The 55,862-nt window shown below is 62.7% G+C and carries 51 protein-coding genes and 2 pseudogenes (2 of these 53 cut by a window edge); 30 read left to right on the top strand and 23 right to left on the bottom strand.

What is annotated here, in order from left to right:
* The 7 genes from flgK to QNO18_RS03630 all read right to left on the bottom strand — a co-directional run.
* Positions 1–691: the 5' portion of a flagellar hook-associated protein FlgK gene (flgK, locus tag QNO18_RS03600; protein WP_283176565.1), read on the bottom strand. The gene continues 764 nt to the left of window position 1, outside the view; only the first 691 of its 1,455 coding nucleotides appear in the window; it begins with the start codon at positions 689–691; the stop codon falls past the left edge of the window.
* 6 nt (positions 692–697) lie between these two features.
* A complete protein-coding gene (locus tag QNO18_RS03605) occupies positions 698–2,023 on the bottom strand; it encodes a flagellar hook-basal body complex protein (RefSeq protein ID WP_198835248.1) in 1,326 nt (441 codons plus the stop codon).
* An 84-nt stretch (positions 2,024–2,107) separates the two neighbouring features.
* Positions 2,108–2,917: a flagellar motor protein MotB gene (locus QNO18_RS03610; protein ID WP_283176566.1), complete on the bottom strand. Its 810-nt coding sequence runs from the start codon at positions 2,915–2,917 to the stop codon at positions 2,108–2,110.
* Between the two features lie 112 nt (positions 2,918–3,029).
* Positions 3,030–3,728, bottom strand: a complete 699-nt coding sequence (gene dnaQ, locus QNO18_RS03615) for a DNA polymerase III subunit epsilon (RefSeq protein WP_283176567.1) — start codon at positions 3,726–3,728, stop codon at positions 3,030–3,032.
* On the bottom strand, positions 3,721–4,323 hold the full coding sequence (coaE, locus tag QNO18_RS03620) for a dephospho-CoA kinase (RefSeq protein ID WP_283176568.1): 603 nt from the start codon (positions 4,321–4,323) through the stop codon (positions 3,721–3,723). Before coaE ends, dnaQ begins: the two co-directional genes overlap by 8 nt.
* The gene (locus QNO18_RS03625) at positions 4,320–5,159 is read right to left on the bottom strand and encodes a shikimate dehydrogenase (RefSeq protein ID WP_283176569.1); all 840 of its coding nucleotides are present in this window, start codon (positions 5,157–5,159) and stop codon (positions 4,320–4,322) included. Before QNO18_RS03625 ends, coaE begins: the two co-directional genes overlap by 4 nt.
* The gene (locus QNO18_RS03630) at positions 5,156–5,752 is read right to left on the bottom strand and encodes a Maf family protein (protein ID WP_283178737.1); all 597 of its coding nucleotides are present in this window, start codon (positions 5,750–5,752) and stop codon (positions 5,156–5,158) included. The genes QNO18_RS03625 and QNO18_RS03630 overlap by 4 nt, the downstream gene beginning before the upstream one ends.
* Before the next feature lie 610 nt (positions 5,753–6,362).
* Between QNO18_RS03630 and rho the strand changes: the two genes are divergently transcribed.
* The 7 genes from rho to QNO18_RS03665 are packed head-to-tail and all read left to right on the top strand — an operon-like array spanning position 6,363 to position 13,148.
* A complete protein-coding gene (rho, locus tag QNO18_RS03635; protein ID WP_092902145.1) occupies positions 6,363–7,631 on the top strand; it encodes a transcription termination factor Rho in 1,269 nt (422 codons plus the stop codon).
* A gap of 21 nt (positions 7,632–7,652) precedes the next feature.
* Positions 7,653–8,933 carry a tRNA uridine-5-carboxymethylaminomethyl(34) synthesis GTPase MnmE gene (mnmE, locus tag QNO18_RS03640; protein WP_283176570.1) on the top strand — a complete coding sequence of 427 codons (1,281 nt, stop codon included), beginning with the start codon at positions 7,653–7,655 and terminating at the stop codon, positions 8,931–8,933.
* Positions 8,934–8,944: 11 nt separating this feature from the next.
* Positions 8,945–10,810 (top strand): tRNA uridine-5-carboxymethylaminomethyl(34) synthesis enzyme MnmG, encoded by a 1,866-nt coding sequence (gene mnmG / locus QNO18_RS03645; RefSeq protein WP_283176571.1) that lies wholly within the window; start codon positions 8,945–8,947, stop codon positions 10,808–10,810.
* Positions 10,811–10,813: 3 nt separating this feature from the next.
* Positions 10,814–11,287 carry a 16S rRNA (guanine(527)-N(7))-methyltransferase RsmG gene (locus QNO18_RS03650; RefSeq protein ID WP_283176572.1) on the top strand — a complete coding sequence of 158 codons (474 nt, stop codon included), beginning with the start codon at positions 10,814–10,816 and terminating at the stop codon, positions 11,285–11,287.
* A complete protein-coding gene (locus tag QNO18_RS03655) occupies positions 11,284–11,448 on the top strand; it encodes a hypothetical protein (protein WP_283176573.1) in 165 nt (54 codons plus the stop codon). The genes QNO18_RS03650 and QNO18_RS03655 overlap by 4 nt, the downstream gene beginning before the upstream one ends.
* A 4-nt stretch (positions 11,449–11,452) precedes the next feature.
* Positions 11,453–12,238: a ParA family protein gene (locus QNO18_RS03660; protein WP_198835404.1), complete on the top strand. Its 786-nt coding sequence runs from the start codon at positions 11,453–11,455 to the stop codon at positions 12,236–12,238.
* Between the two features lie 22 nt (positions 12,239–12,260).
* Positions 12,261–13,148, top strand: coding sequence for a ParB/RepB/Spo0J family partition protein (locus QNO18_RS03665; protein WP_283176574.1), 888 nt, complete (start codon positions 12,261–12,263; stop codon positions 13,146–13,148).
* Here QNO18_RS03665 and hemW read toward each other — a convergent pair whose 3' ends face one another.
* The 3 genes from hemW to rph are packed head-to-tail and all read right to left on the bottom strand — an operon-like array spanning position 13,149 to position 15,642.
* Positions 13,149–14,321 carry a radical SAM family heme chaperone HemW gene (hemW, locus tag QNO18_RS03670; RefSeq protein ID WP_283176575.1) on the bottom strand — a complete coding sequence of 391 codons (1,173 nt, stop codon included), beginning with the start codon at positions 14,319–14,321 and terminating at the stop codon, positions 13,149–13,151.
* Complete coding sequence (locus QNO18_RS03675; RefSeq protein ID WP_283176576.1) at positions 14,318–14,929, bottom strand: non-canonical purine NTP pyrophosphatase; 612 nt, start codon at positions 14,927–14,929, stop codon at positions 14,318–14,320. The genes hemW and QNO18_RS03675 overlap by 4 nt, the downstream gene beginning before the upstream one ends.
* Positions 14,926–15,642, bottom strand: coding sequence for a ribonuclease PH (rph, locus tag QNO18_RS03680; protein WP_283176577.1), 717 nt, complete (start codon positions 15,640–15,642; stop codon positions 14,926–14,928). Before rph ends, QNO18_RS03675 begins: the two co-directional genes overlap by 4 nt.
* A gap of 144 nt (positions 15,643–15,786) precedes the next feature.
* Between rph and hrcA the strand changes: the two genes are divergently transcribed.
* Positions 15,787–16,857, top strand: coding sequence for a heat-inducible transcriptional repressor HrcA (hrcA, locus tag QNO18_RS03685; protein WP_198835237.1), 1,071 nt, complete (start codon positions 15,787–15,789; stop codon positions 16,855–16,857).
* Between the two features lie 41 nt (positions 16,858–16,898).
* The gene (locus tag QNO18_RS03690; protein ID WP_283176578.1) at positions 16,899–17,438 is read left to right on the top strand and encodes a nucleotide exchange factor GrpE; all 540 of its coding nucleotides are present in this window, start codon (positions 16,899–16,901) and stop codon (positions 17,436–17,438) included.
* On the opposite strand, the pseudogene mutS reads toward QNO18_RS03690, so the two are convergent.
* Positions 17,439–20,069: pseudogene (mutS, locus tag QNO18_RS03695) on the bottom strand (DNA mismatch repair protein MutS).
* Positions 20,070–20,197: 128 nt separating this feature from the next.
* On the opposite strand from mutS, the gene QNO18_RS03700 reads away from it, so the two are divergent.
* The gene (locus QNO18_RS03700; RefSeq protein WP_283176579.1) at positions 20,198–22,453 is read left to right on the top strand and encodes an NADP-dependent malic enzyme; all 2,256 of its coding nucleotides are present in this window, start codon (positions 20,198–20,200) and stop codon (positions 22,451–22,453) included.
* Positions 22,454–22,540: 87 nt separating this feature from the next.
* On the opposite strand, the gene QNO18_RS03705 is transcribed toward QNO18_RS03700, so the two are convergent.
* On the bottom strand, positions 22,541–23,773 hold the full coding sequence (locus tag QNO18_RS03705) for an argininosuccinate synthase (RefSeq protein ID WP_283176580.1): 1,233 nt from the start codon (positions 23,771–23,773) through the stop codon (positions 22,541–22,543).
* Positions 23,774–23,931: 158 nt separating this feature from the next.
* On the opposite strand from QNO18_RS03705, the gene ilvA reads away from it, so the two are divergent.
* The gene (gene ilvA / locus QNO18_RS03710; RefSeq protein ID WP_283176581.1) at positions 23,932–25,179 is read left to right on the top strand and encodes a threonine ammonia-lyase IlvA; all 1,248 of its coding nucleotides are present in this window, start codon (positions 23,932–23,934) and stop codon (positions 25,177–25,179) included.
* A 23-nt stretch (positions 25,180–25,202) separates the two neighbouring features.
* Here ilvA and QNO18_RS03715 read toward each other — a convergent pair whose 3' ends face one another.
* Positions 25,203–25,805 (bottom strand): HD family hydrolase, encoded by a 603-nt coding sequence (locus QNO18_RS03715; protein WP_283176582.1) that lies wholly within the window; start codon positions 25,803–25,805, stop codon positions 25,203–25,205.
* A 176-nt stretch (positions 25,806–25,981) separates the two neighbouring features.
* Here QNO18_RS03715 and ahcY point away from each other — a divergent pair, with 176 nt between their 5' ends.
* The 3 genes from ahcY (at position 25,982) to QNO18_RS03730 (ending at position 29,173) form a co-directional block, all read left to right on the top strand.
* Positions 25,982–27,370: an adenosylhomocysteinase gene (ahcY, locus tag QNO18_RS03720; RefSeq protein ID WP_283176583.1), complete on the top strand. Its 1,389-nt coding sequence runs from the start codon at positions 25,982–25,984 to the stop codon at positions 27,368–27,370.
* Between the two features lie 148 nt (positions 27,371–27,518).
* The gene (locus tag QNO18_RS03725) at positions 27,519–27,860 is read left to right on the top strand and encodes a DUF2853 family protein (protein ID WP_283176584.1); all 342 of its coding nucleotides are present in this window, start codon (positions 27,519–27,521) and stop codon (positions 27,858–27,860) included.
* Positions 27,861–27,970: 110 nt separating this feature from the next.
* On the top strand, positions 27,971–29,173 hold the full coding sequence (locus QNO18_RS03730; protein WP_283176585.1) for an MFS transporter: 1,203 nt from the start codon (positions 27,971–27,973) through the stop codon (positions 29,171–29,173).
* A 169-nt stretch (positions 29,174–29,342) separates the two neighbouring features.
* Here the strand turns inward: QNO18_RS03730 and QNO18_RS03735 are convergent, their stop codons facing one another.
* The 4 genes from QNO18_RS03735 to tsaD are packed head-to-tail and all read right to left on the bottom strand — an operon-like array spanning position 29,343 to position 32,064.
* The gene (locus QNO18_RS03735) at positions 29,343–29,762 is read right to left on the bottom strand and encodes an EVE domain-containing protein (RefSeq protein ID WP_283176586.1); all 420 of its coding nucleotides are present in this window, start codon (positions 29,760–29,762) and stop codon (positions 29,343–29,345) included.
* The gene (locus QNO18_RS03740; RefSeq protein WP_283176587.1) at positions 29,759–30,031 is read right to left on the bottom strand and encodes a YciI family protein; all 273 of its coding nucleotides are present in this window, start codon (positions 30,029–30,031) and stop codon (positions 29,759–29,761) included. The genes QNO18_RS03735 and QNO18_RS03740 overlap by 4 nt, the downstream gene beginning before the upstream one ends.
* Before the next feature lie 3 nt (positions 30,032–30,034).
* Positions 30,035–30,985 (bottom strand): NAD(P)H-dependent glycerol-3-phosphate dehydrogenase, encoded by a 951-nt coding sequence (locus QNO18_RS03745; protein WP_283176588.1) that lies wholly within the window; start codon positions 30,983–30,985, stop codon positions 30,035–30,037.
* Entirely contained in the window at positions 30,982–32,064 is a 1,083-nt protein-coding gene (tsaD, locus tag QNO18_RS03750) for a tRNA (adenosine(37)-N6)-threonylcarbamoyltransferase complex transferase subunit TsaD (RefSeq protein WP_283176589.1), read from the bottom strand. Before tsaD ends, QNO18_RS03745 begins: the two co-directional genes overlap by 4 nt.
* A 118-nt stretch (positions 32,065–32,182) precedes the next feature.
* On the opposite strand from tsaD, the gene QNO18_RS03755 reads away from it, so the two are divergent.
* The 3 genes from QNO18_RS03755 to QNO18_RS03765 all read left to right on the top strand — a co-directional run bounded on the left by QNO18_RS03755 (position 32,183) and on the right by QNO18_RS03765 (position 35,662).
* Positions 32,183–32,905, top strand: a complete 723-nt coding sequence (locus QNO18_RS03755; RefSeq protein ID WP_283176590.1) for a uroporphyrinogen-III synthase — start codon at positions 32,183–32,185, stop codon at positions 32,903–32,905.
* 75 nt (positions 32,906–32,980) lie between these two features.
* Complete coding sequence (locus tag QNO18_RS03760) at positions 32,981–34,114, top strand: hypothetical protein (protein ID WP_283176591.1); 1,134 nt, start codon at positions 32,981–32,983, stop codon at positions 34,112–34,114.
* A gap of 18 nt (positions 34,115–34,132) precedes the next feature.
* A complete protein-coding gene (locus QNO18_RS03765) occupies positions 34,133–35,662 on the top strand; it encodes a heme biosynthesis HemY N-terminal domain-containing protein (protein WP_283176592.1) in 1,530 nt (509 codons plus the stop codon).
* Between the two features lie 34 nt (positions 35,663–35,696).
* Here QNO18_RS03765 and QNO18_RS03770 read toward each other — a convergent pair whose 3' ends face one another.
* A complete protein-coding gene (locus QNO18_RS03770) occupies positions 35,697–36,899 on the bottom strand; it encodes a benzoate/H(+) symporter BenE family transporter (protein WP_283176593.1) in 1,203 nt (400 codons plus the stop codon).
* 191 nt (positions 36,900–37,090) lie between these two features.
* Here QNO18_RS03770 and QNO18_RS03775 point away from each other — a divergent pair, with 191 nt between their 5' ends.
* Positions 37,091–38,605, top strand: coding sequence for a PLP-dependent aminotransferase family protein (locus QNO18_RS03775; RefSeq protein WP_283176594.1), 1,515 nt, complete (start codon positions 37,091–37,093; stop codon positions 38,603–38,605).
* Between the two features lie 89 nt (positions 38,606–38,694).
* Entirely contained in the window at positions 38,695–39,498 is an 804-nt protein-coding gene (locus QNO18_RS03780) for a YggS family pyridoxal phosphate-dependent enzyme (protein ID WP_283176595.1), read from the top strand.
* An 8-nt stretch (positions 39,499–39,506) separates the two neighbouring features.
* On the opposite strand, the gene QNO18_RS03785 is transcribed toward QNO18_RS03780, so the two are convergent.
* Positions 39,507–40,235 carry a helix-turn-helix domain-containing protein gene (locus tag QNO18_RS03785; RefSeq protein ID WP_283176596.1) on the bottom strand — a complete coding sequence of 243 codons (729 nt, stop codon included), beginning with the start codon at positions 40,233–40,235 and terminating at the stop codon, positions 39,507–39,509.
* A gap of 219 nt (positions 40,236–40,454) precedes the next feature.
* On the opposite strand from QNO18_RS03785, the gene QNO18_RS03790 reads away from it, so the two are divergent.
* The 10 genes and pseudogenes from QNO18_RS03790 to QNO18_RS03835 all read left to right on the top strand — a co-directional run bounded on the left by QNO18_RS03790 (position 40,455) and on the right by QNO18_RS03835 (position 50,222).
* Positions 40,455–41,669: an ABC transporter substrate-binding protein gene (locus tag QNO18_RS03790; RefSeq protein ID WP_283176597.1), complete on the top strand. Its 1,215-nt coding sequence runs from the start codon at positions 40,455–40,457 to the stop codon at positions 41,667–41,669.
* A gap of 79 nt (positions 41,670–41,748) precedes the next feature.
* Positions 41,749–43,251 carry an aldehyde dehydrogenase gene (locus QNO18_RS03795; RefSeq protein WP_283176598.1) on the top strand — a complete coding sequence of 501 codons (1,503 nt, stop codon included), beginning with the start codon at positions 41,749–41,751 and terminating at the stop codon, positions 43,249–43,251.
* Positions 43,252–43,275: 24 nt separating this feature from the next.
* Positions 43,276–44,043, top strand: a complete 768-nt coding sequence (locus tag QNO18_RS03800) for an SDR family NAD(P)-dependent oxidoreductase (RefSeq protein WP_283176599.1) — start codon at positions 43,276–43,278, stop codon at positions 44,041–44,043.
* 11 nt (positions 44,044–44,054) lie between these two features.
* Positions 44,055–45,182, top strand: a complete 1,128-nt coding sequence (locus QNO18_RS03805) for a CoA transferase (protein WP_283176600.1) — start codon at positions 44,055–44,057, stop codon at positions 45,180–45,182.
* On the top strand, positions 45,179–45,955 hold the full coding sequence (locus QNO18_RS03810; RefSeq protein WP_283176601.1) for an ABC transporter ATP-binding protein: 777 nt from the start codon (positions 45,179–45,181) through the stop codon (positions 45,953–45,955). The genes QNO18_RS03805 and QNO18_RS03810 overlap by 4 nt, the downstream gene beginning before the upstream one ends.
* A complete protein-coding gene (locus QNO18_RS03815) occupies positions 45,952–46,653 on the top strand; it encodes an ABC transporter ATP-binding protein (RefSeq protein WP_283176602.1) in 702 nt (233 codons plus the stop codon). Before QNO18_RS03810 ends, QNO18_RS03815 begins: the two co-directional genes overlap by 4 nt.
* 12 nt (positions 46,654–46,665) lie before the next feature.
* Complete coding sequence (locus tag QNO18_RS03820; protein ID WP_283176603.1) at positions 46,666–47,553, top strand: branched-chain amino acid ABC transporter permease; 888 nt, start codon at positions 46,666–46,668, stop codon at positions 47,551–47,553.
* Between the two features lies 1 nt (position 47,554).
* Complete coding sequence (locus QNO18_RS03825; RefSeq protein ID WP_283176604.1) at positions 47,555–48,559, top strand: branched-chain amino acid ABC transporter permease; 1,005 nt, start codon at positions 47,555–47,557, stop codon at positions 48,557–48,559.
* 12 nt (positions 48,560–48,571) lie between these two features.
* Complete coding sequence (locus QNO18_RS03830; protein ID WP_283176605.1) at positions 48,572–49,450, top strand: hydroxymethylglutaryl-CoA lyase; 879 nt, start codon at positions 48,572–48,574, stop codon at positions 49,448–49,450.
* 83 nt (positions 49,451–49,533) lie between these two features.
* Positions 49,534–50,222 (top strand): annotated as a pseudogene (locus tag QNO18_RS03835) (enoyl-CoA hydratase-related protein).
* Positions 50,223–50,422: 200 nt separating this feature from the next.
* Here the strand turns inward: QNO18_RS03835 and QNO18_RS03840 are convergent.
* From QNO18_RS03840 to QNO18_RS03850, 3 genes are read right to left on the bottom strand one after another with little or no spacing between them, the layout of a single operon-like run.
* A complete protein-coding gene (locus tag QNO18_RS03840) occupies positions 50,423–51,694 on the bottom strand; it encodes an MFS transporter (protein WP_283176606.1) in 1,272 nt (423 codons plus the stop codon).
* Positions 51,630–52,022 carry a hypothetical protein gene (locus QNO18_RS03845; protein WP_092900414.1) on the bottom strand — a complete coding sequence of 131 codons (393 nt, stop codon included), beginning with the start codon at positions 52,020–52,022 and terminating at the stop codon, positions 51,630–51,632. Before QNO18_RS03845 ends, QNO18_RS03840 begins: the two co-directional genes overlap by 65 nt.
* A gap of 1 nt (position 52,023) precedes the next feature.
* Positions 52,024–54,297, bottom strand: coding sequence for a TonB-dependent receptor (locus QNO18_RS03850; protein ID WP_283176607.1), 2,274 nt, complete (start codon positions 54,295–54,297; stop codon positions 52,024–52,026).
* A 186-nt stretch (positions 54,298–54,483) separates the two neighbouring features.
* Here QNO18_RS03850 and QNO18_RS03855 point away from each other — a divergent pair, with 186 nt between their 5' ends.
* Positions 54,484–55,422: an AraC family transcriptional regulator gene (locus QNO18_RS03855; RefSeq protein WP_283176608.1), complete on the top strand. Its 939-nt coding sequence runs from the start codon at positions 54,484–54,486 to the stop codon at positions 55,420–55,422.
* A 5-nt stretch (positions 55,423–55,427) separates the two neighbouring features.
* Here QNO18_RS03855 and QNO18_RS03860 read toward each other — a convergent pair whose 3' ends face one another.
* On the bottom strand, positions 55,428–55,862 hold the end of the coding sequence (locus QNO18_RS03860; RefSeq protein ID WP_283176609.1) for an acetyl-CoA C-acyltransferase. The gene runs 741 nt beyond the window's last position; 435 of the gene's 1,176 nt are visible here — the last part of the coding sequence; the start codon falls outside the window, past its right edge; the stop codon is at positions 55,428–55,430.

Genomic DNA, 55,862 nt, shown 5'->3' on the forward strand with positions numbered 1-55,862 from the left:
GGGCGCCCCCGGCAGAGATCAGCGCAATCTGATTGCCGTCTCGTGGCATTTCCTTCAGCGGAATGATGCTGGCAATGCTGTCGATCACCTGCTGACGCTGATCCATCAACGCCGAGGCATCCCGACCGGAGCCGCTGTGAGAGGCGATCATCCGGTTCAGCTCCTGAACCTGGCGCAGGCCGCTGTTCAGACTTTCCACAGCCGAAGCGATGCCTTTCTCGGCCTTGAGACGTTCAGCCTGGATGGCGTCACTCGCCTGATTCAATCCGGTGGCAAGGGATCTTGCTGCCGAAACCGCCGCAGCAAGCCTTGCCTCGGATTCGGGATGGCTCGCGGCCTCAAGTAAAGTGGTGTCCAGCGTGCTGACGCGGGAAACCAGGGATCCCGGAGATTCAGTTGTGCCGAGAATGGTCTCAAGCCGGTTGAGAAAGCCTGCCTTGGTCGCGCTGTCACCCGCAGCGGCCTGAGCGCCCCTGCGGTCATTGATCAGATAGAGATCTGCATGTCTGGTGATGCCGACCACGCGCACGCCCTGACCCGATCCTCCGAGGTTAAGAGCCGAAAGCGAAACGGAACGGCGCGCGTAGCCCAAAGTCGTTGCATTTGCGACATTGTTGGACACCGCCTCAGCCTGCCGCGAGGTGGCGGTCAGTCCGGTCAGCGCGGAATTGAGGGCCGAGGTGATGCTCATTTTGCGTTACCGTTTGATATTGGTGGTTTCCTGCAACATTTCGTCGACGGTCTGGATGACCTTGGCGTTCGATGAATAGGCCCGCTGCGTCTGAATCAGCGAAGTCAGTTCTGCCGCAACATCTGTGGTCGATCCCTCACGGGCATAGCCTTCAATCGAGCCGGTCGGGCCGTCACCGGCATCCCAGAGGAAGAAAGAGCCCGATTGCGGCGAGACCTGATAGGTCTGGTTATGCAGCGAGATCAGGCCATTGGGATTCGGCACATCGACCAGCGGGATCTGGTAGAGCACGCGGTTGAACCCGGTATCATAGGTTGCGATGATATAGCCGTTCGGATTGATCTCGACCGTGGTGAGATTGCCGACGGGCGATCCGTCCTTGGTGATCTGCACCGGCGCAAAATCATCGGAAAGCTGGGTCAGACCGTTCGGATCACCGACGCGGCCGATGGCGACGCTCATCGGGCCGCCGGCCACGGTCAGCGGCAGAGTTCCGGTGGCACCGTCATAAGCCGGCCAGGCCGGAACCGCCGGAACCGCAACAACTGTCGCGAGCGTGCCGCCAGCCGCGCGGGAATCGTCAAAGGTCAGAACATATTCCCCGATGATCGCATTATTGCTGGCAGAATCGCGGATCACCATGGTCCAGGTGTTGGATGGCGGGCTGCCTGCCGCCGGAACGGTCGGCGTGAAGTTGAAATCCAGAGATTCCGACGTGCCGAGATTGCCGAAATATTCGATCGCGAAGGGCAGCGGATCGCCGGTGGCGCCGGCTTCGGTACCCGTGGCCGGCAGGTTGACCCCCGCCGTGATCTGGGTGGTCGGATCGCCGGCGGTCTGGTTCGCATTGATCACAACCGGTACCAGGCCGGTGATCGTATCCCGCGGGAAGACCGGAATGCTGCCATCCGACGTGGCAGGCCAGCCCATCAGCACCAGACCGGACTGGGTTTTCAGCACACCATTCGCATCGGTTCGGAAAGAGCCGGTCGTTGTCATCAAAAGCGCGCGGTCTACTGAATTGACCCCCAGAGATACTTCGGTGATCACTGGCAGCATCCCGCGCCCGGAAACCGCAATGTCCAGCGGATGCGAAGTGCCGACAAGGCCGCCGCGTTCTTCGATCAGTCGCATGGTCGAGGCGCGAACGCCGCCTGCCGAATAGGTGCCAGAGCCGCGATTGTTCGTGATCACCATGCTGGAGAATTCAGCATGGGCGCGTTTATAGCCGAAAGTGCCCGAATTCGCGATATTGTCTGAGATGGTCGCGAGCCGCGTCGCGTTGGCACTGAGCCCGGCTACGCCGGCATTGAGCGCGGAGGAAATCGTCATCAGTCGCACCTTTATCCTGAATGAGCTTGCGACAGGTTTGGCCCGGAGGACTGAATTTTCCGCTAACAGATAAAATTATCGGGATTACCGGTCACGCCGCAGCAGCACGATCTCGATCCGGTTGTTGCGCCGCGATGCCGGATCGGCCACGGCGGGCTTGCGGTCAGCAAAGCCCCCGATGCGGCTGAACCGGGTCGCCTGAATGCCGGCCCTCTGGAGCAGACTGCGCATGGCACGGGCACGATCGGCCGTCAGTTCCCAGCCCGGATTTTCAACCAGCGTGACCGGATAGCTTTGCACATAGGCGTTCACCGCAAGACCATTCACGGTCAGATTGAGCACCTCGGCCAGCATCCGCGCCAGATGCATGGTAACCTCTTGCGGCTCGGCGGTATGGCCCTTGAACAGGCTGGCGTCATCAAGATCGAAGAGCTCGATCACAAGGCCTTCATCGGTGACCCGGGTGACAACATGGCGCATCAGTTGTTCCATGGTGCGGCTTTCGCCGCCACGATCGAACAGGGCTTCTTGGACGGTTTTCACCATCTCGGCCTGGGCTTTTTCCTCGGCCTCGCCGGCGCCAGTCTGGCTGGCGAGGCCGCCGCGGCCCATGGCGGTCCGGTCCTCCTCGGAGAAAATGGATTCACCGCCCAGTGTGCCATCACCGCCACCTGAAACCTTGCTGAGCGGGATCGACGGATTGAAGTAATCCGACAGTCCCTTGCGTTGTTTTTCTGTCGTCGCATTCAGCAGCCACATCAGCAGGAAGAAGGCCATCATTGCGGTCACGAAATCCGCATAGGCCACTTTCCAGGCGCCGCCATGATGGCCGCCGCCCGAAACCACTTTCTTCCGTTTGATGATGACTGGCGGCGCATTACTTTGCCCGGCCATTCCCGTCACCCTTTTCACTCACCCGGGGCCAGGATCACAGGTCGGAATGAAGAACGGCTTAAAGTTATGATTTTTAGGGAATAGTCCAGAAAAAGCCCTGATCTTCGACGGCTCAGCTCCGCTTCAGCCAGATAGCGGCATCGCCCAGTTTCGCAACAAATGCCTCATGCGCGGCTGTTTCCGCAGCGGTGATCCGCGCGGGCAATGCGGTCGGGCGGGGACGGGGGCGCCAGTCTCCGTCCAACTGCCCAGCACTTGCGGGGCTGTTGCTTTGTATTGGCGCCAGCACGAGGTCGGGCTGACGACCCCCGACCAGTTCGAGATAGACCTCGGCGAGGATTTCGCTGTCGAGCAGCGCGCCGTGTTTTTCACGCCGGGAATTGTCGACGCCAAAACGCCGGCAAAGCGCATCCAGCGAGGCAGGCGAGCCGGGAAAGCGCTGCCGCGCGATGGCCAGCGTGTCGATGGCGCGCGCCCAGGGAATATCGGCCAGCCCCATACGCTTCAGTTCGAAATTCAGAAACTTCATATCAAAGGCTGCGTTATGGATCACCAGTTTCGCATCACCGACGAAATCCACAAATGCCTGGCCGATTTTCGCGAAAACCGGCTTGTCGCTGAGGAATTCGCTGCTGAGCCCGTGCACTTCGAAGGCGCCCTGCGGCATGTCGCGTTCGGGGTTGATATATTGGTGATAAACCTTGCCGGTGGGCAGGTGGTTGAACAGCTCGACCGCGCCGATCTCGACGATGCGGTCGCCCTGTTCCGGGTCAAAGCCGGTGGTCTCGGTATCAAGGACGATTTCACGCATTCTGGCCCGCCATTCCTGCGCGCAGATGCGCGATCAGCGCCTGTACATACACCCGGGTGCTGTCGATTGACAGGGTTTCGACGATATGGGTGGCGCGGGCGCGCTTGTCCTGGTCGGGCATCTGGCGCGAAAGGACCAGGTCAAGCTGCGCCGCCGTCATACCGGGCCGCGCAAGGACGCGGGCGCGTTGCAAAGCGGCAGGTGCCGTGACCAGCAGCGACGCGTCACATTCCCGGTCGATGCCTTTCTCAAACAGAAGCGGCACATCGAGCAGCAGGATATCGGACCCGGTATGGGCCAGAAATGCGGCCCGATCTTCCGCAACAAGCGGATGGATCAGCTGTTCCAGCTGTTTCAGGCGCGAGGGATCGGCGGCCAGCAGCGTCTTTAATGTTTCCCGTGAAACACCCTGATCGGAAACCGCTTCGGGAAAAGACCCCGCCAGAGCTGCGGCACCCTTTGCGCCGGGGGCATAAAGCCGGTGCACCGCCGCATCCGCATCCCAGACCGGGATACCTGCGTCCCAGAACATTGCGGCCGTGGTCGATTTCCCCATGCCGATGGAGCCGGTCAGGCCAAGGCAGAAAGCTCTCATGCGTTCAGAACCGCGAGGCGGGTCTCCTCATCCACCACCGGGCGTTTGCCGAACCAGCGCTCGAACCCGGGCACGGCCTGGTGCAGCAACATTCCGAGCCCGTCGACCACCGTGCAGCCACGCGCTTCAGCCTCGGTCAGCAGGCCGGTTTTCAACGGCGCATAGACAATGTCAGTCACAAGGCAGCGCTGGCTGATCCGGTCGAGATCAATGACAAGGTCTGGCTTGCCGGTCATGCCGAGCGAGGTCGTGTTCACCAATGTGGCACAACCTTCGATCATCGCGCCGACATGGGTCCAGTCCCAGACCACCACTTTCGCTCCGAAGTCCGAACGCATGGCCTCGGCCCTGGGGCGGGTGCGGTTGACGATGCGGATCTCGGGTGCACCGACCTCGATCAGCGCCGCGACAACGGCACGGGCCGCACCACCAGCGCCCAGCACCGCAGCCGGACCGGCGGTCGGATCCCAGAAAGGCGCGTTCTGCCTCAGGTTGGAAATAAAGCCGGACCCATCGGTATTATCCGCATGGATCTTACCATCTTTCCGGAAAATCAATGTGTTAGCAGCACCTATCAGCGCCGCACGATCGGTAATGATATCCGCGATCTTCAGGATCGCCTCTTTATGGGGAATGGTGACATTGGCCCCGACAAACCCCATCTGCGGCAGGGTGCGCAAGACATGCGCCAGATCCTGAGGCGCCACATCCATAGGGATATAATGCCCCGCGAGACCATAGCGCTTCAGCCAATAGCCATGCAGCGCCGGGCTGCGGCTATGCGCGATCGGATGCCCGATCACACCGGCCAGCGGAATACGCGGATGGTCAGTCATGCGGGAATATCCCCTCTCAGCGAAAGCCAGTTCAGAAGGGGAAGTAAGGGCAGCCCCAGAATCGTGAAGTGATCCCCCTGGCACGAGGAGAACAGCCGAATGCCCTCCTCTTCAAGCCGGTATCCACCGACGGAATGACGGATTTTATCCCAGTTGCGCGAGATATAGCCGTCAAGCCACAGATCCCCGAAATCCCGCATCGTAAGCCGCGCCTCGCTCACGTGACGCCAGAGCGGCTGGCCGCCCTGGCAAACCACCACCGCCGAGATCAGACGGTGGGTTTTGCCGCGCAGATCTACCAGCTGGGCGCGCGCCGCCTCCGGGCTTTCAGGCTTGGCAAAGATCCGGCCATTCAGCTCGAGCAGTTGGTCCGAGCCGATCACCAGCGCCTCTGGCCGCTTGCCCGAGATTTTCAGCGCCTTGGTTTCCGCCAGTGCGTCGGCGACATCGCGCGGCTTTGCACTCTCAGCCTCCAAAGCGCGGCGAATGCTGTCTTCATCCACCCGCGCCGCAAGGCTCTCAAACGCCAGGCCCGCCGCCCGCAACATGGCGATTCTCGTCTCCGAGGCAGAGGCCAGCACCAAAGCCGGCATTTTCTTGCCTGCGACGTCTTCGGAAAAATCAGAGGGCACTTGTGGATAATCCTGTTTTGTTCGGGGGAAGACTCGGCCGGTTATCCCATGCCTCAGGGCCAGGGTCGGGATATCCTCAAAAAGCGCCCGCACGCGACCCCGGTTATCCCACTGCGCATGCTGTTTTCCACCATCGATCCGCGCGGGGGTTTTGCGCGGGCTGTGACATTTCTCCTCCACAGGCCGATGCCTGGAAACGCTGTTCTAAGAACATGATATAAATAGATAAATCAAAACACCATGCATTTTTTCCCAATCTTTCCCACTTCTGTCCACAGGTGGAAAACTCAAGGGAAAATGCCCCGGAACTGCCGCTATCCTGTTATCCTCAGGGCCTACTACAACATCATCCTTCATATCTTTCTCTTAAATATATTATGAACTCTGCACGGGTTTGTGCCTCCCAGCTCGCATTTCGCCTTCTGAGCGGCCTTTCTGCTCAGAAAGATTGACTTACAGCCCCAGTCCCCCTATCTGCAGGCAATGCGGGGCCGTCCGGTCCTGACGCTTCCCTTTTTCAGCCTCTGATCCAGCATCGCGCCGCACGCGCGTCTGGCATAATGGTATTGCGATGACAGAACGCCTCAACCTCTCCGATCTCAAGGCCAAGACCCCGGCCGATCTTCTCGCCATGGCGGAGGAGTGGGAGATCGAGAATGCGCCCTCGATGCGCAAGGGCGAGATGATGTTCCAGATCCTCAAGGAACATGCCGAGGAAGGCTGGGAAATCGGTGGCGATGGCGTCCTTGAGGTTCTGCAGGATGGTTTCGGCTTTCTGCGCAGCCCTTCGGCCAACTATCTGCCTGGCCCCGATGACATCTATGTCGGCCCCGAGATGATCCGTCAGTTTTCGCTGCGCACCGGCGATTCCATCGAAGGCGTGATCAAGGCCCCGTCCGAGAATGAGCGCTATTTCAGCCTTGTGAAGGCGACGCTGATCAATTTCGACGATCCGGAGCGCGCGAAACACAAGGTCCATTTCGACAACCTGACGCCGCTTTACCCGGAAGAGCGGCTGAAGATGGAAATCGAGGATCCGACGATCAAGGACCGCTCGGCCCGGATCATCGATCTGGTGGCGCCGATCGGTAAAGGCCAGCGGGCGCTGATCGTGGCCCCGCCGCGCACGGGTAAGACGGTTCTTCTGCAAAACATCGCGCGCTCGGTCGCGGCGAACCACCCGGAATGCTATCTGATCGTGCTGCTGATCGATGAGCGGCCCGAGGAAGTTACCGATATGCAGCGTTCGGTGAAGGGTGAGGTTGTGTCCTCGACCTTTGACGAGCCGGCGACGCGCCACGTGGCTGTGGCCGAGATGGTGATCGAAAAGGCCAAGCGCCTGGTTGAACATAAACGAGATGTTGTGATCCTTCTTGATTCGATCACAAGACTTGGTCGTGCCTTTAACACAGTCGTGCCGAGCTCGGGCAAGGTTCTGACCGGTGGTGTGGACGCCAACGCGCTGCAACGCCCCAAGCGTTTCTTCGGTGCAGCACGGAATATCGAAGAGGGCGGCTCGCTGACGATCATTGCGACCGCGCTGATTGATACCGGCTCACGGATGGATGAAGTTATCTTCGAAGAATTCAAAGGCACCGGTAACTCTGAGATCGTTCTGGATCGGAAAGTGGCCGACAAGCGCGTCTTCCCGGCGATGGACATCCTCAAATCCGGCACACGGAAAGAGGATCTCCTGGTCGATAAATCCGATCTGCAGAAGACCTATGTGCTGCGCCGCATCCTGAACCCGATGGGCACCACCGACGCTATCGAATTCCTGATCGGCAAGCTGAAACAGACCAAGTCGAATTCCGAGTTCTTCGACTCGATGAATACCTGATCGGGGGCCAGCGGGGTTGCGATGGCTGACACGATCTATGCCAGCGCGACAGCTCGTGGGCGGGCGGGCGTCGCGGTAATCAGGGTCTCTGGCCCGAATTCTTTCGCCATATGCAAAGTACTGACAGGCGCGGCTCCAAAGCCGCGCCTTGCCAGTTTGCGCAATATCGCGTGGCAGGGTCAACATCTCGACCAGGCTCTGGTGTTGGGCTTTGTGGAAAATGCCAGCTTTACCGGCGAAGAAGTGATCGAGCTGCAAACCCATGGCGGGTTGGCGGTGGTCAATGCCGTGCTGCGGGCTATTGGCGAAACCGGCCTTGCGCGTATGGCAGAGGCGGGCGAATTTACCCGGCGGGCGCTCGACAATGGCATGCTCGACCTGACACAGGTCGAGGGGCTGGCCGACCTGATTGACGCTGAAACCGAGGCGCAGCGTAAGCAGGCGCTGCGGGTATTGTCTGGTAGTATCGGAAAAACAGTTGATCACTGGCGAAGCCGCCTGATCCGGGCCGCGGCTCTGATCGAGGCAACGATTGATTTTGCTGATGAAGACGTGCCAGTCGATGTGACCCCGGAAGTGCGCGAGATTCTGACAGCGCTATCGGGTGAGATTGCCCGCGAAGCGGCGGCCGTTTCAGCCGCAGAACGCATTCGCGAAGGTTTCGAGGTCGCGATTATTGGCCCACCGAATGCCGGAAAATCCACACTTCTCAATCGCCTGGCAGGTCGGGAGGCGGCGATTACGTCGGAAATAGCGGGCACCACGCGGGATGTGATCGAGGTCAGGATGGACCTATCCGGCCTCGCGGTTACCTTGCTCGACACCGCCGGGCTCAGGGAAAGCGACGATCTCGTGGAGCGCGAAGGTATCAGACGGGCGATCCAGCGCGCTGAGGCCGCCGATTTGCGGTTGTTCCTCGGGGAGGGTGATCTTGGGATTGCGCTTCGGGATGGTGATATCCAGCTGAGCGGGAAGGCCGACCTTGGTGGTCCTGGCCCTGGCCTCGCGGTCTCGGGTCTCACTGGCGAAGGAATTGACGCTTTGCTGCAGCAAGTTACAGCGCGGCTCTCGGAAAAAGTCGCTGGTGCTGGTATAATGGTGCGTGAACGGCATCGGCATGCGCTGGAGCAGGGAATCACCGCGATCGGGGCTGTGTTGCAGATGATGGATAACGGTGTTCAGTCCGAGATTGTGGCGGAAGAGTTGCGTCAGGTATTGCGATCACTGGACAGTCTGGTTGGGCGTGTTGATGTCGAAGAATTGCTGGGCGAGATCTTCGCCAGCTTCTGTATCGGAAAGTGAGGGTGTTTCACGTGAAACATTTTGATGTTCTGGTGGTCGGCGGCGGCCATGCCGGGGCCGAGGCCGCAGCGGCTGCTGCGCGTATCGGGGTGCGAACGGCATTGGTGACAATGCGCGCAGAGACAATAGGCGTCATGTCCTGCAACCCGGCGATTGGCGGTCTTGGAAAGGGCCATCTCGTTCGGGAAATTGATGCGATGGACGGCATTATGGGCCGGGCCGGAGATATGGCTGGTATTCAGTACCGGCTTTTGAATCGCAGAAAGGGCCCCGCAGTACAGGGGCCAAGGACCCAGGCTGATCGTAAACTCTATCGCCGTGCGGTGCAGAGTTTGCTGGCCGAGGAAGCCTGTCTTTCTGTCATTGAGGGCGAGGCGGCCGGGTTGATCACTCTGGCAGGGCGCGTTACCGGATTGCGGCTGGCTGATGGGTCAGAGATTTCTGCAGCGGCCATCGTGCTCACAACCGGCACATTCCTGAACGGCCTGATCCATGTAGGTGACCAAAGCCGCCCTGGTGGTCGCGTTGGCGATCAAGCTTCTGTCCGACTTGCACAGCAGATCCATGATCTTGGTCTGGAAACTGGGCGCCTTAAAACCGGGACGCCACCGCGACTGGACGGGAAGTCGATTGACTGGAGCCGGCTGGAAATGCAGCCCGCCGATGAAGATCCGGTTCTCCTGTCGTTTATGAATAATAAAGCGGTCGCAAGGCAGATTTCCTGCGGCATTACGCATACCTCTGCGGCCACGCATCAGATTATTCGTGATAATCTTAATCGTTCGGCAATGTATGGCGGCCATATTGATGGAGTCGGCCCCCGTTACTGCCCCTCGATCGAAGATAAAGTCGTGCGCTTTGCCGACAAGGACAGCCATCAGGTCTTTCTGGAACCCGAAGGCCTAGATGATGACACTGTCTATCCAAACGGAATATCGACCTCTTTGCCCGCTGAAATACAGGAGGCTTACGTCCGGACCATGGCTGGCCTTGAGAATGTGGCCATTCTTCAGCCAGGCTATGCCATTGAATATGACTATCTCGACCCGCGGGGGTTGAAGTCGTCGCTGGAAACTAAAGCTCTCGCCGGCCTATATCTTGCGGGGCAGATCAATGGAACCACAGGATATGAAGAGGCGGCAGCCCAAGGCATGGTTGCCGGGCTGAACGCCGCGCGAGCCTCAAGGACGCAGGAGCCGGTGAGCTTCTCGCGCAGTGACAGCTATATCGGGGTCATGATTGATGATCTGGTCACCCGTGGCGTCACCGAGCCCTATCGTATGTTCACCTCGCGGGCCGAGTACCGGCTTAGCCTGCGTGCAGATAACGCGGATCAGCGCCTGACGCCCAAGGGCCAGGAGGTGGGTTGTGTCCGGGAGGCGCGCAGCCGCGCATTCGGAGCGAAAATGGAGGCCCTCGGGGCGATCACCGAGGTTTTAACAGCGGCAAAGTTCACCCCAAAAGAGCTTGCCGAGGTCGGAATCACCGTCAGCAAAGACGGCGCCAGACGGACCGCCTGGGATCTGATGGCCATGCCGGAATATGATCCGGCCGTTTTGGATGGGCTGGTGCCGGCGCTTGCAGATCATCCGGCTGCCGCAAGGGCGCAGGCGGAAATCGAGTCGCTTTATTCCCAATATACGGATCGGCAGGCCGCTGCGGCCGAAGAGCTTCGTCGCCATGAGGCGATGAAGATTCCGGCAGATTTCGATTATGCCGCGCTTTCCGGTCTTTCGGCGGAGCTTACCGGGAAATTGCTGCGTAAGCTGCCGGAAACTATCCAGCAGGCGCGTCAGATTGAAGGGATGACCCCGGCCGCAGTGATGCTGCTGATTGCATCGCTGCGCAAGATCGCAGCGGCCAGACTGGCCGGGTGACCCTTGGATCAAGCACTTTGGAATGACCTGGGCATCAGCCCGGAAGGCCTTGAAAAGCTAAGGCTATACGAGGCACTGACCGCAAAATGGACGCAGAAGATCAATCTGATCTCACGCTCCACTGTGGGAGAGATCTGGGCGCGGCATATCGAGGATTCGGCGCGGATCTTTCTGCTTGCGCCGGAGCAACCCCAGCTCTGGGCAGATTTCGGGTCGGGCGGCGGATTTCCTGGGATCGTTGTTGCCGCTTTGCTTCAGGATCGTGGTCTTGCAACCAGGGTGGTTCTCGTTGAATCGGACCAACGCAAGGCCACCTTCCTGCGTGAGGCGGCGCGTCAGATGGGTATCCCGGTTGATGTGCGGGCCGAGCGAGCCGAGGCCATTGCGCCACTTGGGGCAGATGTTGTGTCCGCAAGAGCGCTTGCCCCCTGGATATGCTTTGCGCGATTGCCGAGCGACACGGATCGCCCGATATGACCTGTCTTTTTCCGAAGGGCGAGAGCTGGGCAGATGAGGTTGCGGCGGCGCAGAAAAACTGGCGCTTCGATCTGGAGGCGGCGGACGATCCGGGGCATAAAGGATCAGCCACCCTGAAATTAAGGACAGTGCGCCGTGCCAGCCGCGATTCCCAAGACTGACGCCATGCCCTTTCCGGCGCATGTCATCGCCGTCGCCAACCAGAAAGGCGGCGTTGGGAAGACCACGACCGCGATAAATCTGTCGGCAGCCCTGGCCGAGAGGGGGCTGCGGATCCTGCTCGTCGATCTTGATCCCCAGGGTAACGCTTCGACGGGCCTTGGGGTTGCGACGAATGATCGTAAACTCACCACTTATGACCTGATTTTGTCGGACGGGGCACCGAACGCCATCATTCAGCGCACTTCAGTGAATAATCTGTGGATCAGCCCGGCGAATTCCGACCTGGCCTCGGCGGATATCGATCTTGTCGCCAATGAGAAGCGCAGTTTTCTGCTGCATGACGCTTTGCGCCACCCGGATATCGAGGCGATGGGCTTTGATGTCGTGCTGATTGACTGCCCGCCTTCGCTGTCTTTGCTGACGGTTAACGCGCTTGTGGCGGCGAATTCGGTGCTTGTGCCGCTTCAGGCCGAGTTTTTCGCGCTTGAGGGGCTCTCGCAGCTTCTTTTGACGGTGCGGGATGTGCGGCGTTCGGCGAATCCGGATCTTCGGATTGAGGGCGTTGTTCTGACGATGTATGATGGTCGCAACAATCTGGCGCAGCAGGTCGAGACTGATGCGCGCGAGAACCTTGGTGATATGGTGTTTCGCACCATCATCCCGCGCAATGTGCGGCTTTCTGAAGCGCCCTCTTTCGCCAAGCCGGTGACGGAATATGATCCGACCTCGCGCGGTGCCGAAGCCTATCGGTCTTTGGCCGGGGAAATTGCCGCTAAACTGCGGTCCTGACAACAAGAAGAAGAGGCAGAGCATGGAACGCAAAGGGCTTGGTCGTGGTCTTTCGGCATTGATGTCGGATGTGAATTTGCGCCCCGAGAGTGAGGGGCCGCGGCGGGCGGACACCAGGCTGCCGGTCGAAAAGCTGCAACCGAACCCGGAGCAGCCGCGCAAGGATTTCGACCAGGCGGCGCTGGAGGCGCTGGCAGATTCGCTGCGGCAGAAGGGGGTTATCCAGCCTCTGGTCGTGCGGGTCAAAGGCGACCATTACGAGATCGTCGCCGGCGAGCGGCGCTGGCGCGCGGCGCAGATAGCACAATTGCATGAAGTTCCGGTGGTGATCCGCGAGCTTGATGATACCGAAGTGCTGGAAATCGCGATCATCGAGAACATCCAGCGCGAAGATCTCAATGCGATTGAAGAGGCTTTGGGGCTGCGCCAGTTGATTGATCGTTTTGGTCATACCCAGGAAAAAGTGGCCGAGGCGCTGTCGAAAAGCCGCAGCCATGTGACCAATCTGCTAAGGCTGCTGAATCTGCCCGGTGACGTGCAAAAGATGGTGCGCGAGGGCGCGCTGTCGGCAGGTCATGCACGGGCTCTGATCACAGCGCCAGACCCTTTGCGGCTGGCCCAGACAGTGATCGCGCGCGGTCTTTCGGTGCGGGAGACTGAAAAGCTGGCCCGTGAGGCCCTGGAGCCGACGAAATCGACGTCGTCGGAGCAGTCTAGCGCGCGGGAAAGCACCAAAGATGCCGATACGCGCGCGCTGGAGGGAGATTTGTCGGCGCAGCTTGGGATGACTGTACGGATCGATCACAAGGGGCAGGGCGGCAGCCTGGTTATTTCCTATCGCGATCTGGAAGAGCTGGACCTGCTGTGCCAGCTGCTGTCTTCCGGGCCCTCGGGTCTGGCCCGCGACTGATCAGGCTTCTGACAGCTCCAGGATCAGCCGGTTGAGCAAAAGCCGGCCGGTCGCGGTGGCTGTCAGACGATCATCCTGCAGGGTGATGAAGCCATCCTTCTGCAGGGTTTCCAGCTTTTCGCTGTTCGGCCGACGTCCAAGCATCCTGGTGTAGCGGGGCAGTGACATGCCCTCACTCAGCCGCAATGACATCATCAGATATTCCAGCGCCTGATCCTGCGGGCTGATAGTTTCACGTGGAACTTCGCCTTTACCTGTTTTTCTCAGGGCTTCCAGCCAGAGCTCAGGTGACTTATGAGCGAGTGTTGCCACGCGTTGCCCGTTCAGAGTGAGGCGGCCATGTGCGCCCGGGCCGATGCCGAGATAGTCACCCATGCGCCAATAGGTCAGATTGTGGCGCGATTCACAGCCCGGTCGGGCATAGTTCGAGACTTCATACCCAAGCAAACCGGCTGTGCCACAGACGTCAGTGGTCAGATCATACATATCTGCTGCGAGGTCTTCATCCGGAAGACCCCGGAGCTTTCCGGCGTCATATAGCCTGGCAAAAACCGTGCCTTCCTCGACGGTCAGCTGGTAGAGCGAGATATGGTCGGGGCCTCGGGCCAGGACCTGGCGCAGTTCATCTCCCCATGAGGCGAGATCCTGATCCTGACGGGCATAGATCAGATCACAGGAGGTTCGGTCAAAAAGGTCACGGGCCAGATCCAATGCTGCCAGCCCCTCAGCGGCGCTATGCTGACGCCCGAGACGCAGCAGATCCTGATCATTCAATGCCTGAAGGCCGAGTGAGACACGATTAACGCCGGCCAGGCGATAAGACCTGAAACGCGATGCTTCTACGGAAGTCGGATTGGCCTCGAGTGTAACCTCAAAATCGTTTGTCATGCGCCAGTGGCGGGAAATCCGATCCAGAATGGCGCCAACCGTTTCGGGGTCCATCAGCGAGGGCGTGCCACCACCGAAGAATACCGAATGGAGGATACGTCCTCCGGTTTCTGTGGCAGCGCGATCCAGCTCGCGCAGATAGGCCTCTTTCCACTCGGCCTGATCAATTCTCGCACGTACATGGCTGTTGAAATCGCAATAGGGGCATTTTGCCTTGCAGAAGGGCCAATGAAGGTAGAGGGAGAAGCCTCCCTCTTGCCAGTCTTCTGCATGTTCCTGTTTCACGTGAAACACTTTTCCATGATAGCGGCGACTGCCCGTGCCCGGTGGCTTATCGCATTCTTTTGATCGGCTGACATCTCGGCAAAAGTCTGCGCGTAGCCGTCAGGCTGGAACATGGGATCGTAGCCATGGCCTTCAAGACCCCGGCGCGGCCAGATCAATTCTCCGGCGCAGCTGCCTTCGACGATTTCGTCATGACCATCGGGCCAGGCAAGAACCAGAGTGCACCGAAACTGGCCCAGGCGCGGGGCAGGCGCCCCGCGCTCTTCCAGCAGCGCCCAGGTTTTTTCCATCGCCATGCCGAAATCACGGCCATTCGGGGTTTCGGCCCAGTCAGCGGTATAGACACCCGGAGCCCCGTCCAGCGCATCAATCGTCAGGCCGGAATCATCAGCCAGCGCGGGAAGGCCGGTGGCCATTGCCGCATAATGTGCTTTGATCCGGCCGTTGCCGACGAATGTGTCCTCGGTCTCTTCCGGCTCATCCAGGTCAAACTCACCGGCGGAAATGCAACGGATGCCAAGCGGTGCCAGCAATGTCGCGAATTCCTCCAGCTTGCCTTTGTTGTGGCTCGCGATCACAAGCTGGTCGCCGGTGAATTTGCGGGTCATGCGCCAATGGCCTTCTTCTGTGCTTCGACCAGCGCCGCAGTGCCCTTAAGGCCAAGCCCGAGCAGGATGGTGAGGTCTTCAACCGCGAAGGGCGCGCCTTCTGCCGAGGCCTGAACCTCAACCAGCTTGCCCTTGCCGGTGATCACGAAATTGCCATCAGTGCCTGCTGCCGAGTCTTCGTCATAGTCAAGATCCAGCACATTCTGGCCGGCATAGATGCCGCAGGACACTGCCGCGACGTGATCGAGCAGCGGATCGCCGGTGACGAGGCCCTTTTGCATCAGCTTGTTCATTGCCAGGCGCAAAGCGACCCAGCCGCCAGTGATGGCCGCGCAGCGGGTGCCACCATCGGCCTGGATCACATCGCAATCGACGGTGATCTGACGTTCCCCAAGCGCTTGCCGGTCAACCACTGCGCGCAGGCTGCGACCTATAAGCCTTTGAATCTCTTGTGTTCTGCCGGATTGTTTGCCTGCAGCTGCCTCGCGGCGCGATCTGGTATGGGTGGATCGCGGCAACATGCCATATTCCGCCGTCACCCAGCCCATGCCGGTGTTGCGCAGGAAGGGCGGCGGCTTGTCTTCGATCGAAGCGGTGCAAAGCACATGGGTATTTCCCATCCGGATCAGGCAGGAGCCTTCGGCGTGAAGGGAAACCCCGGTTTCAATGGAAACCGTGCGAAGTTGGTCGAGCTCTCTTCCAGAGGGGCGCATGACTGATCCTTTCAAAGATTTGCGGTCAGATATGCGCGGGCAGGCGCCGGATGCAACCCTGATCACCAGGCGTAACAGGGGGCTGGCGCATTGACGGCGGGTGCTATTGGTCCTTAAGTCAAATGAAAGGCGGGCCGGGATGTAATGGCGGACAGAAAAGAGCTGCTGCAGCAAATGAGTGACAGGTCGCGCGAAGTTTTCCGGCGCGTGGTCGAGGGCTATCTTGAAACCGGTGAGCCGGTTGGATCGCGCACGCTTACCCGTAGCCTGAGCGAACAGATCTCGGCCGCGACCATCCGCAATGTGATGCAGGATCTGGAATTCCTCGGTCTGCTGGACAGCCCGCATATTTCGGCAGGGCGGATTCCGACGCAGCAGGGGCTGCGGCTGTTTGTCGACGGCTTTCTTGAGGTCGGAACGGTTGATCAGGCCGACCGCGCGCGGATCGATGCGACGCTCAGCGGCGAGGATCACGATGTTGGCATGGCGCTCGACCATGTTTCGGCGGCGCTTTCCTTCCTGACCGGAGGCGCCAGTATCGTGATGACGCCAAAGCATGAATCGGCACCGATCCGGCATATCGAATTTGTCTCGCTTTCGGCAGATCGGGCGCTTGTGGTGCTGGTCTTTGCCGATGGCCAGGTTGAGAACCGTCTGTTCCATCCGCCGCCCGGGCAAACACCGTCCTCGATGCGCGAGGCTGCGAATTTCCTTAATGCCATGGCGGGCGGGCGGACGCTTTCTGATCTGCGCCAGCATATCCGCGCCGAAGTAGCCGCCCGTCGCCAGGAAGTTGATGTTCTGGCGCGCGAGCTGGTCGAAAGCGGGCTGGCGGTCTGGGAGAATGCGGGCCTTTCGTCCGAGCGGCTGATTGTGCGCGGCCGTGCCAATCTGCTGGAAAGCGCCGGATCCGAGGATGTCGACCGGATCCGCAATCTTTTCGACGATCTCGAACGCAAGCGCGATATCGCGGAATTTCTGGAACTTGCGGATGAGGGTGACGGGGTGCGCATCTTCATCGGCTCGGAAAACAAACTCTTTTCACTTTCGGGTTCAAGTCTGGTCGTTTCCCCCTATATGAACGCCGAGCGAAAGATTATCGGTGCCGTCGGCGTGATCGGACCGACCCGGCTGAACTATGGGCGGGTTGTGCCGATTGTCGATTATACGGCGCAGCTCGTCGGTCGGATGGTTTCCGATCGCGGACGCGGTTGAAGTGAAAAGGGGCTGAGGCCCGAAAGACTTGAGGAGTGGTCATGGCGCAGGAAGACAACGCCGCCCAGGAAAACGGCCAGGCGGGCGATCTGCCGGAATATGAAGAGATGTCGCTTGACGAGCTGGAGACGATCCGTCTGGAACGTGACGAGTTCCGCGACAAGTTCATGCGCGCCCTGGCAGATGCCGAGAATTCGCGCAAACGGGCCGACCGGGATCGCCGCGAGGCCGAGCAATATGGCGGCACGCGGCTGGCACGGGATCTTCTGCCGGTTTATGATAACCTGAACCGCGCGCTTGCGGCCATTCCGGAAGAAAGCCGCGCCGCGTCGAGCGCGCTTATCGAAGGCGTCGAGCTGACGCTGCGGGAATTGTCCAAGGTGATGGACAAGCACGGGGTAAAGGCAGTGTCGCCGGCGGTCGGCGATCAGTTCGATCCGCAGATGCATGAGGCGATGTTTGAGGCGCCGGTGCCCGGAACCAAAGCCGGGCAGATCATCCAGGTGATGACCGAGGGCTTTATGCTCCATGACCGGCTGCTGCGTCCGGCGCAGGTGGGCGTGTCCTCGACCCCGGGCTGATCAGCCCAGCAGGGCCTTCAGCTCATAGATAAGATTTAGGGCCCCGATCGGCGTAAGCTGGTCGGGGCTCGTTTCTTTCAGCCGGGCTTCGATCCTGCTTTCCTGTGCGGGTTTCACGGCAGAAGGCGGAGGCGCGGCGCGGAACAGCGGCAGGTCGTCGATCAGGGCGGCTTGCTTCGTGCCCTGGCGGTCGCCCTGTTCAAGTGCTTCGAGAACCGTTTTCGCGCGTTCGATAACCGAAGGCGGCAGGCCGGCGAGCCGGGCGACCTGGACGCCGTAGCTGCGGTCGGCGGCGCCGCGCCTGACCTCATGCAGGAAGATCACCTCGCCTTCCCATTCACGAACCGAGACGGTGGCGTTTTCGACCCCGTCAAGCTTTGCGGAAAGCTGGGTCATTTCGTGGTAATGAGTGGCGAAGAGCGCGCGGCAGCGGTTGATTTCGTGCAGATGTTCCAGCGTGGCCCAGGCGATGGAAAGGCCATCCCAGGTGGCGGTGCCACGGCCGATCTCATCCAGGATGACAAGCGCCCGGTCATCGGCCTGGTTCAGGATGGCGGCGGTTTCCACCATTTCTACCATGAAGGTCGAGCGGCCCGCGCGAGGTCGTCTGATGCTCCGACGCGGCTGAAAAGCTGGCTGACAAGGCCGATATGGGCCGAGCGGGCCGGGACGAAGCTGCCGGCCTGGGCCATCAGCGCGATCAGGGCGTTCTGGCGCAGGAAGGTTGATTTACCCGCCATATTCGGGCCGGTCAGCAGCCAGATCGCCGGGGAATTGCCGGTGGTCAGATCGCAGTCATTGGCGACAAAGCTCTGCCCGCCCTGGCGTCTGAGGGCCCGTTCGACCACCGGATGGCGTCCGCCCCCGATCAGGAAGGCGCGGCTGTCATCGACCTTTGGCTCTGTCCAGTCGCCCTCGGCGGCGAGATCGGCAAAGCCTGCGCAGAGGTCGATTTCGGCCAGGGCGCGCGCTGTGGCGCCTATTGGGCCGGCCTGGTCGAGAATCGCGCGTTTCAGGCTTTCATAGTGACGTTTTTCCAGCTCCAGCGCCCGGTTGGACGAGTTCAGGATCCGGGTTTCCAGATCGGACAGCGCGACCGTGGTGAACCGCACCTGACCGGCGGTGGTCTGGCGGTGGATGAAGAGGTCGGGATGGGCGCGGAGTTTTTCCTCATGCGTTGTGGTGACTTCGATGAAATAGCCCAGCACGTTGTTATGTTTGATCTTCAGCGCGGGCACACCGGCATGCTCGGAATATTGCGCCTGCATTCCGGCGATCACACCCGGCCTTCGTCGCGCAGCTGGCGGTTTCATCCAGTTCATGGTCGAAACCGGTGGCGATAAAGCCACCATCGCGGGCCAGCAGCGGCGGCTCGGCCACCAGCGCCTGGTCCAGCAGGCCCACCAGGGTTTCATGGCGGTGAGCGCCTGCGAGGCTTCGCTCAGCAGATCGGGCAGGTCGTTCAGTTTGCCGGTCAGGCTCAGGGCTGGGTCAGGCCGGCGCGGATCGCGGTCAGATCCCGCGGGCCGCCCCGATCCAGCGCAAGGCGCGACAGCGCGCGGTCCATATCGGGCACGCGGCGCAGGTCGTCGCGCAGATCTTCGCGGAGCCTGCTTTTATCCAGGAGCGCACGCAACGCGTCATGGCGGCTGCGGATCGTGGTCAGATCGCGCGCGGGGCGAGGAGAGGCGGCGCTCCAGCAGGCGCGCGCCGGGGCGGCGGTCACGGGTGCGGTCGATGGCGGCCAGCAGCGATCCCTCGCGCCCGCCGAAAGCGCCTGGGTGATTTCGAGATTGCGCCGGGTCGAGGCGTCGATCTGCATGGTGCCGCCGGGCAGTTCTTTGATCGGCGGCGCAACAGCGGCACCCGGCCGGCCGCGCTGCGTCAGGTCAAGATAGTCCGACCAGCCCGCCCATCGCCCGCGATTTCGGCGCGGGTAAATGATCCGAACCCTTCCAGAGAGCTGACCTGCCACAGCGCGCAAAGCCGCTTTTCGGCACCGGTGGAATCGAAACTCGCACGGGCCAGCGGCGTCATCGCGGCGCCGGAATCAGTCACCAGGCTTGCGATTTCGGTCGATTCTTCATCCGGAACCAGCAATTCGCGCGGCGCAAGCCGGGCCAGCTCTGGCCCGAGACGCGCCAGCGCGCAGGGCATGACCCGGAACTCGCCGGTCGAGATATCGCACCAGGCCAGCGCGCCCTCATCGCGCAAAGCGGTATAGGCGGCGAGGTAATTATGGCGCCGCGCTTCGAGCAGGGAATCCTCGGTCAGGGTGCCGGGGGTTACCAGCCGCACCACATCGCGTTTCACAACCGATTTCGAGCCGCGCTTCTTTGCTTCGGCCGGGTCTTCCAGCTGTTCGGCGATGGCGACACGGAATCCCTTGCGGATCAGTGTCAGCAGATAGCCTTCGGCGGCGTGATAGGGCACGCCGCACATGGCAATCGGCTCGCCCTTGTGGAACCCGCGTTTGGTCAGCGCGATATCCAGCGCCTCGGACGCCGCCAGGGCGTCATCAAAGAACATCTCGTAGAAGTCGCCCATCCGGTAGAACAACAAAGCCCCAGGATTCTGCGCTTTGATGTCGAGATATTGCGCCATCATTGGCGTGACGGTTTCGTCTGACATGGTTCCCCGGGCTTCGGCGCCGACCCTACAAAAACGAAGGCGTGACGAAAAGGCCGTCATCCGGGCTTTTCATTTCATGCGTGACAAGGCATGTGCAAAGTAACTTTAATTCGCACCATGGCCCGAAAATGACCCGTTCCAGAACCACGCCGGAAGAAGCCCTCGCTTATCATTTCGAGCCGCGTCCGGGGAAGTACGAGATCACAGCGTCGAAGCCAATGGCGACGCAGCGTGATCTGTCGCTGGCCTATTCGCCCGGGGTTGCAGTACCGGTTCAGGCCATCGCCGACCGGCCCGAGACGGCTTATGATTACACGGTCAAAGGCAATATGGTCGCCGTTATCTCGAACGGAACCGCGATTCTGGGGATGGGGAACCTTGGCGCGCTGGCCTCGAAGCCGGTGATGGAGGGAAAGGCGGTTCTTTTCAAACGCTTTGCAGATGTGAATGCGATCGATATCGAACTTGATACCGAAGACGCGGATGACATCATCAGGGCGGTCAAGCTGATGTCACCGACCTTTGGCGGCATCAACCTTGAAGATATCAAGGCGCCGGAATGCTTTATCATCGAACAGCGTCTGAAGGAGATCTGCGATATCCCGGTCTTCCATGATGACCAGCATGGCACAGCGGTGATCTGCGCGGCGGGGTTGATCAACGCGCTGGAGATCTCGGGCAAGAAGATCCAGGACGTGAAGATCGTTCTGAACGGGGCAGGGGCCGCCGGGATTGCCTGTCTGGAGCTGTTGAAATCCATGGGCGCGCGGCATGAGAATTGCATCATGTGCGACACCAAGGGCGTGATTTACCAGGGCCGTACCGAGGGTATGAACCAATGGAAATCGGCCCATGCCGTGAAGACCGATGCGCGCAGCCTTGAAGAGGCGATGATCGGCGCGGATGTGTTCCTGGGCGTTTCGGCCAAGGGTGCGGTGACGCCCGAGATGGTCGCCTCGATGGCGGAAAATCCGGTGATCTTCGCGATGGCGAACCCGGATCCGGAGATCACGCCGGAAGAGGCCCATGCGGTCCGCGCCGATGCGATCGTGGCAACCGGGCGTTCAGATTACCCGAACCAGGTCAATAACGTGCTGGGCTTCCCCTATCTCTTCCGGGGTGCGCTGGATATCCATGCCCGCGCGATCAATGACGAGATGAAGATCGCCTGTGCCCAGGCGCTGGCCAAACTCGCCCGCGAAGATGTGCCCGACGAGGTCGCGATGGCCTATGGGCGCAAGCTTTCCTTCGGGCGTGACTACATCATTCCGACGCCGTTTGACCCGCGTCTGATCTATGTCGTGCCGCCGGCGGTGGCCAAGGCCGGGATGGATACAGGCGTGGCGCGCCGCCCGATCATCGATATGAAATCCTATGAGGCAAGCCTGAAGGCGCGGATGGACCCGACGGCGACCATTCTGCAGGGCCTGCATGCAAGGGCGCGCCAGGCCCAGGCCCGGATGATCTTCGCCGAGGGCGATGACCCGCGTGTCCTGCGCGCGGCGGTGGCCTGGCAGCGGTCTGGTCTGGGAAAATCGCTGGTTGTGGGCCGCGAGGCGGATGTGCGCGAAAAGCTGGAGACTGCCGGTCTGGGCGACGCGGTGCGCGAGCTTGAGGTGGTGAATGCCGCCAATTCACGCCATCTCGATCACTATAAGGACTTTCTTTACAAACGCCTGCAACGTCAGGGTCATGATCGCCAGGATATTCACCGCATCGCGGCACGTGACCGGCATGTGTTTGCATCCCTGATGCTCGCACATGGGCATGGCGATGGGCTGGTGACCGGCGCAACCCGAAAATCGGCACATGTCCTTTCTCTGATCAACAATGTGTTCGACGCGAAAGCCGTCGATGGCGCGGTGGGGGTGACAGCGCTGCTGCATAAGGGGCGGATCGTCTTCATCACCGATACCCTGGTGCATGAATGGCCCGATGAAGAGGATCTGGCGACCATCGCGACCCGCGCCGCCGGCGTGGCGCGCTCAATGGGGGTCGACCCTCGCGTGGCATTCGTCAGCTTCTCGACCTTTGGCTATCCGGTATCAGAGCGCGCCACCAAAATGCATCGGGCTGTCGATGTGCTGGACCGGCGCGGTGTCGATTTCGAATATGATGGCGAGATGACCGTCGATGTCGCGCTGAACACAGATCAGATGGCGGCCTATCCGTTCTGTCGCCTGACCGGGCCCGCGAATATCCTCGTGGTGCCGGCGCGGCATTCGGCCTCGATCTCGGTCAAGCTAATGCAGGAAATGGCAGGCGCCACGGTGATCGGGCCGATCCTGTCGGGCGTGAACAAGCCGATCCAGATCTGTTCGACCTCTTCCACCGTCAATGACATCCTGAATATGGCGGTGATGGCGGCCTGTAAGGTGGGGTAAGGACCTAAGGTGGGGCAAGAACCTCTGGCCCGACCCAAAAATTGCTGTCAGTGCGGGGCCTTACCGGTCCCGCACTGAATCCGGCAATCAGCCTTTTTTCGCGACGCGCGCATTGCGGGTGGCGATCAGCCGCAGGCGCAGCGCGTTCAGGCGGATAAAGCCCGCCGCGTCTTTCTGATCGTAAGCACCGGCATCTTCTTCGAAAGTGACATGCTTCTCAGAATAAAGCGTGTGATCCGACCAGCGGGCGACAGTGCGCGCGACGCCTTTGTAAAGCTTCAGCTTCACGGTGCCAGAGACATGCTCCTGGGTCTTATCGATCAGGGCCTGCAGCGCCTCGCGCTCCGGCGAGAACCAGAAGCCGTTATAGATCAGCTCGGCATAGCGCGGCATGATCGAGTCCTTGAGGTGACCCGCGCCGCTGTCGAGCGTGATCTGTTCGATGCCGCGATGGGCTTCCAGCATGATGGTACCGCCGGGGGTCTCGTAAACGCCGCGCGACTTCATGCCGACGAAACGGTTTTCGACGAAATCGAGCAACCCGATGCCGTGCTTGCCGCCCAGTTCGTTCAACCGGGTGAGCATGGTGGCCGGCGACAGCGCCTCGCCATTCAGCGCAACCGGATCGCCCTTTTCGAAGGTGATTTCGATAAATTCCGGAGTGTTCGGGGCGTCTTCCACCGCGACAATGCGCGAGGCGACATAGTCGGGTGCTTCAATTGCCGGGTCTTCCAGCACGGTGCCCTCGGACGAGGTATGCAGCAGGTTCGCGTCGACCGAGAAGGGGGCCTCGCCACGCTTGTTTTTCGCGACCGGAATCTGGTTCGCCTCGGCGAATTCCAGCAGTTTGGTGCGGGAGGAGAGATCCCATTCCCGCCAGGGTGCGATCACCCGGATCGACGGATCAAGCGCCGCAACGCCCAGCTCGAACCGGACCTGATCATTGCCTTTGCCGGTCGCGCCATGCGCCACGGCATCGGCGCCGGTGGCCTGAGCGATCTCAACGAGGTGCTTCGCGATCAGCGGCCGCGCGATCGAGGTGCCAAGCAGGTAAAGCCCCTCATAGACCGCATTGGCGCGGAACATCGGGAAGACGAAATCACGCACGAATTCCTCGCGCAGGTCGAGGATGTGGATATTTTCCTCTTTGATCCCCAGCAGCAGCGCTTTCTGGCGCGCTGGTTCCAGCTCTTCGCCCTGGCCGAGATCGGCGGTGAAGGTCACCACTTCGCAGCCATATTCGGTTTGCAGCCATTTGAGGATGATCGAAGTGTCGAGGCCGCCCGAATAGGCAAGCACGACTTTGCTGGGCTTTTTCATGGGACGGGCTCCATATCCGGTTTCGCCCGCGATTAGCGGGAAACCTGGGGAAGGGCAAGCGCGGCCGCGTTATCCGGGTGCCGCCTGGCCTTTGTGACCCGGCTTTTCGGCGCGGGACGGATCTTGCGCAACTTCGCGCCTTGAGGCATGGCTCTGCCATGACCGATTTTGCCCAAGCCGCAAGAGCCGCCACGCGTGAGTTGCGCCAGCTGTTCCCCGAAACGCCGCTTCAGCGCAACGAGCATCTCTCGTCGCGTTATGAGGCCGATATCTGGCTGAAACGCGAGGATCTGACGCCGGTGCGCAGCTACAAGCTGCGGGGCGCCTTCAATGCGATGCGCAAGATGCGGGTGGCGCAGCCGGATCAGATGAGTTTCGTCTGCGCGAGTGCCGGCAATCATGCCCAGGGCATGGCCTTTGCCTGCCGGCATTTCGGGGTGAACGGTATCATTTTCATGCCGGTGACGACACCGCAGCAAAAGATCGACAAGACGCGGATCTTTGGCGGGCCGAATGTCGAGATCGTGCTGACCGGCGACTATTTCGATCAGACGCTCGCGGCGGCGCAGGCCTTTTGCCTTGAGCGCGGCGCTCATTTTCTGGCGCCTTTCGACGATCCGGATGTGATCGAGGGCCAGGCCAGTGTGGGCGTCGAGATGCTGGAACAGCTGGGCCGGATGCCGGACCTTGTCGTTGTGCCGGTCGGTGGCGGCGGGCTCGCCGCGGGTGTGACGACCTATCTGCATGCGGTCTCGCCGCAGACCGATTTCCGCTATGTCGAACCCATGGGCGGCGCCTGTCTGGCCGAGGCGGTGCGCCTTGGCGGACCGCAAAAGCTCGCAAAGGTGAACAGCTTTGTTGATGGGGCGGCGGTGGCGAGACTGGGTCAGATGACCTGGGAGCGGCTGAACCATGTCAGACCCGATCAGGTGCTGCTGGCGCCCGAAGACCGGGTCTGTATCACCATGCTCGAGATGCTGAATGTCGAGGGGATCGTTCTGGAACCCGCCGGGGCGCTTTCGATCGATGTGCTGCCGGAACTTGCCGGTCAGATCCGTGGCAAGACGGTGGTCTGTGTCACTTCGGGCAGCAATTTCGACTTTGAGCGTCTGCCGGAGGTCAAGGAACGCGCGCAGCGCTATGCCGGGCTGAAGAAGTATTTCATCCTGAGAATGCCGCAGCGCCCTGGCGCCTTGCGCGAGTTTCTGTCGATGCTGGGCCCGGATGATGACGTGACCCGGTTTGAATATATGAAGAAATCGGCGCGGAATTTCGGCTCGATCCTGATCGGGATCGAAACCAAAGTGCATGGCGATTTCGATGCGTTCACGGCGCGAATGGATGCGGCCGGCTTTGCCTATCGCGACATCACCGATGATGAGGCTCTGGCCGAGTTCCTTATCTGATCGTCTTCTTGCCCGGCGGGATCTCACTGACCTGCCAGTTTCAAAAGCGCGTCATGGCGGCTGACGAAGTCACGCCGGACTTCGGCGGGCGGGCGCAGGACGATTTCAAGGCCGCGCGCCAGCGCCGGATCGGGGCGGCCGAAGAACCGGTTGGCCTCGGTCTCGGAAAAGCCCGCGATCTGCACCGCTTCCAGCCAGGCCGAAACATTGTCGGCCAGCTTGATCTGTTTCTTGATTGCCGCCGGCAGCATCGAAGGCAGGCCGAATTTCAGATGGACCGCCGCTGTCAGCCTTGTGTCGAGCTCGCCATAACCCGGCCCGACGGCCGCCTTCACCGGGCTGATCATGTCACCGATCACATATTCAGGCGCGTCATGCAGCAGCGCCGCCAGCTGCCAGCGCGGCGCGATGCCGGGATTGGCGCGTGAAAAGATCGCCTCGACCAGCAGTGAATGTTCGGCGACCGAATAGGGCCAGTCGCCGCGCGTCTGCCCGTTCCAGCGCGCCACAAAGGCAAGGCCATGGGCGATATCGGCAATCTCGATATCCATCGGAGTCGGGTCCAGCAGGTCGAGCCGGCGCCCCGAGAGCATTCTTTGCCAGGCACGTGCCTGTTTCGCTGCCATTCACGGCCTCCCGCCCGGGCCCTGCCCGGAATTCTGTCGGGGCACGGCGGAAACCGATCCGGAAACGGGCATTCCGGCTGGTCCCGGGTCGTGCCGGAACCATCTTATTGCCCGTTTCCATTGCCGATGGTAAGGGGGCGCCGAGAAGGTTCAGCGGTCAGGTTCAGGAGAGAAGTATGGCAACGGATTATATCGTCAAGGATATCGGCCTCGCGGATTTCGGTCGCAAGGAACTGGTTATCGCAGAGACAGAAATGCCGGGCCTGATGTCCTGCCGTGAGGAATTCGGCCCGTCGCAGCCGCTGAAAGGCGCGCGCATCGTCGGCTCGCTGCACATGACCATCCAGACGGCGGTGCTGATCGAAACGCTGACGGCCCTCGGTGCCGATGTGCGTTGGGCTTCGTGCAACATCTTCTCGACCCAGGATCACGCCGCCGCCGCGATCGCTGCCGCAGGCGTTCCGGTGTTTGCCGTCAAGGGCCAGACCCTGACCGAGCATTGGGATTACCTGGACCGCTCGTTCATGTTTGCAGAGGGCGCGAATATGATCCTCGACGATGGTGGCGATGCTACGCTCTATGTCCTTGTCGGCGCGCGGATGGAAGCGGGCGAGGATGTGCTCGCGGTGCCGCAATCCGAGGAAGAAGAAGTCATCAAGCTGCAGATCCAGAAGCGGATGAAGGCAAGCCCCGGCTGGTTCGCGAAAACCAGGGCCGCGATCAAGGGTGTTTCGGAAGAGACCACCACCGGCGTCCACCGCCTCTATGATCTGCACAAGAAGGGCCAGCTGCCCTTCCCGGCGATCAACGTCAACGACTCGGTCACCAAGTCCAAGTTCGACAACAAATATGGCTGCAAGGAATCGCTGGTTGATGGCATCCGCCGCGCCACCGACACGATGATGGCCGGCAAGGTTGCGGTCGTGTGCGGCTATGGCGATGTGGGCAAAGGCTCGGCCGCTTCGCTGCTGGGCGCGGGCGCGCGGGTGAAGGTTACCGAGGTCGATCCGATCTGTGCGCTTCAGGCGGCAATGGACGGGTTCGAAGTGGTGCTTCTGGAAGATGTGGTGGCAAGCGCCGACATCTTCATCACCACCACCGGCAACAAGGACGTGATCCGGCTGGAACACATGCACGCCATGAAAGACATGGCGATTGTCGGCAATATCGGCCATTTCGACAATGAGATTCAGGTTGCCGCGCTGAAAAACCACAAATGGACCAATATCAAGGACCAGGTGGACATGATCGAGATGCCCTCGGGCGCCCGGATCATCCTCCTGTCGGAAGGCCGTCTCCTGAACCTCGGCAATGCGACCGGTCACCCGTCCTTCGTGATGTCGGCTTCCTTCACCAACCAGACGCTGGCGCAGATCGAGCTGTGGACCAAGGGCGAAGAGTATCAGCCCGGCGTCTATATCCTGCCGAAAGCGCTGGATGAGAAAGTGGCCCGTCTGCATCTGAAGAAAATCGGCGTCAAACTGACCGAGCTGAAGCCCGACCAGGCCGCCTATATCGGCGTGAATGTCGACGGGCCCTACAAGGCAGAACACTACCGCTACTGATCGCTCACACCTTGTGACATGCGCGCGCGCCCCGTCTCTTTCTGAGGCGGGGCGTCATTTTTTCCCATTGCCGTTTGAGGCTGACCGCATAAACTCGGCCGCGACCCCGCATTTCGGGGGGGTTTCTGGGAAAATAGCGAGGACAGCTATGGGCAAGCGGGACGAACTGATCGCCAAATATGCCGACGATCTGAAGAACAAATGCGGCGTGACGCCGGATCTGGACCTTCTTACCAGGGTCACCATCGGCTGCGGTCCGACGATCTACAACGCGGATTCCTCGACCGTTGCGGCCTCGGACCCGGAAGAACTGGCCCGGGTGAAAGCCAGCTTCCTGATCAAGAAGCTGGGCCTTGCCGACAGCGCGGCGCTGGATGAAGGCATCAATGCCGCGATCGAGACCTATGGTAAATCCGAGCGCAACAAATACCGCGCCGTGTTCTATTATCTGCTTGTTAAACATTTCGGCAAAGATAGCGCTTACGCCTGATCACGCCGGTTCGGATCCGATCCGGATTGTAACCGGATCAATCCGACAGATTGTCATTCTCTTAAAGCCGCGTCATGGTGACGCGGCTTTCTGTTTTCGCGCAGGTCGTCATGTCCACCAATGTCCAAAGCAGCACAACCGTGGAAACCACGGTGGTTCCGATCGTGCTCGCCGTCTCTATGGGTCATCTTCTCAATGACCTGATGCAAAGCCTTATCCCGGCTTCCTTCCCGCTCTTCGAGGAGAAATTCTCGCTGAGCTTTACCCAGATCGGGTTGATTACCCTTGTTTTTCAGGGGGTTGGTTCGATCTTGCAACCGCTGGTCGGCTATTACACCGACAGGCGGCCGATGCCCTATGCGCTGTCGCTCGGGATGCTTTCGACCGGGGTCGGGCTGATCGCGCTCGCCCATGCCACCAGTTTCGCGATGATCCTGTGGTCGGTCGCGCTGGTTGGGCTGGGCTCGGCTATCTTTCATCCTGAGAGCTCGCGCATCGCGCGGCTGGCGGCGGGGATGCGGCCCGGTTTTGCGCAAAGCCTGTTCCAGGTCGGCGGAAATGCCGGCACGGCGCTCGGGCCCCTGGCGGCGGCCTTTGTCGTCATGGCCCAGGGGCAGTTGTCGATCCAGCTTTTCGCGGGGGTCGCGCTGGCCGGTATGCTGCTGCTGGGGGCGGTCGGGCGCTGGTATACTCAGGTGGGCGCCGGCCGGCTGGTTGCGCGCAAGACGCGGCTGAAGACCGTGGTGCCGCTGCCGCCCGAGGTGGTGCGTCGCGGCATGTTCCTGCTGATCCTGCTGATGATGTCGAAATTCATCTATTCGGTCAGTTTCTCCAGCTACTACACCTTCTACCTGATGAAGCAGTTTGCCATTCCGGCTGAACAGGCCCAGGTCTGCCTCTTCATCTTCCTCTCTGCCGTGGCGGCAGGGACGATCATCGGTGGCCCGATCGGCGACAAGATCGGGCGGCGGAAGGTGATTCTCTGGTCGATCTTCGGGATTCTGCCGCTGACCATCGTGCTGCCCTGGCTGCCGCTGATCCCGAATGTGATCGTGGCCTCGGTGGCGGGGCTGATGCTGGCCTCGGCTTTCCCGGCAATGGTGGTCTATGCCCAGGATCTGATGCCGCAAAACACCGGCATGGTCGCTGGTCTTCTGTTCGGGCTGGCCTTTGGCATCGCGGCCATCGGGGCGGCGGCGCTTGGCGTGCTGGCCGATGAATATGGCATCATCACCGTCTACAAGATCTGCGCCTTCCTGCCTTTGATCGGCGTTGTCGCGATCTTCCTGCCCAATCCGCGCGTGACCCACTGAACCGTTGGATTTGCGATAAATGAAGGGCGCTTCGGATTTGTCCGGAGCGCCCTTTTCTGTCACTGTAACCCTGTCGGCGGCAGAAGCCCGGGACCTTAATTTCAACACGTGCGGGGTGCATGTGGGGTGGAAGGAGGGTCCTGCAGGGGTGCGGGGCCCTCCGGATCTCTTACGGCTCAACCCCACCCATAAGGCAGATGATTTCCCATTCCTGGGGGCTGACCGGCTGAACTGAAAGCCGCGTATTGTTCACCAGAATCATCTGTTCCAGACCCGGGGTCACCTTGGCCTCATCCAGTGTGATATGGCGTTTCAGCGGTTTGATCGCCCTGATCCAGACACAGTCCCAGCGGGGATCTTCGGTGGTGCTGTCGGGCGCGCTTTCGCGGCAGACCTCGACAATGCCCACCACTTCCTTGCCGATATTCGAATGGTAGAAAAAGCCGCGATCGCTGATTTTCATTGCCCGCATATTGTTGCGCGCCTGATAGTTCCGCACGCCGTTCCATTCCTCGCCCACGTCACCTTTGGCAACCTGGGCATCCCAGGACCAGGTGTCGGGTTCGGATTTGAAAAGCCAGTAATTCATCCGATCACCCTTTTCCATTCGCGGATGGTCACATCCTGGAACAAACCGGCCTTCGCGTAAGGATCTGCCGCAGCCCAGGCGCGGGCCTGGTCAAGGCCGTCAACGGTCAGGATCACCAGGCTCCCGATCATCGCGCCATCGCTGTCCAGAAACGGACCGGCCATCTCGACGATACCGGTCTCGGCGATATAGGCCAGATGGGCGTCACGATTGGCCTTGCGGGTCTCGAGATGGCCCGGCTTATCGATGCAGATCAGGGCTGCGCGCATGTCTCACTCCTGTTTCAGCGGGCGCGACATCAGGTCCCTGACCGCTTCTCCCAGATTGGTTTCGCCTGCGACCAGCCGCGCGACCATGGTGGTCACCGGCATGTCGATCTTCTTTTCACCTGCGAGCCGCGTGGCCGCCTGAGCGGTCGCAACCCCCTCGACGGTGGCCTTCGCCGCCTCGCGGCCCTGACCAAGCGCCAGCCCATGCGAGAAATTCCGCGACTGTTCCGAGGTGCAGGTCAGGATCAGATCGCCCAGACCCGAGAGGCCGGCCAGCGTCTCGGCGCGCGCGCCAAGGGCGACCGCAAGCCGGCTCATCTCGGCATAGCCCCGGGTGATCAGCGCGGCACGGGCGGAATCGCCAAAACCCGCGCCGATTACCACGCCGGCGGCAATCGCGATCACGTTTTTCAGCGCGCCGCCCAGCTGCGCGCCGGTCACATCATCGCTGCGATAAAGCCGCAAGGTCTGGGTCGACAGCAGATATTGCAAAGCCTCGGCGCGCGGGCAATCGCAGGCAAGGGTCAGTGCCGTCGGCAGGCCCCGCGCGATATCAGCGGCAAAGCTCGGGCCGGTCAGCACGGCTTTCGCCCTGCTCGCCCCCGCCGCCGCCATCACTTCTGCAGGGCCTTGCAGTGTGGTCAGGTCAATACCTTTGGAACAGGCGACGAGGTCGGTGTTCAGAAGATCCGGCGCCTCGGCAAGGAAACCGCGCATCGCCTGCATCGGCATGGCCAGAAGAACCGCCTCGCATCTTGCCAGATCCGCCAGCCCGTCCTGGATTAGGATGCCTTGCGGCAGCGCGATCCCCGGAAGTTTATCCGCCTCGCGCCGCGCGCGCATCCGCGCGCGGGCCCCGGCATCGCGGGCCCAGAGCCGCACCTCGCGCCCGTCTTTGGCGAGCGTGACCGCAAGGGCCACTCCGAAAGCCCCGGCGCCTGCGATTCCGATCATGCCTTCGCCCCCCGTTTCCCGGATCCCAGCATCGGCGCCGCGCTTTCATCCAGCGGCCAGCGCGAGCGGGCGACGAGGGCCGATCTGTCTTCCGCGCCATAGAGGAAACGCTCGATCCCGGCCCAGGCGATCATCGCGCCATTATCGGTACAAAGCCGCAAAGGAGGCGCCAGGAAACGCGCGCCGGCGGCATCACAAACAGTCTCTAACCTTGCCCGAATGGCCTGATTTGCCGCAACGCCGCCCGCCACGGCCAGCACCGGTGCGGGAAAAAGCTCCAGCGCGCGGCGGGTCTTTTCGGCCAGAACCGAGGCCACGGCCTCCTGAAACCCGGCGCAAAGATCGCGGCGATCTTGCAGCATCAGCCCGCCTTTCTCTGCGATGATCGCATCGCGTGCGCGCAGCACAGCGGTTTTCAGCCCCGAGAAAGACAGATCGCAGCCCGGCCGATCCAGCAGAGGGCGCGGAAAACGGAACCGTTTCGCATTGCCCAGGGCGGCTTCGCGTTCAACATGCGGCCCGCCTGGCTGCGGCAGGCCGAGGAGTTTCGCGATCTTGTCAAAGGCTTCGCCTGGGGCATCATCAATGGTGGAGCCAAGGCGGCGGAAATCTTCCGGCCCTTCGACCGCAAGGAACTGGCAATGCCCGCCCGAGACGAGCAGCATGAGATAGGGATTGGCGATGCCATCGGTCAGCCGTGGCGTCAGCGCATGGCCGGCGAGGTGGTTCACTGCGACCAGAGGCAGGCCGGTTGCCGCAGCGAGGCCCTTTGCCAGCATCAGCCCCGATAAAAGCCCGCCAATCAGGCCGGGCCCCGCCGTGACCGCGATTCCGTCAAGGTCACGCAGCCCGAGGCCCGCCTCGCGCAAGGCGGCCTCAACCGCGTAGTCCAGCCGTTCAGCATGGGCACGGGCGGCGATTTCAGGAACCACGCCGCCAAAGGGCGCATGCAATGTTGCCTGACCCTCGACCACCGAAGACAGGATTTCGGCCTCGCCTGTGGCATGGCGACGCACGACCGCAGCCGCCGTATCATCGCAGCTTGATTCAATCCCGAGAAAGATCGTCGTTTCCGTCATGGCGCCTGGCATTCCCGGGCGGCGCGGCTTGTGGCGCGACCCTTCCTGCAGGTAGCATCCGCCCCGGCATCAGACAATGCCGGAAGACAATCCAGCCAGCGCGGAGGGGCCCCGGCGCATGCCGACCCAGATCATCCTCAACACCCGTCCGGAGCCTCAGGCCAGCCGCTTCACCGCCGAACTTGTGGCCAGCTTCGGGGAACGGGCGCTTGTGGTGGCCTCGCCTCTGATGCTGCCGGAGTTTCTTGCGCCGGCCTTTCAGGACGGGGATTTCCAGGCGCTGGTCCTGACATCAGAGGCTGGCGCGATTGCGGCTATACGTTTGCAGGCAGAGGGTGCGCAGTTGCCGCCCTGTGCCATCTGCGTCGGGGATCGCACGGCGGAAGTGGCAAAAAACGCAGGCTTAGAGACTGTTTCGGCGGGTGGAGATGCCGGGGATCTTGTCCGGCTGATCCTCTCGCGGCAGGAGGACCGGCTTTTATACCTGCATGGTGAGGACCGGGCGGCCGATCTTGGGGCAGCCCTTGTGCCATTCGGGCGCAAGGTCACCTCGCTGGTGGTGTATCGCCAGCGCGCCTGTCCGCTGACCGCCCGCGCACGGGCCGCGATTGCGTCGGGCGAGCCTCTGATCTTGCCGCTGTTTTCACCGCGTTCGGCGCGGCTTTTCCTTGAGGCGGCTGAAGGCCTTCCCTTGTCGCATCTGCAGCCAGTGGTCATCAGCGAGAATGCGCGGCTGATTCTGCCAGAGGCGCTGGCCGATCTGGCGCTGGTGGCAGTGCGACCGGACGGGCCGTCGATGATTGCGGCGATTGCCCGCTGCTTTCCGCCGCTCGCGGGTTGACTGCGGGTTGAACAGGGCGGGCCCTGGGGCTTACCTTGCAGGCATATCGGAATGCGTCTGACGGAGTGACCCTGAATGGCAGTGGAAGAAGATCCGGCTCGGGTGACGGGCGAGGCCACCGCAGCCATTTCGCCAGATGCGAAGGACGCGGCGCCGGCAGATGCGGTCGCGGCAGTTGCAACCGAAGTGGAACCTCAGCCCGTTGATCCCGCGACTGCGGGCATGTATCGCGCGCCGCCGCCACGCAGGGGCGGTTTTGTTGCGCCTTTTCTGGGTGGCGTTGTCGCCGCGGCCCTGGGGTTTGGCCTGTCGCATTTCAACGTTTTTGGCCTCAGGGCCGATCTCGATGCCGAATGGATCAGGGACGAGATTGCGCAGCTCGGGACGCGACTGACCGAAGAGGGGCAGACCGCTGCCAGCGCCAGCAAAGGTGCAAGCGATGCCGCTGCGGCGGCCGACAGCGCGGCCCGGGCGGTTGGCGAACAGGTTTCCGCGCTGGCCGGGCGGATTGACGGGCTTGACGCGCAGGTGCGGGCTCAGGCCGAGGCCTTGCCCGACGGCACCATCCCGCCCGCTGCCTTTGCGGCGCTGAAAGCCGAGGTTGATGCGCTGAAAAATGCGCCTGCCAGTCAGCCCGGCGGTCAGATGGATGCCGATGCCCTGCGCCAGCAGATCACCGCCGAACTGGATGCCCGCGCCAGCGAGGTCGCGGCCGAGGCCGAGCGCGCAGCGGAGGCCACGCGCCAGGCGGCGCTGCGGGATGCGGCCTGGATCACGCTGAATGAGGCGGTGAAAAACGGCCAGCCCTATGCCGATGCGCTGACCGCGCTTGGCGTGACAGCGGTGCCCGAGGCGCTTGGCGCCCATGCGGCGGAGGGCCTGCCGGGCGTGCAACAGCTTGCCGCGAGTTTCCCCGAGGCGGCGCGCGAAGCGCTGGATATTTCGCTGCGTGCCGATGAGGCGGGTGGTTTCGGCGACCGCGCGCTTTCGCTTTTGCGCGTCACCACCGGTCAGCGCTCGCTGACGCCGCAGCAGGGAACCGATCCCGATGCGGTGCTGTCGCGCGCCGAGGCGGCGGTTGGCGCCGGAGATCTGCCGGCGGCGCTGACGGAGTTGAAGGGCCTTCCCCCGAGGGGCAGGCGGCGATGGAGCCTTGGGTTTTGCAGGCCCAGGCGCGCATTGATGCCGAAGCGGCGCTTGCCGCGCTGAAGCCGTAAGGAGGGCATCATGCTCTGGTCGCTGGTCAAAATTGCGGTGTTTCTTGGTCTGGTGACCCTGCTGGCGGTGGTCGCCGGCGGCATGTCCGAACAGGGCGGGACGGTGCGGCTCTGGGCTTTTGATCAGGAGTTCACGCTGAACCCGCTCGCAGCGCTGGTTGTGCTTTTGCTGGCGGTGGTGCTGGTCTGGCTCGGGCTGAAACTGGTCGGGCTTTTGTTCGCCGTGCTGCGGTTTCTCAACGGCGACGAGACCGCGATCAGCCGCTACTTCGACCGCAACCGCGAGCGTCGCGGCTATGCCGCGTTGTCAGACGGGCTGATCGCCCTGGCCTCGGGCGAGCCGAATACCGCGCTGGCTCGTGCCCGTACAGCCGAACGCCTGCTGCAAAAGCCGGAACTCACGCGGCTTCTGACCGCCCAGGCTGCCGAGGCCGCCGGGGATGGCCGCGCCGCGACCGAGGCCTGGAAGGCGCTATTGGGCGATGAACAGACGCGGTTTGTCGCGGTGCGCGGGCTGATGCGGCAGAAGCTGGCATCAGGCGATACCGCGACCGCGCTGAAACTTGCGGAACAGGCGCTGGCCCTGAAGCCGAAACATTCCGAGACCCAGGACGTTTTGCTGAAACTTCAGGCAGAAGGGGGCGACTGGGCCGGCGCGCGCGGGACGCTGTCGCAAAAGCTGCGCTCGGGAGAATTGCCGCGCTCGGTCTATCGGCGTCGCGATGCGCTGCTGGCGCTGCAAGAGGCGAAAACGGTGCTGGATGAGGGGTCGACGATCGAGGCGCGCGAGGCGGCGATCGAGGCCAACAAGCTCTCGCCCGACCTGATCCCGGCGGCGGTGATCGCGGCGCGGGCGCTGGTGGCGAAGGGCGACAGCAAAAGCGCGACCCGGGTTCTGAAAAAGGCCTGGGAGGCACAGCCTCATCCCGATCTGGCGGCGGCTTTCGCGGCCATTGAGCCCTCCGAGACGGCGGAGCAGCGGCTGAAACGTTTCCGCGCTTTTCTGGCATCGCGCCCCGATCACGAGGAAAGCCGGCTGACCGAGGCAGAGCTTTTGCTGGCCGCCGAGGATTTCCGGGGCGCGAAAGCGGCGCTTGCAGCCATCCCGGTGGATCACCCGACGCAGCGCTCGCTTGCGATCCTGGCGGCGGCCGAACGCGGCATGGGGGCCCCGGATGAAGAGGTGCGCGGGGTGCTTGCCCGCGCCCTTGCGGCGTCGCGCGGGCCGGAATGGGTCTGCGACAAATGCGGCACGGTTCATGCGCAATGGGTGCCGATCTGTGCGTCGTGCAGCGGTTTCGACACCCTGTCCTGGCGCGAACCCGATGGCATCCAGGGCAGCCGCCCTGCGACCAGTGCCGGCCTCGCGCCGCTTTTATTCGCGGCGACACGCCCGGCGCCGGTGCCGGAATTTGTCAGTCTGCCGGACCCCGAAGAGGCCGAGGTGATCGAGACCAGCGCGCCTGTGCTGCCTGACAAGGCCGAAGAGGTGCCGGATCAGGCGATCACGCCGGATGAAATCCTGCGTCGGGCCACCTGAGGGGCGGTTGCCGCCCGGATGACGGGGTATCAGATCATCCGGGCTTCCGGTCCCGCCTCGTCAGCACCGCCCAGGCGATCAGCCCGATCACCAGGCCCCAGAACGAGCCGCCGATCCCCAGCATCCGGATATTTGCGGCTGAGGCGAGAAAGGTGATCAGCGCCACTTCGCGAAGCCTCGGCTCTGCCATCGCGGTGGCAAGACTGCTGCCGATGGTGCCGAGAAGCGCAAGCCCTGCGAGCGTGGTGATGAAAGCCGCCGGAAGAGCCATGAACACCCCCACCAGCGCCAGGCCGAAAACGCCTGTCAGCGTGTAGAACAGCCCGGCTGCGATACCGCCGATCCAGCGCTTTGAAGGATCCACATGTGCCTCTGGCCCGGTCACGATGGCCGCCGTGATAGCCGCGACATTGAAGGCATGCGAGCCGAAGGGCGCCATCACCAGCGAGCCAAGGCCGGTCGTGGTCACAATCGGGTTGGCGCTGGTCGTATAGCCATCATTTCTGAGGACCAGCATCCCCGGCATATATTGCCCGGTCAGCGTGATCAGGAACAAAGGCAGCGCGATACTGAGCGCCGCGTTCAGTGTAAAGACGGGGGCGGTGAAAAGCGGCATGGCCAGCTCGAATCGCAGGCCGGAGAACCCGACCTCGCCACGCAGCAACAGCCAGGCGAGGCCGATGGTGAGGATCCCCACAATCGCATAGCGCGCGGTAAAGCGTTTGAGGATCAGATAGCTGCCAACCAGCACGCCCACCAGGGCCGGGTCGGCGCTGGCACCTCCGAAAGCATCAATCCCGAATTGCAGCAGGATCCCGGCCAGCAAGGCTGCGGCGATGGCAGGGGGGATCAGGCGGATCAGGCGGTCGAAACAACCCGAGACGCCCAGGATCACGAAGCCGAGGGCCGAGAGCATATAGGCGCCGATGGCTTCGGGATAGCTGACACCTGCCAATGCGGTGACGAGGAAGGCGGCTCCGGGTGTTGACCAGGCGGTTATGACGGGCGCGCGGTAGCGCCAGCTGAGGACGAGGCCGGTCAGGCCCACCCCCACCGAAACCGACCAGACCCAGGAAGCGGTCTGTGCGAGGTCGAGCCCGGCCATGCGCGCCGCCTGGAACACCAGGATAAAGGTGCCGCCATAATTGACAATGACCGAGATCAGCCCGGCGTTGACCGGATGCAGAAGATCCCGGGCGCTGATTCTGGCTGTGGGGGCAGGGGAGGGCGCAGACATGTGAAACTTCCGGATGACGGTCAATTGCCTCAGGGCCTATCCGGAAAATGGCCGGACAGTTCCTGCCAATTTTTTCACTTAATTCAGACCAATTTGACCAAGGGGCGGTGCATCCCGGCATCCCGGCCTCGCAATCAGGCGGCATTTCTGGCAGGATACCGGTTACAGGATGCGCCAGAGGAGCAGACCAATTGTTCCGCCATTCCCAGCTTGAAACCGTCAAGGCCTGGCTCCTTCATCCTGATCAGGCCGGTTTGCCACTGCATGGCCGGATCCAGCGGGCGATCCGTCAGCTGATCCTCGATGGGGCGCTGGCGGCAGAAAAACCGCTGCCGGCGACGCGGGGGCTGGCAGCGTCGCTCGGGGTGTCCCGCGACACGGTCGAGGCCGCTTACAACCAGCTCCATGCCGAAGGTTTCATCCGCCGCCGCGTCGGCAGCGGCAGTTTCGTGGCGGCGATCCGCGATCTGCGTCCGGCCTCGCGCCGCGTCACAGGCCAGGGGGCGCCGGCTTCGGGCGAGGTCACTGCGCGGGGCGGGCTCAGTGCAAGGGGCGCCGCGATTGTGGCCAATGGCGGAACCCATACCGGCCCGCCGGGGCGGATTTTTCAGCAGGGCTTGCCCGAGACGCGCAATTTTCCGATCCGGATCTGGGAACGGCTGGAGCGCCAGGTGCTGCGCGATCATGGCTCCAGCGCCCTGATCATGACCGACCCACAGGGGGCAGAGCCGCTGCGTCAGGCGATTGCCGACCATGTCAATCTGGAACGCGGGGCGCGGGCAACGGCGGATCGGGTGCTGATCCTTACCAGCTCGCAACAGGCGATGGCACTGACGGCCAATCTGCTGCTTGATCCGGGCGACCGGATTTTCGTCGAAGACCCCGGCTATCACGGCGCGCGGCAGGCTTTTGCGGCGGCGGGGGCCGTGCCGGTGCCGGTGCCGCTTGATGATCAGGGGATCCTTGTCGACCGCATGCTTGATGCGCCGGACCGGGCGCGGGCGGTGTCATTGACCCCTTCGCACCAGTTTCCGACCGGCGCGACCCTGTCGCTGGAGCGCCGGCTTGCGCTGATCGGCTGGGCCGCCGAGCATCGCGGCTGGATTATCGAAGATGATTATGACAGCGAATTCCACTACACAGGCCGGCCGACGGCCTGCGTGCAGGGGCTCGATCCGCATGGGCGCACGATCTATATCGGCACTTTCACCAAATCGCTGTTTCCCGGGCTGCGGCTTGGCTATCTGATCCTGCCGCCCGATCTGGTGCAGCCCTTCACGCTGGCGCGGACGCAGCAGGATGGTCACCCCGCCTCGATCCCGCAGCTGGTGCTGGCGCGGTTCATGCAGGGCGGTCATTTCGGCGCGCATATCCGGCTGATGCGCGCAATCTATGCGGAAAGGCTGCGAATCCTGGCGCGGCTGGTCGAGACACATCTGGCGGGCCTCGTCGAGGCCAGGGTACCAGCAGGCGGGTTGCAGATGCCTTGCCTCCTGACCTGTGCGCTGTCAGAGGCGCAGGTGATCGACGCTGCCTCCAAGGCGGGGCTTGGCCTCACAGGCCTGACCGGTCTGCATGCGACTGCGCGGCCGAGGCCGGGCTTCCTGCTGGGGTTTGCCGCCTTCACCCCCACGGAGCTGGAAAGCGGTGTGCGCAGGCTGGCCGCCATTCTGAATGGCCTGTCGGGTGATCGCGACGGCGCCTGAATTGGTCGGCTGATCTGTCCGGAATTGGTGGGGTCCGCACCGCCGGTTCCGGGCCAGAATGGGCGGCCCCCGGTTTGCGAGATATGCCCATGCCCACGACCATTGCCCCGCTGCCCCTGCCTGGCTCTGACCTGAGCGCGGCCGATATTGCCCGTTTCGGCCCCGATCCGCAGCAGAGATTTGCGCAAGGTCTCGCAGATACAGAGGCCCGGATCGCGGCCGCCTGCGCGCGTTCCGGGCGGGACAGGCGCGACGTGCGGCTCTTGCCGGTCACCAAAACCCTGCCCGCGCATATTCTGCGCCTGGCCTGGGCCGCCGGGATCCGCGATTTCGGGGAGAACAAGCTGCAGGAGGCGCGCGAGAAACAGGCGGCTTTGTCCGATCTGGCGATCCGCTGGAGCATTATCGGCCATCTCCAGACCAATAAGGTGAAGTATCTCGTGAGGTTTGCCTCCGAGTTTCATGCGCTGGACAGCCTGCGCCTTGCAGCAGAGCTGAACCGGCGACTGGAGGCCGAAGGCCGCGATCTGGACGTCTTTATCCAGGTTAATACCTCGGGCGAGGAGAGCAAATATGGCCTCAGCCCGGACAGGCTGCATGAGTTTCTCGGTCAGCTGGATGGTTTTGAACGCCTGAAGCCGCAGGGGCTTATGACCCTCGCTATTCTCAGCCCCGACCCGGTGCGCGTCAGGCACTGCTTTGCACTTTTGCGCCGGTTGCGCGATGAGGCCCAGATCAGGCGCCCGGAAATTTCGCGTCTTTCCATGGGGATGACCAGCGATTTCGAAATCGCGATCGAAGAGGGGGCCGATGTGGTTCGGGTTGGTCAGGCGATCTTTGGCCCGCGCCCGAAAGAGGCCGGGCCGTTCTGGCCAGGCCTCGATGATCTCTGAACCGCCTGCTACATCTCGTGACGTTGCAGGACGGCGCGGATTGTTTCCGCAATTTCGGCGCGCCGTTCCAGACATCGCGAACGTGGCCCGGCCACCACGAGTGAAAGCCGCCAGTCATCCAGAATGACCGGCATCGCGACCCCGGCAAGGTCGGGCACATATTCTGAATCGCTCTGGTGATAGCCGCGCGCCGTGGCGGCGCTCAGGGCTGCCTCGACCGCCGCACCATCTTGCGGCGCGGTCGCGGGGCTGGGCGAAAACGCAATCCGCCGGTAAAGCGCCTCGCGCTCGGTGGGTGTAAATCCGGCCAGCAATGCGCGCCCGACTGAGCTGGCCTGGATCGGCACCCGGCTGCCGGTCGCCGCGTAATAGCGCACCGGCTGCGGTGACTCGAGCACATGGAGCATGATCGCACAGACGCCCGAGGGCGCAGCAACACAGGTGGTCTCGCCGGTCTGGTCGCGGATTTCGGTCACCGCCTGCAACAGGCGCTGCGGCAAGGGCGCGGCATCGTTGAAAGCCTGGACCGCCAGCATCCAGCGCGGGCTGGGATAATAGCCTCCGCGCGCGACTGGTTCAAAAAGATAGCCTTTTTCCGCCAGCGTCCCGATCAGATTAAAGGTGCTGGAACGCGGCCATTGCAGCTCTGCGGCGATCTCGGCCATGGTGGCGGGCCGCCGCCGCTCTGCAAAAAACTCCAGCAATTCCAGAACATTTACCGCTTGTTTGACCAGCATGATCCCTCCCCGCAAGTGAACGCCAGCGCCCATCATCGTCTGAACGGGAAGCTGGAAGCTTAATCTGCCCTTCGCGTGACTGCCATAGCAGGATATTCGTCGCGCTCTGAAATAATTCATGTACAGAGACATAATGTACATGTATATGAATTTCTGGCGAGGCGCCGGGCGAAACTCCCCGGCACAGAATCGCGACCCATCAAGCTTTGGGAGGAGCTTATGAAGGCGAACCTGACCCGGGGTCTGTGCGCATTGCTCGCATCGGCCTGGATTCCTGCGGCGGCTCTGGCCGGGGACAAGACCGATGTGACGATCGGCGTTCTGGCCGATATGAGCGGCATCTTCTCCGATATCGGCGGCGAAGGGGCGGTGATCGCCACCCGTATGGCGGTAGAAGACTTTGAAAAACGCCCCGAGGCTGCGAAATTCGACATCCGTATCGTTTCGGCCGATGCGCAGAACAAGCCCGACATCTCGGCAGGAATCGCGCGAAAATGGTTCGATTCCGACGGGGTCGATGCGCTTGTTGACCTGCCGACCAGTGCAATTTCGCTGGCGCTGGCGCCGCTCGCGCAGGAGGCCAATAAGGTGGCGCTGCTGACGGCGTCGGGCACCTCTGATCTGACCGGCAAGGCCTGCAGCCCAAATTCGGTGCACTGGACCTATGACACCTGGGCGCTGGCGCATGGCACGGCCAAGGCGGTGACAGGGCTTGGCAAAAAGAACTGGTACTTTCTGACGGTCGATTTCGCGCTTGGCCATTCGCTGGAGCGGGACGCGTCAGAGGTCGTGCTGGCCTCGGGTGGCGAGGTGAAGGGCACGGTGCGGCACCCGACCAATGCGGCGGATTTCACATCCTACCTGTTGCAGGCGCAAAGCAGCGGTGCCGATGTGATCGCGCTGGCCAATACCGGCGGTGATGCCAGCAATACGCTGAAACAGGCGGCGGAATTCGGCATGGTGGGCGGTGGCCAGACATTCGCCGGGATGCTGATGTTCCTGTCGGACATCCATTCGACCGGGCTTGAAACCGCGCAGGGCCTCTTGCTGACCACCGGCTTCTACTGGGACCGCAATGACGAGACCCGCGCCTTTGGCGAGCGCTTTGCCGACCTGAACAACGGGCGCAAGCCGACGATGAACCAGGCCGGCGCCTATTCGGCGACGCTCGCCTATCTTGAGGCGGTCGCCGTGGTCGGCTCGCCCGAAGATGGCGCGGCTGTGGTGCGCGCGATGCGCGAGCGGGGCGAGTTTGAGGATCCGCTGTTCGGCAAGACCTCGCTGCGAGAAGATGGCCGTGTGCTGCATGATATGCTGCTTGTCGAAGTGAAGACCCCGGCGGAATCGACCGCGCCTTACGACTATTACAAGATCATCGAAGTCATGCCTGGTGAGACCGCTTTCCGGCGCTGGCCGAGGGTGGCTGCCCGCTGATCGCGCAGTAATCCCTGCGCCCGGGTCCGCCGGACGGTTCTGGCGGGCCCTTCTTTCCCCTGACAAACGAGAGACCCCGATGCCCGTGACACCGGCAAATAGCGACATATTGCGTTTCGACAGGCTTTACATCGGTGGCGAATGGGTGCTGCCGGAAGAAGGCGGCATGATCGAAAGCATCGATCCCTCGACCGGTGCGGTCTGGGCTTTGGTGGCGCGGGCCGGGCGCGGCGATGTTGATCGCGCGGTGGCGGCGGCGCGGGCGGCACTTGAGGGGCCATGGGGCACGATGCCCGGCCATGAACGCGCGGCCCTGATGCGCCGGTTCGCCGATCTTTACCAGGCGCGGGCGGGCGAACTGGCCGAACTGGAAGCGCGTGATTCCGGTCGTGCGATCCGCGAGGCTCGGGCCGATATTGGCAGCCATCACAACGGCTATCATTGGTGGGCCTCGCTGGCCGATAAGGCTTCGGGGCGGACGATCCCCTTTGACAATACGGTTCACGCTTTCACAAGCCGCGTGCCGGTTGGAGTTGTCGCGGCAATCACTCCCTGGAATGTGCCGCTGATGGCGGCGGCCTGGAAGCTTGGCCCCGCGCTGGCGGCGGGCTGCACCGTGGTGTTGAAACCGGCGGAGCAAACCCCGGTCGGAACGCTGGAGCTGGGGCGGCTCTTTGAGGCCGCAGGCTTCCCGCCGGGCGTGGTGAATATCGTGCCGGGCTATGGCGGCGGCGATGTCGGGGAATGGCTGGTGGCGCATCCGGGCGTCGACAAGGTGGCCTTCACTGGCGAGGGCGGCACTGCCCGGGCGATTGTGAATGTTGGTTCACAAACGATGAAACGCTTTACGTTCGAGCTGGGCGGCAAGTCTCCGCATATCATTTTCGACGATGCCGATATCGACCAGGCGCTGAATGCGGCAACCAATTCGGCCTGGACATTATGTGGTCAAAGCTGCGCACTCGGCTCGCGCGTGCTGGTGCAGCGGTCTGTCTATGACCGCGTGGTGGCAGGGTTCCGCGACTGTGCAGCCCGCGTGCGGGTCGGCCCGGCGTGTGATGCAAACACCCATATGGGGCCGCAGGCGCATCTGGCGCAGCTGGAAAAAACCGTTGCCTATATCGGTTATGGCAAGGAAGACGGCGCCGAGCTGATCACGGGCGGCGAGCGCCTTTCGGGTGGTATCCATGGCAATGGCTACTTCGTGCAGCCGACGGTTTTCGCGGGCGTTTCCAACGATATGCGCATCGCTCAGGATGAGATCTTTGGCCCCGTGGCAGCGCTGATCCCCTTTGACGACGAAGACGACGCCGTCCGCATCGCCAATGACACCCGTTATGGTCTGACGGCGGGGCTATGGACCGGCGATACCGGGCGCGCGCATCGCGTGGCCGCAAAGATCCGCGCGGGCATGGTCTGGGTCAATACCTACCGGTTTATCCGCTGGTCCACCCCTTATGGCGGCTTCGGCGCCAGCGGCTGGGGCCGCGAGAACGGGGTCGAGGCGCTCGACAGCTATCTGGAAACCAAAACCACCATCATCAGCACCCATGGGCGTTTCCCCGACGCCTATGCCGACTGAGCTGCCATCAAGAGGAGGGCCATCATGCGCCTGAAAGACAAACGCGTCATCGTCACCGCCGCCGCCTCGGGCATGGGCCGCGCCGGGGTCGAGCTGTTCCTGCGCGAAGGCGCCAGTGTCGTCGCCGTCGATGTCAGCGAGGCGGGCCTTGCCGCGCTGAGCGCCGATCTCGCGGCGGGCGACCGGCTGCACACGATCCGCGCCGATCTGTCGAAACCCGAAGAAATGCGCTCATCCATCAATGAAGGTGCGGCGTTGCTGGGCGGGGTTGATGTGCTCTGGGCCCATGCCGGCATCCCCGGCCCGGGCGGCGTCGAGGCGCTGGATGTTGACGCCTATAACCTTGCCATGACGCTGAACGTCACCTCCGCCACGCTGGCGGCGGGCGAGGTCATCGCCCATATGCGCAAGGCCGGCGGCGGCTCGATCGTCTTCACCTCATCGGTCTCGGGTCTGGTCGGGTCGATGTTCAGCCCGGTCTATTCGGCGGCGAAATTCGCCGTGGTCGGCCTGACGAAATCCCTCGCGCAGCGTTTTGCGGCGGATAATGTGCGCGTGAATGTCGTCTGCCCGGGGCTGGCAGACACGCCGATGAAGCTTGGTTTCACCGGGCGTTCCGGCGATCCGGCCGAGGCCGAGGCCAACCAGGCCCGGATGATGACCGCAGTCCCGATGGGGCGGCTGTGCAAGGCAGAGGAAGTCGCCCATGCCGCGCTCTGGCTGGCCTCGGATGATGCATCCTTCGTCACCGGCGTGGCGCTGCCGGTCGATGGCGGCTTTACCGCGCGCTGAGGGGGGCGAAGATGGCTGGCCCGCTTGCAGGCATCCGCATTCTTGACCTGACCACCGTGATCGCCGGGCCTTTTGCCACGCAGATGCTGGGCGATCTGGGGGCGCAGGTCATCAAGGTCGAGGCACCGGGGGGCGATATCATGCGCGCCCCAGGTCCGGCCCGCAGCCCCGGCATGGGGGCGGCGTTCCTCAACTGCAACCGCAACAAGGATCTGGTGACGCTGGATCTGAAAGACCCGGGCGATCACGCAAGGCTGATGGAAGAGATCGCCGGAGCGGATGTCTTTGTCCATAATATGCGGATGGGGGCTGCGCGCAGGCTCGGGCTGGATGCGGAGACACTCGGGCCCCGCTTTCCGCGGCTGATCTATTGCGCGATTGTGGGCTTTGGTCAGGACGGGCCTTACCGCGACCGCCCCGCCTATGACGATATCATTCAGGCCGCGAGCGGCTGGGCGGGGCTGATGCCGGGGACCGACGGTCCCGCCTATGCGCCGACCATCGTGGCCGACAAGACGGCGGGGCTTTTCGCGGTCTCGGCCATCACTTCGGCGCTGTTTGAACGCGAACGCAGCGGCCAGGGCCAGGCTGTCGAGGTGCCGATGTTTGAAAGCATGGTGTCATTCCTGGCGGTAGAGCATCTGGCGGGGCTGAGCTTCATTCCGCCTGAGGGGCCCGCGGGCTATCAGCGGCTGCTGACCCCCTGGCGGCGCCCATACCGCGCGGCGGATGGCTATATCGCCGTGATGCCCTATTCCGGCGGGCATTGGCAGGCATTTTTCCGCGCCGCCGGGCGCGAGGACTGGGCAACTGAGCCAGCGCTGACCGATGACCGCGCGCGCGCCGCCATGATCGCCACGCTTTACGAACGGCTTGCGTCGCTGCTGCAAAGCCGCAAGGTTCAGGACTGGCTCGACCTGCTGGAACCGCTGCAAATCCCCTGTTCGCGTGTAAACCGTTTCGAAGACCTTGCCCGGGATCCTCATGTCCAGGCGACCGGCCTGTTTTGTGAAACCGATCATCCCAGCGAAGGCAGGATGCTGACAGTCAGGCCGCCGCTGCGTTTTTCGCGGAGCCGTTGCCAGATCCGCAATCTTGCCAGCCGTCAGGCCCCCCGCATGTCGAGGAGACCCGAATGACCCCGTTACCCAAGGCCGGGCCCGCCCGCGCCGTTCTTTCCGCGCGCGGGCTGGGCAAGACATTTGCCGGTTTCACCGCCGTCAACAATGTCGATCTTGATGTGGAACATGCGCGGATCCATGCGCTGATCGGGCCAAATGGCGCGGGCAAGACAACAGTTTTCAATCTGCTGACCAAGTTTCTGCGCCCGACCTCTGGCACGATCACGCTGATGGGCGAGGATATCACCGCGATGACCCCTGACCGCGTGGCACGGATGGGGATGGTGCGGTCGTTCCAGATCTCGGCAGTGTTTCCGCATCTGACGGTGCTGGAAAACATCCGCACCGCGTTGCAGCGCCCCAATGGGCTGGCCACGCAATTCTGGCTGCCGATGAAGGCGCTGGACCGGCTGACCCCGCGCGCAACCGAGCTGGTTGAACAATTCGGCCTGACGCCCTGGATCAACCACCGCGCAACCGATCTGTCCTATGGCCGCAAACGCGTGCTGGAAATCGCAACCACGCTGGCGCTGGACCCAAAGCTTTTGCTGCTGGATGAGCCGCTGGCGGGCATGGGGCAGGAGGATGTGCAGATGGTTGCGGGTGTAATCCGCGAGTTGGGCAAATCCCGCGCCGTGCTGATGGTGGAACACAACCTCTCGGTCGTGGCGGATATCTGTGACCAGGTCACCGTTTTGCAGCGCGGCGAGGTCATCGCATCCGGCAATTACGCAAGCGTCGCCGCCGACCCCCGCGTCCGCAGCGCCTATATGGGCACGGAGGAACCATGACCACCTGTCTCGAGGTAAAGGATCTGGAGGCCTGGTATGGCGAAAGCCATGTCCTCCATGGTGTCAGTCTGACGGTGAAGGCGGGGGAAACCCTCTGCATTCTTGGCCGCAATGGCATGGGCAAGACCACGACTTTGCGCGCCATTATGGGCATCCTGAAAAAGCGCACTGGCAGCATCCGGCTGGGCGACACCGATCTGATGACGGTGCCTTTGCACCGGGTCGCGAAAGCGGGGCTTGGTTTTGTGCCCGAAGAGCGCGGCATTTTTTCGGCGCTGAGCGTCGAGGAAAACCTGATGCTGCCGCCGATGGTGGCGCCGGGCGGCATGAGCCTTGACGAGATCTATGATCTCTTCCCGAACCTTTTGGAACGCAGGCGTTCGCAGGGCACGCGGCTTTCGGGGGGCGAGCAGCAGATGCTGGCAATCGCCCGCATCCTGCGCACCGGCGCCACCTGTATCCTGCTGGACGAGCCGACCGAGGGGCTTGCCCCCGTCATCATCGAACGGATCGGCGATGTGCTGAAAACGCTGAAATCGCGCGGGCTGACCATTGTGCTCGTCGAGCAGAACTTCCGTTTCGCCCAGAAGGTCGCCGACCGTTTCTGCCTGATGGATCACGGCCGCATCACCGAAGACTTCCCGGTGGCCGAGCTGGCACAGCATCGCGAGGCCCTGGCCCGCGTGCTGGGCGTGTAAGAGGAGAGCTCCATGATCATGGTTTTCGGTATCCCCCTCCAGGCACTGATGAGTCAGCTGCTGGTCGGGTTGATCAACGGCTCTTTCTACGCGCTTCTCAGCCTTGGCCTCGCGGTGATCTTCGGCCTGCTCAGGGTGATCAACTTTGCCCATGGCGCGCAATATATGCTGGGCGCGTTCACCACGCTTTTGCTGCTGACGCTGCTGGGGGTGAATTACTGGTTTGCACTGATCCTTGCGCCGCTGATCGTGGGGCTGAGCGGCGTGCTCGTTGAGCGGTTGTTCCTGCGCCGCCTTTACGAGCTTGACCACCTGCATGGGCTTTTGTTCACCTTCGGCCTCGCGCTGGCGCTGGAAGGGGTGTTTCGCTGGTTCTTCGGCGTCTCGGGCTCGCCCTATCCGGTGCCGGAGCTGCTGAAGGGCACGGTCAATCTTGGGTTCATGATGCTGCCGATCTACCGCGCCTGGGTGGTGGTGGCTTCGCTGGTGATGTGCCTTGCGGTCTGGCTGGTGATCGAGCGCACGAAACTGGGGTCCTACCTGCGCGCCGCGACCGAAAACCCGCAGCTGGTGCAGGCTTTTGGGGTGAATGTGCCGCTTTTGCTGACGCTGACTTACGGGCTGGGCGCTGGGCTTGCAGGTTTTGCCGGTGTGCTGGCGGCGCCGATCTACCAGATCTCGCCTTTGATGGGGTCGCATCTGATCATCGTCGTCTTCGCCGTGGTCGTGGTGGGCGGCATGGGGTCAATCCTTGGCGCGATCTTCACCGGCTATCTCCTGGGCATCGCCGAGGCGCTGACCAAGGTCTTCTACCCCGAAGCGTCGAGCACCGTCATTTTCGTGATCATGGCGATCATTCTTCTGGTCCGGCCTGCCGGTCTGTTCGGAAAGGAGGCCTGAAATGTCCCATCCCACATCCGCCGCCGGGGCTGTTTCTGACGAGGTCAGGCCGATCCGCCAGGCCATCACCATCCGCCGCCTTTTGCTGATCGCGCTGGTCGCCCTGCTGCTGGTGGCGCCCTTGCTGGTCTACCCGCTGTTCATGATGAAGTTCCTGTGCTTTGCGCTTTTCGCGGCGGCCTTCAACCTGCTCCTCGGCTATACCGGCCTCCTCAGCTTTGGCCATGCGGCGTTTTTCGGTGGCGCGGCCTATTTCACCGCCCATGCGATGAAGGAATGGGGGCTGACGCCTGAACTTGGCCTCTTGGTCGGTGTCATCGGTGCGGCGGCGCTCGGGCTTTTGTTCGGCCTCCTCGCGATCCGCCGCCAGGGGATATATTTCGCGATGATCACGCTGGCGCTGTCGCAGATGTTCTACTTCTTCTGCATCCAGGCGCCGTTCACCCATGGCGAGGATGGCATTCAATCGGTGCCGCGCGGCAATGTCTTTGGGCTGATCAGCCTTTCGGACACGATGACCATGTATTATTTCGTGCTGGCGGTCTTCCTGATCGGCATGGCGGTGATCTGGCGGTTCGTGCATTCGCCCTTTGGGATGGTGCTGAAATCCATTCGCGAGAATGAGCAGCGTGCGGTCTCGCTGGGTCTCTCAGTCGCGCGCTACAAGCTGGGCGCTTTCGTGATGTCAGCGGCGCTGGCGGGGCTTGCGGGCGGGCTGAAGGCGCTCGTGTTCCAGTTTGCGACGCTGACAGATGTGACCTGGCAAATGTCGGGCGAGGTGATCCTGATGAACCTTCTGGGCGGGATCGGCACCATTCTCGGGCCGGTGGCCGGGGCCGGGCTGATCGTGGCGCTTGGAAATGGGCTGGCGACCTCGGACTTCCCGGTCACCATCATCACCGGGGTCGTGTTCATGGCCTGCGTCCTGTTGTTCCGCCGCGGAATCCTTGGGCAGTTCTACAGCTCGAAGCTGGGGCGGATGCTCGGTTTCACCCCGCCGGGCTGAGGAGAGAAAGCGATGACCCAAAAGTCGGGAAAAGCGGTCCGCATCTACGAGGTCGGGCCGAGGGATGGCTTGCAAAATGAGCCGGGTTTCGTGCCGACCGCGACAAAAATCGCGCTGATCGATATGCTTTCGCAGACCGGCCTGACCCATATCGAGGCGGCGAGTTTCGTCTCGCCCCGCTGGGTGCCGCAAATGGCGGATGCGGGTGCGGTGATGGCGGGGATCGCGCCCGCGCCCGGCGTCATCTATGCCGCCCTGACCCCGAACCTGCGCGGGATGGAGGCTGCGCTGGCCGCCGGTGTCCGCGAAGTCGCGATCTTCGCCTCGGCGTCCGAGAGCTTTTCGCAGCGCAATATCAACTGTTCGATTGCCGAGAGCCTTGCGCGGTTCGCGCCGGTCGCGGCCCTGGCGCAAGAGGCCGGGGTCGCGCTGCGCGGCTATGTGAGCTGCATCACCCATTGCCCCTATGAGGGGGACGTGCGCCCCGGAGCGGCGCTGTCGGTAAGCGAAGCGCTGTTCAGCCTTGGCTGCTATGAGGTCTCACTGGGCGACACTTTGGGCCGCGCGGTGCCTCAGGATATCGACCGGCTGCTGGCAGTGCTGCTGCTCCGGCTGGATCCGGCACGGCTTGCCGGGCATTTCCACGATACCGGCGGACAGGCCATTGCCAATGTCGATGTGGCGCTGGCGGCGGGGCTCAGGGTGTTTGACAGCTCGATCGCGGGGCTGGGCGGTTGCCCCTATGCGCCGGGTGCCAAAGGGAATGTCTCGACCACCCTGCTGGCGCGGCATCTGGAAAGCGCGGGCTGGGTGACCGGCCTGGATCTGACGGCGCTGGCACGCGCCGAAGAGTACATTCGTCTCAAACTGAAAGAGGGGGCTGGTTCATGAGCGGCTTCTCCACCATCCGGGTCGCAACCGATGCGCAGGGCATCGCGACGGTGACGCTGGACCGGCCGCAGAAACATCATGCGATGAATGCGACCATGATGGCCGAACTGACCGGGGCCGCGATGACCCTGGGCAAAGATCCGGCGGTCCGGGCGGTGATCCTTGCCGCAGAGGGGCCGACATTCTGCGCGGGGGGGATCTCGACTGGATGCGCGAACAGCAGGAGGCCGATGCCGCCGGCAAGGCCCAGGCGGCGCAGGGCCTTTTCGCCATGCTGAGCACGCTGGATGAGATGCCAAAGCCGTTGATCGGGCGTATCCAGGGCAATGCCTGGGGCGGTGGGCTTGGGCTGATTTCGGTCTGTGATCTCGCGATTGCCGCCGAGGGCGTTCGTTTCGCGCTGACCGAGACGCGGCTCGGGCTGATCCCGGCGACCATCGGGCCGTTCGTTCTGCGCAAGACCGGCCCGGGCATGGGGCGGCAGATCTTTTTCACCGGTGCGACCTTTGGTACGGATTTCGCGCTGAGATCGGGGCTTTTGTACCAGGCCTGCCCGGCGGCGGATCTCGATCAGCATATCGCGGAAATCACCACAGCCGTGCTGCGGACCACGCCCGGCGCGGTCGCGATGGCCAAAGAGTTCTGCCGCGACCCGGCTGTGCCGGGCCCGGACGGGGCCGCGCTTTCCGTCGCGGCCCTTGCCAGATGCTGGGAAGGCGAAGAGGCGCAAAGCCGGATCACCGCCTTCCTCAGCCGCAGCGAGACCAGGTGATTACAGCACAGAAGCCCGGGCGCGTCACGCGACCCTGGCCTCAGGCCAGTGCTGGGGCTGAGCGATCACCACGGCGCCCAGGATCACCAGACCAGCCGGCGCCACGCCGATCACAAAGGCCGAGACGATGGTGCCGCCAGCGGTGGCGACGAAGGAAATAACCTATATACCAGATGGTTGACCCCTATGCCGGGCTGGCTTCAGGTCCTGACGCTTACATGGGCGCTTCTGGTCCCATGCCAGCGCGTTCCGGCGGTTGCGGCCATCGAGATCAGCGTGGCGATCAGGAAAAGGCCACCATAGCCGAGCTTTGCAGCGATAAAGCCCGAGGCAACGCCGCCAAACTGATAGACGATCATTTGCGCACAGGCGAGCAGGGTGAAATCGGTTCCGGGCTGGTCCGAGGAACAGACCTGCATGAACAGCGAATAAAGCGCCACGATTTCCATATAGCGGATCAGGGTCTGGAACACTGCCGCTGCTCCGACCGGGTAGAGGCCTCCGAGAACGCCGAAGGCATGCAGCGTGAAAATTGCAAAACACAGGCTGCGCAGGCTGCCCAAAAGCACCAGCGTCTGATGTGCGCCGCGGCCCTTTACCAGGATCGCCGCAAGGGCCGCGCCACCCAGGCCCACACTCGCCGCGGCCGCGCCCGAGAGATAGCCGATCCAGTCAAGCGGCATTCCGGCATCGACGAGATAGGCACCTTCCATCGCTTTCACGAGCCCTTCCGAGGCGCGGTAGAAGAGCGCAAGGCCGAGGACGCTGAGCGCTTCGGGGCGGGCGAGGAAGGCCCGGATCGAGGGCCGGTGGCGTGGGGCCGGGCGGACCTGATCCTCATACATCCATGGCAGGATGATCAGCGGCAGAAGCGTGACAAAGCCCATGATGATCATGGTCACCTGCCAGCCGAAATGCTGGTAGATCAACAGGCTGGCCGTGCCGCCGATCAGAACCGATGCGGCAACCGCGCCGCCCTGGATCGCATTGCCGGTGGCGCGTTCCTGTGGTGCCAGGGTCAGCACCGCATAGCCATCGGTGGCGATGTCCTGGGTCGATGTTGTCAGCGCCAGCGTGAGGCCGATGACAAACAGCGCCGGGATATTGGTCGGCGCGATCAGCGCGAGGGCGAAGATACACAAGGCGGTGGCAAGCTGCATCGGCACGATCCAGCCCCGCCTTGGCCCAAGGGCGCGCAGCGGATTGAAGCGTTCGATCCAGGGCGCCCAGAGGAATTTCAGCGCCAAAGGCAGCATGATCAGCGCCAGCATCCCGATCGCTTCTTTCGACACCCCGTTTTCGCGCAGGATCGGCGGCACGGCGGCAGCGACAACATAGGACGGCACCCCCTGCGCGATATACAGCGCGGCCAGAACCGCATAGCGGCGCATCGGGCCGGGCAGGGTCTCACCTGTCTGCGAAAAGCCGGTCATGGAGGGCGAGGAAAGCGGCCTCGGCGATGCTTTGGTCATCATAAACCTCGACGGGGATAGACCAGAATTGCGAGAAGGCGGCCCGCTTGCGCTCGGTCGGGGTATCGGTGACGAGCACCAGCCCCCGGATCCGCTCGGCGGTGGCCGCACGGCTGGCTTTGGCCAGCTGGTTCTGCGCCACCTCGCCGTCGTGATCAAGACGGAAGCCCCTCAGATCGGAATAGAGCACGAAGGGGCAGTCATGGCGGGCGAGCCGGTCGAACAGCGCCAGGTAGCCGGCGCTGTCGGTGATATCCTGAGGTGGCTGGAAGCGCAGGGACAAAGCCGAAGCCATATCCCGCGCCGCATGGCGGCCAAAATGGATCATATCAGAACGAAACCCGGTATCCGACGGTCACTGTGCGGCCGAGGCCCATGCTGTCGACATTGCGCGTGGCGGTGGCGGTGGGGTTGGCGTAACCCTTGTCGAAGAGGTTTTCGACCGCGACCGAGAACAGCCCGGGCCCGATCTGTTTCGACACGCTCGCATTGACCAGGTTGACGCTTTGCAGATCGATCTCGCCCGGCGCGCGGTCACGGCCCGCCAGGTGCAGCGCCTCGACCCGGGCCCGCCAGCCATTCCCGAACTCCTGCGTCACCCCGAGCCGCGCCCGCAACGGCGAGCCGATCCGGTTATTGCCGATCCAGGCGTCGACATTCCCGTCGCCATTTTTGTCAACGCGGCCCTCGCGATAGGCGATCATGCCATCGAGAACCGTCGCGTCGGAAAGGGCATACATGCCCTGGGCCTCGATACCCCAGATCTCTTCGCGCTGCTGGCTGACCTGATTGGTGACCGGGTTGAAATTCACCCCCTCATCCGATGTCGAATACCAGGCCGAGATCTGGCCGTTCCAGGTCTCTTCCTCGTGACGCAGTCCGATCTCCCAGGTGTCCACCACCTGCGGCTTCGGCCCGATATCGGCATAGGAGAGCGCATAGGTTCCGGGGGTGCTGCAGCCATAGGCGCCGGCAATCAGCGGGTTGTCATTGCCGTAAGCGGTGCAGATCTCGGCCACCGAATTCATCCCGGCGCGGCGGGTAAAGCTGCCGATATCGGTCAGCGAATAGCCCTGGGACCAGCCGCCGAACAGCTGCGTTGCCTCGCTGAGTTTCCAGGTGAAGCCCAGATTGCCGGTGAATTCTTCGAAGGTGAATTCGCCGCCGGTCACGCTGACCGGGGCCAGATCCAGCCCGACCCGATAGGCCGGAAAGTAGTAATAGGCGCGCGGGCGCGAGAAATTGCCGACCGTCAGATCGTAATGGTCGTACCGGATGCCGCCCGAAAGCGTCAACGCGTCATTCACCGGCAGGGTCAGCTGCGCAAAGAGCGCCCGGCTGTCGCTGTCGAGCGGCGTCGAAATCGCCTGGCCGTTGATTGCATTCTGCCTTGTCTCGTCCGTTCCGGCCTCAAAGCCCCAGCTCAGCCCTGCTTCACGCCCGAAAATGGTCAGCGGGCTGTCGATGGCCACCGTGAGCGTGTTGCGCAGGCTTTCCAGTTCCGACTGGTTGTAATCGGCGGTCGGATCGGCCGGATTGCCGCTGTAATAGACCAGCGTATTGACCACCGGATCAAAGACGTTGAACGAAAACCGCTTCATCACGTCATTGCGGGAAAAGGTGACCGCGAGCTTGCCGAGGGCGAAATCCTGATCGGTGTAGCGCAGCGTCAGATAGTTGGAATCCTCGGTCACCGGCTTGCCGTAATAGGGGCGGCTCAGATCCGGCGCGACCGGCGAAACGGTGTAGCTGGTGAAATATTCCGGCCTCTGGTCGAGGCGGACCTGTTCAAAGCTCAGCTCGATCCGTTTGGCATCGTCGATATCATAGCCAAGGCGCAGACCCAGATTGGCGGCTTTGGTATGGTCACCGCCGCCCTGGCCCAGCATCGGGTCCGAGGGCAGAAGATTGCCATCGCCGTCGAACGTCTCGCGGCTTTGCCAGCCTGACAGGGTAAAGGCATAGTCAAAGGCACCGATCTTCTGGTCGACCTGGACCGAAAGCTCGGGCGCGATCGAGGCACCGATATCGGTTGTGAAGGCTTTGGCCCGCAGGTCCACCGTGACGCGCGCGGTGCCATCGGCATTGGCGCCCGACCGGGTGATGAAGTTGACCATGCCCCCGGTGCCCCCCGCGCCATAAAGCGAGGAGGCGCCGCCGATCACCTCGATCCGCTCGACCGAGGCGAGGTCGATCAGCGACAGCGTCCGCGAGCTGTCGCGCAAGGGCGTGTTGCGTGGCACGCCATCCACCATCACCAGAAGGCTGCGGCCCCGGAACGTCTCGGACGCGCCCGAAAGCGTCTGATTGCCAAAGCTGAAGCCCGGCACCAGCCGCGCCAGCAGGCTGGTCGCATCGCCGCCCTGTTCGATCTGGGTGGTGATCTCGGCTTCGCCGATCACCTGGACTGCGCCGGGGATCGCGGAAACCGGGCGCTCGCTGCGATTGGCGGTGACGACGATGGTGCCGAGAAAGACCGGCTCTTCCTCTTGCGCATGGGCGGGCGGGGCGATTGCGATCAGGCAGGTGGTCAGCAAAAGCCCGGCAAGGCCGGTCCGCTGGCGGCAGCGGGCAAGGTGTCGGGGCGAACTTGTGGTCGGCATGGCGGCAAATCCCTTCAGGAGGCAGGGGAAGATCGGGGGTATGCGATCAGGGTTAGACATTGCTGACGAAAATAGTAAGTTTAGCCTGTCCCGCCTCAGGATTTGTCTGGACCCATGTTCCATCCATCTGGATTTTCACGACAGAGCGCTGCGCCACCCGGGTCTTCACCTGGGGCGGGCGAGGCCATGAACGCGTCCGGGGCAGGGGGCCAGCTATGGGCGGCCGACCGGCTGACGCGGCGAGATTTCGCGCGGCCGCGCTTTCGGACGGCGCTGCGGGTGGCAGCCGGGCTCTGGGGCAGGCTGATCGAGGCCAGGGCGGTGGTGCCCCAGGCGGCCACGGAGGATGGGCATTTCCAGGCCATCGAGATCGGTGATGTGCTGTTGTCGACGCTGGATCTGGGCGGCGGCGAGCAGAGCTGGCATTTCACCCCGACCCCGGGATCTGCCGGGCGGGTGCTGCTGCTGTTGCGCCTGATCCGGGGCGGCTGGCTGCAGGAAGGCGACGGGCCACGGGTATGGCTCCCGGCGGGGCAGATCGCGCTTCTGACCCCCGCAGGCCCGTTTGATCTCGGGCTGCCGGATGGCGGGCGCTGTGATCTGGGGTTGATCGAAAGCGATGCGGCCCTCGGCCCCGGGGTGCGGGTGCTGGCCGGCACCATGCCCTCGGTCAATCATCTGGCCTTTGTCGCGGGGTACCTTCTGCGCTGCGCGCCCCATCCCGAAGGCCGCAGCCAGGAGCTGAAACAGATGCTGTTTCGCGCGCTGGATCATGTGCTCAGCGATCTGGGGGGCAAGAACAATGGCAGCGCCGAAACCCCGTTCGAGAGGTTCAAATTCCTGATCGGCGCCAATCTGGGCCGGGCGGATCTGTCGCTGGAAGAGGTGGCGGCGGCGATGGAGTTCAGCCCGCGCCAGCTCCAGCGCTTTTTGCAAAGTCATGGAACCAGCTTCCGCGCCCATCTTCTGCTGCGGCGCCTGCACCATGCGCATGATCTGATCGAGGCGGCGGGCCAGGCAAAGCTGCGGATCGCCGACCTCGCCTGGCGCTGTGGTTTTCGCGATCCGAATTACTTTTCACGGGCCTATGCGAAACACTGGAAAGTGCCGCCCAGCCGGGATTAGTCGTCTCAGACCGCCAGCAGCTCGACCGCGACCCCCTGGCCGACGCCGATGCAAAGCGTGGCAAGCGCCGAGGCACCGCCCGTTTCTGCAAGCCGTCTTGCCGCGTTTGCGACGATGCGGGCGCCCGACATGCCAAGCGGATGGCCCATGCTGATGCCGCCGCCTTTGGCGTTGACGCGCGGGTCAGCATCGCTGAGCCCCCAGGCACGGGTACAGGCCAGAACCTGGGCAGCAAAGGCCTCGTTCAGCTCGATCACATCCTGATCGGCGGGCGGTTTTGCACCGCGCGCGACCAGACGCTCCACCGCCGCAATCGGGCCGATTCCCATGATCCGGGGCGCAACCCCGGCCGAGGCGGCGCGCCCGATCCGTGCCAGAGGCGTCAGGCCAAGCGCCTTTACGCCTTTGGCCGAGGCCAGCAGCACCGCAGCGGCGCCGTC

This window comes from Gemmobacter sp. 24YEA27 (assembly GCF_030052995.1).
Lineage (GTDB): Bacteria > Pseudomonadota > Alphaproteobacteria > Rhodobacterales > Rhodobacteraceae > Pseudogemmobacter.

Excerpts from the sequence above, each read along its gene's own strand:
- QNO18_RS03605 (WP_198835248.1), bottom strand. The coding sequence starts at position 2,023 with ATGACGATTTCCTCCGCGCTCAATGCCGGCGTAGCCGGGCTCAGTGCC.
- QNO18_RS03610 (WP_283176566.1), bottom strand. The coding sequence starts at position 2,917 with ATGGCCGGGCAAAGTAATGCGCCGCCAGTCATCATCAAACGGAAGAAA.
- dnaQ (WP_283176567.1), bottom strand. The coding sequence starts at position 3,728 with ATGCGTGAAATCGTCCTTGATACCGAGACCACCGGCTTTGACCCGGAA.
- coaE (WP_283176568.1), bottom strand. The coding sequence starts at position 4,323 with ATGAGAGCTTTCTGCCTTGGCCTGACCGGCTCCATCGGCATGGGGAAA.
- QNO18_RS03625 (WP_283176569.1), bottom strand. The coding sequence starts at position 5,159 with ATGACTGACCATCCGCGTATTCCGCTGGCCGGTGTGATCGGGCATCCG.
- QNO18_RS03630 (WP_283178737.1), bottom strand. The coding sequence starts at position 5,752 with ATGCCGGCTTTGGTGCTGGCCTCTGCCTCGGAGACGAGAATCGCCATG.
- rho (WP_092902145.1), top strand. The coding sequence starts at position 6,363 with ATGACAGAACGCCTCAACCTCTCCGATCTCAAGGCCAAGACCCCGGCC.
- mnmE (WP_283176570.1), top strand. The coding sequence starts at position 7,653 with ATGGCTGACACGATCTATGCCAGCGCGACAGCTCGTGGGCGGGCGGGC.
- QNO18_RS03655 (WP_283176573.1), top strand. The coding sequence starts at position 11,284 with ATGACCTGTCTTTTTCCGAAGGGCGAGAGCTGGGCAGATGAGGTTGCG.
- QNO18_RS03660 (WP_198835404.1), top strand. The coding sequence starts at position 11,453 with ATGCCCTTTCCGGCGCATGTCATCGCCGTCGCCAACCAGAAAGGCGGC.
- QNO18_RS03665 (WP_283176574.1), top strand. The coding sequence starts at position 12,261 with ATGGAACGCAAAGGGCTTGGTCGTGGTCTTTCGGCATTGATGTCGGAT.
- QNO18_RS03675 (WP_283176576.1), bottom strand. The coding sequence starts at position 14,929 with ATGACCCGCAAATTCACCGGCGACCAGCTTGTGATCGCGAGCCACAAC.
- rph (WP_283176577.1), bottom strand. The coding sequence starts at position 15,642 with ATGCGCCCCTCTGGAAGAGAGCTCGACCAACTTCGCACGGTTTCCATT.
- hrcA (WP_198835237.1), top strand. The coding sequence starts at position 15,787 with ATGGCGGACAGAAAAGAGCTGCTGCAGCAAATGAGTGACAGGTCGCGC.
- QNO18_RS03690 (WP_283176578.1), top strand. The coding sequence starts at position 16,899 with ATGGCGCAGGAAGACAACGCCGCCCAGGAAAACGGCCAGGCGGGCGAT.
- QNO18_RS03700 (WP_283176579.1), top strand. The coding sequence starts at position 20,198 with ATGACCCGTTCCAGAACCACGCCGGAAGAAGCCCTCGCTTATCATTTC.
- QNO18_RS03705 (WP_283176580.1), bottom strand. The coding sequence starts at position 23,773 with ATGAAAAAGCCCAGCAAAGTCGTGCTTGCCTATTCGGGCGGCCTCGAC.
- ilvA (WP_283176581.1), top strand. The coding sequence starts at position 23,932 with ATGACCGATTTTGCCCAAGCCGCAAGAGCCGCCACGCGTGAGTTGCGC.
- QNO18_RS03715 (WP_283176582.1), bottom strand. The coding sequence starts at position 25,805 with ATGGCAGCGAAACAGGCACGTGCCTGGCAAAGAATGCTCTCGGGGCGC.
- ahcY (WP_283176583.1), top strand. The coding sequence starts at position 25,982 with ATGGCAACGGATTATATCGTCAAGGATATCGGCCTCGCGGATTTCGGT.
- QNO18_RS03725 (WP_283176584.1), top strand. The coding sequence starts at position 27,519 with ATGGGCAAGCGGGACGAACTGATCGCCAAATATGCCGACGATCTGAAG.
- QNO18_RS03730 (WP_283176585.1), top strand. The coding sequence starts at position 27,971 with ATGTCCACCAATGTCCAAAGCAGCACAACCGTGGAAACCACGGTGGTT.
- QNO18_RS03735 (WP_283176586.1), bottom strand. The coding sequence starts at position 29,762 with ATGAATTACTGGCTTTTCAAATCCGAACCCGACACCTGGTCCTGGGAT.
- QNO18_RS03740 (WP_283176587.1), bottom strand. The coding sequence starts at position 30,031 with ATGCGCGCAGCCCTGATCTGCATCGATAAGCCGGGCCATCTCGAGACC.
- QNO18_RS03745 (WP_283176588.1), bottom strand. The coding sequence starts at position 30,985 with ATGATCGGAATCGCAGGCGCCGGGGCTTTCGGAGTGGCCCTTGCGGTC.
- tsaD (WP_283176589.1), bottom strand. The coding sequence starts at position 32,064 with ATGACGGAAACGACGATCTTTCTCGGGATTGAATCAAGCTGCGATGAT.
- QNO18_RS03755 (WP_283176590.1), top strand. The coding sequence starts at position 32,183 with ATGCCGACCCAGATCATCCTCAACACCCGTCCGGAGCCTCAGGCCAGC.
- QNO18_RS03760 (WP_283176591.1), top strand. The coding sequence starts at position 32,981 with ATGGCAGTGGAAGAAGATCCGGCTCGGGTGACGGGCGAGGCCACCGCA.
- QNO18_RS03765 (WP_283176592.1), top strand. The coding sequence starts at position 34,133 with ATGCTCTGGTCGCTGGTCAAAATTGCGGTGTTTCTTGGTCTGGTGACC.
- QNO18_RS03770 (WP_283176593.1), bottom strand. The coding sequence starts at position 36,899 with ATGTCTGCGCCCTCCCCTGCCCCCACAGCCAGAATCAGCGCCCGGGAT.
- QNO18_RS03780 (WP_283176595.1), top strand. The coding sequence starts at position 38,695 with ATGCCCACGACCATTGCCCCGCTGCCCCTGCCTGGCTCTGACCTGAGC.
- QNO18_RS03785 (WP_283176596.1), bottom strand. The coding sequence starts at position 40,235 with ATGCTGGTCAAACAAGCGGTAAATGTTCTGGAATTGCTGGAGTTTTTT.
- QNO18_RS03790 (WP_283176597.1), top strand. The coding sequence starts at position 40,455 with ATGAAGGCGAACCTGACCCGGGGTCTGTGCGCATTGCTCGCATCGGCC.
- QNO18_RS03795 (WP_283176598.1), top strand. The coding sequence starts at position 41,749 with ATGCCCGTGACACCGGCAAATAGCGACATATTGCGTTTCGACAGGCTT.
- QNO18_RS03800 (WP_283176599.1), top strand. The coding sequence starts at position 43,276 with ATGCGCCTGAAAGACAAACGCGTCATCGTCACCGCCGCCGCCTCGGGC.
- QNO18_RS03805 (WP_283176600.1), top strand. The coding sequence starts at position 44,055 with ATGGCTGGCCCGCTTGCAGGCATCCGCATTCTTGACCTGACCACCGTG.
- QNO18_RS03810 (WP_283176601.1), top strand. The coding sequence starts at position 45,179 with ATGACCCCGTTACCCAAGGCCGGGCCCGCCCGCGCCGTTCTTTCCGCG.
- QNO18_RS03815 (WP_283176602.1), top strand. The coding sequence starts at position 45,952 with ATGACCACCTGTCTCGAGGTAAAGGATCTGGAGGCCTGGTATGGCGAA.
- QNO18_RS03820 (WP_283176603.1), top strand. The coding sequence starts at position 46,666 with ATGATCATGGTTTTCGGTATCCCCCTCCAGGCACTGATGAGTCAGCTG.
- QNO18_RS03825 (WP_283176604.1), top strand. The coding sequence starts at position 47,555 with ATGTCCCATCCCACATCCGCCGCCGGGGCTGTTTCTGACGAGGTCAGG.
- QNO18_RS03830 (WP_283176605.1), top strand. The coding sequence starts at position 48,572 with ATGACCCAAAAGTCGGGAAAAGCGGTCCGCATCTACGAGGTCGGGCCG.
- QNO18_RS03840 (WP_283176606.1), bottom strand. The coding sequence starts at position 51,694 with ATGACCAAAGCATCGCCGAGGCCGCTTTCCTCGCCCTCCATGACCGGC.
- QNO18_RS03845 (WP_092900414.1), bottom strand. The coding sequence starts at position 52,022 with ATGATCCATTTTGGCCGCCATGCGGCGCGGGATATGGCTTCGGCTTTG.
- QNO18_RS03850 (WP_283176607.1), bottom strand. The coding sequence starts at position 54,297 with ATGCCGACCACAAGTTCGCCCCGACACCTTGCCCGCTGCCGCCAGCGG.
- QNO18_RS03855 (WP_283176608.1), top strand. The coding sequence starts at position 54,484 with ATGAACGCGTCCGGGGCAGGGGGCCAGCTATGGGCGGCCGACCGGCTG.